We start from the raw sequence: 50,203 nt of genomic DNA, 5'->3' as shown, positions 1-50,203 counted from the left end.
AGCAGGATAAACCTCTGCTTTGTCCTTTTTTGAACCTATGAGTGTTATTTCTTTTTGCCGATACGCTTTTCAGGGCTTTTGAGACAGCCCCTTTTGTTTGGAGATATAAGTATAGATAAATAATCCAAAAAGTTCGAAATGGGGTTAAGCTCCAAGATTCCAATCAGGAAGACTCTTGGATTTGGTCTTTCCAATGTATGTCATTATAAGGTATCACAATATGATAATTGATCAATCATGCTTGAGAATAAGTCATTGCATCATACAGTCTAAAACCTTAACTTAAAATGACAGCAGAGAACGCTAACAACCTCGATGACGTTTATACCGATTGAATGGCTAAGGTATGTGTAAACGCCCATTGGACAGAGAGGGAATTTTCCAATTGATCTAAGTACATCCCCCTTAAGAGTGAGATTTATATCCCAACTCTGTTAAGTCAGCCGGGATACCTTCACGTCTTTTATGAAACTGTTTAGGCGAGGAACCGGTCATTTGTTTGAACTGCCTGCAAAAATGCTCGACATTACGGTAACCGCATCGATCGGCAATCTCTGCAACCGTATACAAATGATGTCTGAGATATTCTTTGGCCAAGCGTATTCTGCTATGAATAACATCCTCCATACACGAGAGGCCAAACGATTTCTTGTACATCAACTGCAGGTACCCCGGACTGACGTTTATGATCTTCGCCATTTCTGATATTGTCCAAGGATGGCTGGGATGGTTATGAATTGCCGTTCGAAGCTTCAACAGAGGATAGTGCTGAGGACTAATATCCTCTTGGACACAGGACTCAAGCAATTTATTGAACAAGGTTCGCAGCAGGCAATTGATGGATGATTCCCGGTAATCGTTCTGAAAAGAATGCTCTGCAACAAGTAATTGGAACAGCTTATGACAGTATTCGGGATCATCCAGCGGGAAAGGTGTGCCTGGAGGAAGGGAGGTATCGGTTACAAACGGTTCATCACTTTCAAAACGAATCCAATCATTTATATAGCGCTCTGAACAAGCCCGATAATATATTTTTTGATACGGTTTGAAAAGTACAGCACAATGAGCCGGGTATTCCTTAAGTTGTCCATCAACCCAAAACTGGGCAGGGGTCTGTGTAATAACTAATAACCAGGCATCATGCCCTTCAGGGATATCAAAAACAAAATGATTTTGATGTACCGCGTCACATTCAACGTAAAAAATAGATGTCATGGTTCTTCCCCTTTTTCTTTAAGTTGTAGAAAAGAATAACCCATTCACTACTTAAGCTATTTTCTATTATACGAGAGTTATCTTTATTTCATAGAACGAATGTACTATTACGATGATATGAGGAGTGTAGCTGTAATGAACAAGCAGGGGTTCAACCCATATCTTCCATCCTGGGAGTACGTACCTGATAGTGAGCCTTATGTATTCAATGAAAGAGTGTATGTGTATGGTTCACATGACCGTTTTAACGGACATGCCTTCTGTCTGAACGATTATGTATGCTGGTCTGCACCCGTGAATGACCTTGGGAATTGGAGAAATGAAGGGGTGATCTACCGAAAAACAGATGACCCGTTGAATCCGAATGGCCATATGTGCTTGTATGCACCAGATGTTACGCTGGGTCCCGATGGGCGGTATTATCTGTATTATGTGCTGGATAAGGTACCCGTTGTTTCGGTGGCTGTATGTGATGCACCTGCCGGTAAATATGAATTCTATGGTTATGTACAATATGACGACGGCACTCGTCTGGGCGAAAGAGAAGGGGACGAGCCCCAGTTCGATCCCGGCGTGATGACTGAAGGACAGCACACTTATCTGTATACCGGCTTCTGTGCGGCCGGAGACCAATCAAGACATGGCGCGATGGCCACGATGCTAGGTCCGGATATGCTTACGATTGTGGAAAAACCCATATTCGTAGCACCGAGCGAGCCTTACAGTGAGGGCAGCGGTTATGAGGGCCATGAATTTTTTGAAGCGCCTTCCATCCGGAAAAGAGGTGATACCTACTATCTGGTGTATTCCTCCATCGTTATGCATGAATTATGTTATGCCACCAGTCGATTTCCAAATAAAGGATTTACATATCAGGGCGTCATCGTAAGCAACTGTGATCTCCATATCGACTCCTACAAACCTGCTGACAAACCCATGTATTATGGAGGCAATAACCATGGCAGCATTGTGGAGATCAACGGAGACTGGTATGTCTTCTATCACCGTCATACCAATGGGGACGCATTCAACCGGCAGGGCTGTATTGAGAAGATATCTTTTGAAGAGGACGGCAGCATTCCTCAGGTGGAAATGACCTCCTCTGGTCCAAGTGGGAGACCGCTTGAAGGAAAAGGCGAGTACCCCGCATATATTGCATGTAATCTTTTGACCAAAGATGATCAGAAGTACACTGGAGGTTTCGGGGCAGGAGCTTGGCTGGACAGCCGCTTTCCAAAGATCACCCAGGATGGTAGAGACAGTGATGAAGAGGTCGGATATATCGCCAATATGGTTGAATCCGCAACAGCAGGTTTTAAATTCTTTGATTGCCGAGGAATTCGCCAGGTCTCGATCAAGGTACGGGGATATTGTCACGGGGTATTTGAGGTCAAAACCGCATGGAACGGTCCTGTCCTGGGTACAATCCCGGTACATTTCACCAATCATTGGAAACCCTATTCAGTCGAGATGACCATTCCGGATGGCATACAAGCTTTATATTTTACGTACAGAGGTTCTGGAAGTGCAAGCCTTGCATCATTTATTTTAGCGTAATCCTCAAACACATGATCTGAGCAATCCAGACAATACAAAGCAGCTGCTGGTCATCCAGTAGCTGTTTTGTTGACCGATCAGCCTATGCGGCTCAGACAATTGGGGTTTTTATGATTAAACTTTTAGTCATCCGCAACGTTGGCTTCTCCAGCCTGCTGCGAATGGCTGCGATATTCGCTTGGCGCGATACCTGTCCACCGCTTGAATTGGCGGCTAAAATGCGCATTGGTCTTATACCCCAGCATCATCGCAATATGGTCTATGTTCAGCTCGGTTTGCTTTAACAGCCGCTGCGCTTCGTTCAGAAGGGTTTCGGATAGAAACTTGCGTGGAGCGATGCCGTATACCTGCCGAAAAATACGATTAACCTGTGACGGGCTAATGCTCAGCGACTTGGCAATGTCCTGAATCCAGGTTCGATCGCTCTCCTGAATTTCCCCGTGAAGATGGATATATCTTACCGAATCCTCAATGTGCTCAGCAATCTGATGAGCAATGGTTTCTTTTCTCGACAACGTAACGGAAGCTTGCTGAGATAACTGGCCAACCAGGGAACCAAGCAGTTCAAACACGGCGGCATGTACCTTCATTTGTTTGGAGGAAGATAGCGAGCTAGACAAATGCTCTGTGGACAGACCATACAAAGTAGACAGGGAAGGGGAGAGCCCCAGAGCCAAATTCGAATTTGCCGGATAATAGATGTCTTTGCAACGGTTAAGTTCTCTGCAAAAGGATGTATCGTGTATGCTGAAATGCACGGAAAAATAAGTGAACCCCTCCGGTCCGGCTCCGGTGCAAGAGTGGGTCATACCAGGCCGGATGAACAGAAGGTCGCCAACCGACTGACGATAAGACTGCCCGTTGACAACCATGTTCATCTGCCCGTCCATCATCCAGTGGACTTCATACATTGAATGTTCATGAGACGGATAAGTCCAGCTGGAATCTACCTTTCTTGCATGCAGCCCCAATAATTGAAAAGACATGCGAACATCGGGTAGACGACCTAAATACACAGCATCCGAAAGCTTGGTCACAGCAAACCAACCCCCTTGTACTATTCTATATTCCAACATCCTGTCATCTCAGTGTCCTCGTAAATCATCTTTAGTTCAACGGATCTAACCTCATCTTAACAGAAAAAAAATGCGTGAAAAGGGTAAATCGTCGGAGTGATTAGAACATCGTCATGAACCATAGCGGGTGCTAAGGTAGTATTATCAACCCGATGGGGAAAAATGGAGGCAAGCTTGAATGAGAATTATTCGATTTCTGGACGGACAACAGAAGTGGCTGGCAGCCGTTACGGATGATGAACAAGCGTATCGTTTGCCACAAGCAGATTTTATGACTTTGATCTATCAAGCAAGAAAGCAGGGGATTTCTCCAGTTCAACTTGTTGAAAGCGCTTTTAAACCATTAAACAAGTTAACTGACGATTGGACTTCCCTGCATCTAATCACTCCATTGGAAGCTCCGGAAGTATGGGCGGCGGGTGTGACTTATCAGCGCAGCCGCGAAGCGCGAAATTATGAAGCAACGGAAGGCAAGCTGGATGCAAAGACCTTTTACGATAAAGTTTATGATGCCGAAAGACCGGAGATCTTTTTTAAATCTACAGCAGCCCGCACAATAGGACCGCTTGAGGCAGTCACACTTCGCAGCGATTCCAATTGGCAGATCCCGGAGCCTGAGCTGGGGTTGGTGCTTGCCGCGGATGGCAGCATTGTGGGATACATCGTTGGCAATGACATGAGCTGCCGCGATATTGAAGGGGAGAATCCGCTGTATCTGCCGCAAGCAAAAATGTGGCGCAATTCCTGCTCGATAGGTCCGGCCATTCGTCTAGCGGAAACGGTGCAGAATCCATATGCGTTCAACATCGTCTGCGAAATATATCGAGAAGGTGAAATAGTTGTGAAAAGCGAGGCAAGCACAAGTGAGTTAAACCGAAAACTCGATGAGCTGGTCTCCTTTCTGGCTAGAGATAACGATCTGTTTGACGGTACGGTGTTATTGACAGGCACAAGCATTGTGCCCCCTAATGATTTTACACTTGCACCCGGGGACCGCATTGAAATATCCATTAGCGATATCGGGACACTTATTAATCCAGTCATTTCAAACTAATGTACAAGGAGGATGAATGCGATGACCACATTTCAGATAGAGCAGACATACAGCAATTACATTAACGGAGAATGGGTGAAGGCGACGTCCGGTGAAACCGAACCGAGCATCAACCCGGCGAATCGGAAGGAGGTAGTTGGCTACGTACCCACCTCAGGCGTAGAGGATCTGAACCGGGCTGTTGCAGCCGCGAAGGAAGCAGCAAAAGATTGGCGGAGGTTATCGGGCGCGGAACGCGGCAACTATCTATTTCAGGCAGCCAATGTGCTGGAACGCCGGGCCGATGAAGTTGCAGAGGCGATGACCAGGGAAATGGGCAAAACACTCCCAGAAGCCAAAGGAGAGACACTGCGCGGTGTCGCGATCTTAAGGTATTACGCTGGAGAAGGCATGCGAAAAACCGGGGATGTCATTCCATCAACGGACAGCGAAGCACTGATGTTTACGACCCGCGTACCCCTTGGCGTTGTTGGGGTTATTGCTCCTTGGAATTTTCCGGTAGCCATTCCGATTTGGAAAACGGCTCCGGCCTTGATTTACGGCAATACGGTTGTGTTGAAGCCTGCTCAGGAAACTGCGGTCACTGCGGCTAAAGTCATGGAGTGTTTTGAAGAGGCGGGCATTCCGGCAGGCGTTCTTAATCTGGTATGCGGCAGAGGCTCAGTGATCGGATCTGCACTTGCTGAGCATCCGGATGTGGGCGGAATAACGTTCACAGGTTCCAATGAAGTGGGCAAACGGGTCGGCGGCGCAGCACTGGCACGTGGGGCCAAGTATCAACTTGAAATGGGTGGGAAAAACCCGATTATTATCGCGGCTGACGCTGACCTGGATTTGGCTGTGGAAGCCACGATCAGCGGTGGGTTGAAATCGACCGGGCAAAAATGTACGGCCACCAGCAAGGTTATTATTGAACGAAAAGTATACGATGCTTTCAAAGAAAAGCTGCTCTCGCAAATCCAGGAAATCCGGCTGGGTGACGGCATGTCTTCTGGAAGCTGGATGGGTCCATGTGCAAGCGAAGGACAGCTCAATACCGTGCTGAGTTATATTCAAAAAGGCCAGGATGAAGGTGCCGTTCTGCTCGCTGGCGGAAAAAGAGGGGACGGTCCGGGACTGGAAGAGGGATTCTATGTGCAGCCGACCGTATTTGAAGGGGTCGAATCCCATATGTCCATCGCCCGGGAAGAAATCTTTGGCCCGGTTCTGGCCTTGATTGCGGTAGATTCCCTAGAGGAAGCGATCGAAGCGGCTAATGATAGCGATTATGGCTTGAGTGCTTCCATCTATACACAGAACGTCGGAGCCATGTTGTCTTTTATCCGGGACATGGATGCAGGACTCGTCAGAATTAATGCAGAAACGGCCGGCGTAGAACTGCAGGCTCCGTTTGGCGGAATGAAGATGTCAAGTTCACACTCCAGAGAACAGGGGCAAGCGGCTATCGAGTTTTTCACGGCCATCAAAACGGTCTTTGTGAAGTCATAAACTGTGGGAGGCTATCATGTACGAACAGATTACGTCGATTATGGGAGAGACCGCGTCCAACTGCTTCGATATCATAGCACATGCTCCAGGGGCTGCCGGACGTCTGCCTTTAACGGATGATTTGCTGCGGAATGCTCCAAGCGGCGACTTGTTCGGCATGTCCCAGAATGTTGGAATGGGCTGGAAGCCCGGGGAATTGAACGGAAAACAATTTCTGATCTTGAGTACACAAGGTGGCATACGCAATGAAGACGGCAGCCCGGCAGCACTCGGTTACCATACGGGCCACTGGGAGGTCGGCCTGCTGATGAAGGCTGCCGCAGAAGAACTGTCAAGCCGGGGAGGAATCCCGTTTGCTGGATATGTCAGCGATCCGTGTGACGGCAGATCACAGGGGACGACCGGCATGTTTGACTCGCTTCCGTACCGGAACGATGCCGCTATGGTATTTCGCAGACTGATTCGCTCGCTGCCAACTCGTAAAGGCGTGCTTGGTGTCGCCACTTGTGACAAAGGTCTTCCAGCGATGATGCTCGCACTTGCTGGAATGCCTCAATTGCCTGGTGTAATCGTTCCCGGTGGCGTCACACTTCCGCCTACCGATGGAGAGGACGCCGGTAAAATTCAGACCATCGGTGCACGGTACGTCAACGGGGAAATTTCTCTGGAAATGGCGTCCGATTTAGGATGTCGAGCTTGTGCTACACCGGGAGGAGGCTGTCAGTTTCTAGGTACCGCTGCTACGGCCCAGGTTGTAGCAGAGGCACTGGGTATGACAGTGCCACATGCCGCGCTTGCACCTTCCGGGCAGCCCATCTGGTTTGAAATGGCGCGCCAATCGTCACGTGCACTCATCCATATGGAGTCACAGGGGATGAGGATGGCAGACATTGTCACCGATGCATCCATTCGCAATGCGATGACCGTTCATGCCGCGTTTGGCGGATCGACCAATCTGCTTCTTCACATACCGGCAATTGCCCATGCGGCCGGTTTAACCGTGCCTACGGTACAGGACTGGATACAAGTCAACAAGAATGTTCCAAGACTGGTGAGTGCCCTGCCAAACGGACCGATTTTTTATCCGACCATACGTGTCTTTCAGGCTGGAGGGGTACCAGAGGTCATGCTTCACCTCAGACAGCTGGGTCTGTTGGATGAGTCTGTACCAACGGTTACAGGTACTTCACTGGGTCAGGTATTGGACTGGTGGGAATCGTCGGAACGCCGTCATCTCATGCGGAAGCAGTTAAAAGAGCAGGACGGCATTGATCCAGACAGTGTCATCATGAGTGTAGAACACGCTCAGCGGCTTGGAATCTCATCGACCGTAACATTTCCAACCGGGAATATCGCTCCGGAAGGTTCTGTCATCAAATCCACCTCTATTGATCCTGCTGTGCTGGATGAGCATGGCGTATACCGTCATCGTGGCAGAGCAAAGGTGTTTACCACCGAACGTGAGGCGATCCATGCGATTAAGACCGGAGGAATTCTGGCTGGCGACGTTGTTGTGCTTCTCGGGCGAGGTCCATCGGGAACCGGAATGGAGGAGACGTACCAGCTTACATCTGCGCTTAAACATTTGCCTTTTGGCAAATACGTGTCTCTAATTACGGATGCCCGGTTCTCCGGTGTTTCCACCGGAGCGTGTATTGGTCATGTTGGCCCCGAAGCGTTGGCAGGCGGACCGATTGGCAAACTGCGGAACGGAGACCTGATTGACATCGCGGTTGATCGTAACACGCTGGAGGGTAGCATTAACTTTGTCGGAGAAGGCGATCTAGAGTTTTCGCCGGAAGAAGGTGCTCTCATCTTGGCACAAAGGCCCTTTCATCCAGATATGAGGCCTGATGAAGCTTTGCCGGATGATACAAAGCTCTGGGCTGCATTGCAATCGGTCAGCGGTGGGACTTGGAGAGGAAATGTATATGATGTAGAGCGGATCGTAACCGCCCTGGAAGCCGGCAAAAAAGCGCTGGGCTGGTACTGATACCCACCTTTTGTGTATCTGTGTTGTACAGATCATTAATTTCATACCGGAGGTTTCTTCCATGAATAAGATCAAGAAAATGATCACCAATCCCATCCTTCCCGGTTTCCATCCCGATCCGTCCATCTGCCGAGCGGGGGAGGATTATTATATCGCCACTTCCACCTTTGAATGGTTCCCTGGTGTACGGATTCACCATTCCCGGGATCTGGTTCATTGGCGGCCCATCGCTTCTCCGCTGACTCGTGTAACGCAGTTGAACATGGAGGGCAACATTAATTCCGGAGGCGTATGGGCACCTTGTCTTAGTTACGACAACGGTGTGTTTTACCTGATCTACACCGATGTCAAAAGCCGGGTAGGCGCTTTTAAAGATACCCACAATTACCTTGTGACAGCAACGGATATCGAGGGTCCTTGGTCCGATCCGGTGTATCTGAACAGCAGCGGTTTTGATCCTTCCCTGTTTCATGATGAAGACGGGCGTAAGTGGCTGGTCAATATGATATGGGATCACCGTAAGGGCAAAAATCGGTTTGCAGGCATCGTTCTTCAGGAATATTCCGTCCAGGAACATAAGATGATCGGACCGGCCGTTAACATATTTAAGGGAACAGAATTAGGCCTGACCGAAGCACCCCACCTGTATAAACACAACGACTATTATTATCTCATTACGGCTGAAGGTGGAACCGGTTATGAGCATGCGGTTACCGCAGCACGTTCCCGTACGTTACAAGGTCCTTATGAGGTCGATCCTGTCAATCCGATCCTCACTTCATACGGCAGACCAGATTTAGCTCTGCAAAAGGCAGGCCACGGTAGTCTGGTCGAAACACATACCGGCGAATGGTACATGGCTCATCTGGTCGGACGACCCGTTCAGCACAAATATTGCATTCTTGGACGTGAGACCGCACTTCAGCCCTGTACGTGGAGTGAGGACGGCTGGCTGAGACTTGCGAGCGGTGACCGATATCCGGAGGTTCAGGTGCCTGCACCGATGATCCAGTCCCATCCGTTTGAGTCGATTGCTGAAATGGATCATTTCGATCACTTTGAGCTTCGGCAGGATTGGAATACACTTCGCATTCCACCCCATTCGAATTGGCTAAGCTTGACGGAACGCCCCGGTTACTTACGATTGCACGGCATGGAGTCGATGAGTTCAACGCACAGGCAAAGCATGATCGCTCGGAGACTTCAGGCCTTGGAGTGTGAAGCCGAGACGTGTCTGGAATTTGCGCCGGACCATCCACAGCAAATGGCAGGATTGATTTTGTACTACGATACCCAGGACTATCTCTACTTACGTGTAACTTATCATGAAGAGAAAGGGCTCTGCTTGGGAATTATTCAGTCCAAATACGGGGTATACGACGAACTGCTGGAGGATATTCCGCTAGATTCGGTGAGCACGCTCCGTTTAAAGGCTGTGGTGGATCAAGATCGCGCCCGCTTTTATTATGCAATAAATAGTGATTCATCCTGGAATACTGCAGGCGGGTGGGTTGATATCACACATCTGTCCGATGAATCTCCGAAGTATATCCGGTTTACGGGAACCTATATCGGTCTTTGTGTGCAGGATCTTGGTGGAACCCGCAAATATGCCGATTTTGATTACTTTATGTATAAAGAAACAAAGCATGCAGCTGGTGTATTGGAAAACATGTGACGGTCTTCTTGGAAGGAGCAGGGGATAATCCAAAGAGGACCAAATCACATATTTATCCATGTGAAATCAAAATTCATCAGCGGGTTTTAATTTTGAAAAGGCACATTATTCCATATGATCAGTTGATACACTTCGTACATTAAAATATATGGAGAGTGCTATTGATCTGTACAATAATGTACAATGTACCGTTTTTTTGTTTTTAGAGAGATTGTTTTGAGATACAGACATATCGTTCATCGTAATTTTGAGAATTAAATGATCTCCATAAAGAATAGCACTTAACTCAGCCCAAAAAGTCGCTTATCTAGTGACTTTTTTATGTATGTACCTAATTAATCAACTTACTCGTGATCATGCATCAAACGTGTTACCGACATAATGAAAAGAGTGAATATGCGTTTTGGTGAGTTCAATCACGTTTTTGATAAATGCCTCACGTGATTCACGATATCCGCTTAATATCCAATTGTTCAACAGTCCAAAAAAACCGTAGGCGGTATAGTACTTGAAATAGTCCATGTTCACTGGGGAGTTGTTGATCGTCTCAAAGACAAATTGCTCCTGATAGATTTTGAGTATGGTTTGTGGAAAGCCTGTATGTAGACCGGGTAACGTATCATCGTATTGAATCAGTTCGAAGAAGTCACGGTGCTCGTAGATATAATCCACGATTTGAAAAGATTCGGCATCCAGCTTGTTTGTTGAAACCTTTTGACCGTGCCAATAGGGTTTACCTACTGCGCCCCTCAATCCTTCGAGTGTCATACTCAGCAACTCTTCGGCGAGAATATATTTATCCTGGTAGTGTAAATAAAACGTGCTGCGATTATAACCCGCCTGATCAACGATGTCTTTGACAGAAACACCATGGAATCCTTTTTTCTTAATGAGCTGAATCAGAGCAGTTTTTAGGTGCTCCTTTGTTCGATTACGATGTTGAGATGTCACAATAAGTTCATTATTCATTCAAAAAAACTCCTATAAATATAGACATAGTTTTATATAGTGTCTACGAGGTAGACACTTGGTCACATCTTAATGATTGGAATGTTACAATTTTAAGCATAAAATTAGTTTTGTAAACATCATATAGCACTATTTATATAGGCGCTATTCAAAATATTATACTGGGGGATTTATTCATGGGCAAACTTCAAGATAAAGTTGCAGTCATCACAGGAGGAGCATCCGGGATTGGTGCAGCGACAGCTCGCTTATTCGTTTCCGAAGGAGCTAAAGTGGTCTTGGTGGATCTGAATGAAGAAAAAGGTAAGGCGTTTGAGCAGGAACTGAAAGCGCTTAAAGCAGAGGCTCTCTTTATTAAAGCAAACATAACAAGTGAAGAAGAGGTTTCTGAGATTTTCAAACAAACCGTAGAAGCATTTGGTCAAGTGGATATCGTATTCAACAATGCGGGAATCGGACGTGTTCATCCGACGCATGAGCTTGATTATGCCGAATGGCGCAATACAGTCAATGTTGATCTGGACGGCGTATTTTTGGTCGCTCGTGAATCGATTCGCGAAATGCTCAAAATTGGTGGAGGTACAATCGTCAACACGGCTTCCATGTACGGATGGGTTGGTTCGCCTGGTTCAGCAGCATACAATGCAGCTAAAGGCGGCGTTGTAAACCTGACTCGTTCGCTGGCGCTGGAGTATGCTGAGCAGAATATTCGGGTGAACTCCCTTTGCCCAGGCTTTATCGATACACCAATTATCCCGGAAGAGAGCAAACAAGCACTTTCAGCGGCAACACCAATGAAACGTCTGGGTCAAGCAGATGAGATGGCAAAAGCCGTTCTGTTCCTAGCTAGCGACGATTCTTCATATATGACAGGAAATAGCCTGATCATAGACGGAGGATACACTGTTCAATAAGTGTAGCAATTGTCGAAGCACACAAGAAATAACATAGTCCCATTAAAAGTCGCTATTCTAGCGGCTTTTTTTATTGTATTGGTATAAGAGCAGTTCCCAATCCAAGGACTACTAGCAAACAGCGATTTTAGCTATTCATAATAGATGGCCTCATAAGGAAACTCTAACTTATTCAAGCGGTATTCTTTGGGAGACATGGACATATATTGCCGGAAAACTTTGCCGAAATAGCTGGGACTCTCAAACCCGCATTGTTGACCAATTTGAGAAATCGGAAGTTCCGTTGTGCGGAGTAGTCGGATTGCAACCTCAATGCGTCTGTCTTTGAGATAGGCTAACGGTGATGTTTTCTCGGATTTCTGAAATAACCTGCACAAGTAGTGTTTATTGATATCGCAATGACTGGCTAGAAGATCCAACGTTAATGGAGATGCATAATTCTCTCGGATGAACTTTTTGCATTTCTCAATCGTTGTTATGGATAGGGCGCCGATGTCCTTCTCCGCATCCCGACTCGTCTGTACCAGGATAAGCAACCACCGATAGATTTGCATGGACAAGCGATACTTGTCCGTAACCTTCTCTTGATGAATCAAATGGATAATTTGCCATAACTCTTGAATCAAGGGAGAGTCCGCGTTTCGTCGAATGACATGTCCCTCATTATCATGCATCATATCCCAAATTCGGTTAGCTTCATCCCCGCGAATGTTGATCCATATAAATTCCCATGGCTCGTTGTTCTCTTGTTTATAGTAATAGCAATGTTCTCCTGCAATTTTGACAAGTAGGGCATGTCCCTTTGGTAAAGGAAGCGTTTGATTGTCAATATCCAGATACCCCTGGCCATTAAGTGTGTATTGAAAAACGACGTGCCCCGGGTCCGGTCTATCATCACTTGGACAACGATATTCCTCGCTAGAGACGATCTGCCATCCAATAGAGTCCAGTGTCATGATTGATGTATCGTCATTACGAAAAGCATAAGAAACCGTATGAACCATCGTTTCATCTCCTTTCTAAAAAAGTCAATTATCTTATATAATACGTCACATTTTTTAGATTGTCTGTCTTTTTTTAGACCTGTAAGATAAATGTAAGCGGTAACATAAAAAGGAGGTGGCTGTAAATTGTGTTCATATGACAACAAGCAGGGCAGGATCGAACTGATGATTCTAAAAATGAATTTTTAGATAAGGAGGAGTTAATCGAATGATCCGAAGAACTGTTTCCATCCAGAAATCGATGTTTGTATCTTTTTTAGCACTCCTTATGGTTATTTCACTGGCTGTTCCTCCGGCGCCGATACGTGCAGAGTCATCAAGCAGCCAGCCGGGTCGCCAAGCTGAGTATCTTAACCGGGGGTTGGTTGCGGTTCTTGTAGACAACGGCGTTTTTTTAAGCTGGAGGTATTTAAACAACGACCCAGATGATATCGCTTTTAATATATATAAAAACGGAACCAAAGTGAACGCATCACCCATAAGCGATGTGACGAACTATGTGGACACCACTGGTTTCGACAGCTCGCAATATCAGATCTCCACCGTTATTGCAGGCAAAGAGCAAATGCAGCCGGAGGTTGTATCGGTCTGGCATAACGATTATCTGCCTATCCCGCTCGATAAACCGGCCGATGGCCGAACTAAGGACGGCGGAACATACTCCTATTATGCAGGAGATGCTTCCGTAGCTGACTTGGACGGGGATGGCGAATATGAAATTGTTTTCCTGTGGAGTCCGAGCAATTCCAAGGACAATTCGCAGGCAGGTTATACCGGCAATGTCTATATCGATGCTATCAAACTGGATGGCACAAAGCTGTGGAGGATTGACCTGGGAGTCAACATCCGCGCCGGAGCGCATTATACGCAGTTAATGGTGTATGACCTCGATGGCAACGGAAAGGCCGAGGTTGTAGTCAAGACCGCGGACGGCACGAAGGATGGCCAAGGCACAGTCATTGGTGATGGCACGAAGGATTATCGCAACGACGGCGGATACATACTGTCAGGTCCAGAATATCTCACACTGTTTAACGGTGAGACTGGCGCGGCTGTATCCACTGTGAATTATGATCCGCCAAGAGGCAACGTCAACGATTGGGGTGACGGCTATGGCAACCGTGTAGATCGGTTCCTTGGCGCGATTGCTTATCTGGACGGTACGAAGCCAAGTGTTGTGATGAGCCGGGGTTATTATACCCGCACAGTGCTTGTTGCTTATGATTATGTTGGCGGGGAACTCGTCAAACGCTGGACGTTCGATACAAACGAAGCAGGATCACAATATCAATCACAGGGCAACCATAATCTAAGTGTGCTGGATGTCGACAAGGACGGCAAGGACGAAATTATGTTTGGCGCCTTGGCCATTGATGATGACGGCAGCTTGCTGTACAGCACTGGACTCGGCCACGGTGACGCCATGCACGCCGGCCAGCTCGATCCGAACCGGGAGGGCTATCAGGTTGTAAGCGTGCATGAGCATTCGGATGCGGCATACGGACTGGAGATGCGCAATGCGGCAACAGGTGAAATCCTCTGGGGTGAGAAAACAGGTTTTGACACCGGTCGCGGGATGTCGGCGGACATTGATCCGAACTATCCGGGTTACGAATCATGGGCCACGACCATTACCAACGGGCAAAGTGTACCTGTAACCAATACCTATTCAGCAGCCGGAGAGGCTATCTACACTGTGGAGGAAGGGCCCAAAACCGCCAATTTCGCCATCTGGTGGGATGGAGATCTTCAGCGGGAGCTGTTGGACCATGAGTGGGATAATAGCACAGCCAAAGGAATTCCGCTCATCTATAAGTGGGATTACCAAAACAAAAAGCTGAATGAAATCTTCCGGACGACCGGTACGTTAACGAACAACCATACCAAAGGCAATCCGGCACTCCAGGCGGACATTCTGGGCGACTGGCGTGAGGAGCTTCTGCTGCGGAGCGAAGATAGTTCGGAGTATCGTCTCTACACAACGACCATTCCTTCAGACTATCGCATCCCTACGCTGATGCAGGACCCTGTGTATCGACTTGGTGTAGCCTGGCAAAATGTAGCCTACAACCAGCCGCCTCATACCGGTTTTTATCTTGGAGCGGAAGCTACAGCATTCCCTAAGGCCGACTTGGCGCTGACTCGCGAAGCTGAAATGCTGGAGCCGGTCTACCGTTTTAATTTCGGTACAGAGACTGCGTCAGGAAGTACGAACATACAGGATACGCTCTACGCACAAGATCCGGGATACGGCTTCAAGGATACAAGTGGTGTTACGGTAGGGGCAAACCAGGTTTCGGTTGCGACAGGTACGACATTTGCTGTTGACCTGTCCAATGCAAACTATAAGGTGTCGCTGCGATTGGGCGATAATGCAAATGACTCGAACGTTGGAGTCAAATCTGAATTCGTCCAGAAGCTCGCCGTAACCAATGTGACACCAGGAGCACCACTGGAGTATTCCTATGATATTGCTGTGGTGGATGGACAGCTCGATCTTCTCTTCACGGGTACAGCCATAGACATCCAAGACGTCATCATCGAGAAATATCCAGAGAAAGCGGCTGGTGCGGCAACAACGATCTATATGGCTGGTGATTCAACCATGCAATCTTATAGTGGAGCGCAGGCTCCTCAAGAAGGATGGGGCCAGCAGTTCGGACGTTATTTCTCCAATGGGGCAGTCGTCGTGAACGATGCGATCGGCGGCCGAAGCAGCAAATCGTTTATGGTAGACGGTCGTCTCGATACAATCCTGCAGCGAATTAAACCGGGGGACTTCTTCTTCATTTCCTTTGGTCATAACGACGCCAGTGCAGGGATACCGGACCGTTACGCATCCCCTGAGGACTATAAGATTTACTTGGCTCGTTATGTAAACGGTGCCAAACAGCGCGGCGCTACACCGGTATTGCTGACTCCGGTTGGACGCAGAGATTTTAATACAGTGACTCAGGAATTCAACGTCAGTTTCCCTGCCTATGTGCAGGCTGCCAAAGAAGTGGCGGAGGAGCAGGACGTGCCGCTGATTGATCTCAGCAAGTTGAGTATCGCTTACTATGACAAAATTGGTAATACAGCTACGGAAAAAGTGTTCCTATATGCTAATCCGGGTGAATATCCAAAATATCCGAATGGGATCAACGATAATACGCATTTCAGCAGCTATGGTGCACAGAAAATCGCCGGACTCGTTGCTGGTGCAGTCAAAGACATGGAGCTGAGCATCTCATCACTGGTCATCGACCCGGATATTTCCGAACCCGAGCCAGAGCCGGAAGCCCAGCTATATGAGGAGGATTTTGAAGGCGATGCTGCCAACTACCAATATGCGATGGTCAATGCCACGGGTATTGCAGGAACCATGACGGGAACCGTTGTTGACCAGTCCGGAAATAAGGTACTGTCCGTCGCGGGTTCCGGATCGGGCAATCGGGCCAAGGTATTCCGTCTGTTCGATGCCGTAAACGGCGATCAGGTGAACGTGAACTTTGACTGGCAATCCGGTAATGTGAGTGCCTATCCATCAGAAGGTCATCTCACAATACAGGATTCTAACGAAAATGCCCTGTTCACGCTGTATACCAAAACTGGAAGCACCAAAATTCATTATTTTGTCGGTGCATATAACCCAGACTACGGCACAGGGGATACAGCCATACCCGAAGGGGGAACGTCTACAGATATTTCCAAGAACCAGTGGGTCAATGTGGATGCAACCGTTAATTTTGCCGAGAAAACATTGGATCTGACATTAACGAACCTAGCCGATCCGACAGTTACCCAAACGATTGCAGATATCTCGCTGAGTTCCGGTGCATATGCGGACAACGTCAGATCCATGCGGTTCCTGGGAACGAGAAAAGGCGGTGGAGGCACGTTGAACTGGACTACCCAGATCGACAACGTGCGAATTGAAGGCACTCAGCTCTCTTCAGAGAGTGGCGATCAGACGGCCTTAATCGCTCTGTACGATGAGATCAAAGCACTGAATCTGTCGAATTATACAGATGCATCGAAGGCCGTGGTGAACCGGGCTTTGGCAGCTGCGGAAGCTATATTCAATACGGAAGCCACGCAGGCTAAAGTTGACCATACGTTTAACATGTTAACTGTTGCGAAGGATTCATTGACAAGTGAACCGAGCGAAGAGATAAGTGAATACAAATTTGACTTTGGTTCTGGCGGCGCAGCCGACGGATACATCAAGGTGGATGCCAAAAGAGCGTACATTGAAGGCAATGGGTACGGCTTTGCTGATACTGCGCTGACCAAAGATGAGAACCGGGAAACCGGAGATTTGCTCAAGGAAGATTTCACACGAGTAAACGGTACCTCTTTCCTGGCGGAAATGGAGCCGGCGAATTACCGGGTAACGATGACCATCGGGGATGCGGAGGAATTGACCAGCACAAATGTCGTTGTAGAGCAGATGACAAAGCTGCCCCTTACAAGCATTGCCAAGGGCGAATTCAAAGAAATCACGTATGACGTTGCCCTGATCGATGGGGTCTTTAACTTCAACTTTACCGGTAATGCACCGAAGATCAATGCGCTGAAGCTGGAGCGACTGCCAGATCACAGTGCAAGTGATAAACCAGTTATTTATTTGGCCAGCGATTCCACTGTAGCCAATTACGCGGAAAACTATCGTCCGCAAGCGGGCTGGGGAGAAACGTTGGGTGAATATTTTGATCCAAATGAAGTCAGTATTGATAACCGGGCAGTTGGAGGTTTGAGCAGTAAAACCTTCCTGGTCGGTGGATATCTCAACGATATTTTACTCGACATTCAAGAAGGCGATTATCTATTCATGCAGTGGTCTCATAATGATTCCACACCTTCACGTCCAGAGCGTTATCTTACACCAGAGCAATTTAAGGTATATCTCAAAGAATACATTAACGGTGCTCTGCAGAGAGGGGCAATTCCAGTGCTGGTCACGCCAGTGAATCGTCGTGATTTTACCGGAGAGGTGCTGAACAAAAGCTTCCCGGAATACGTACAGGCGATGAAAGAAACGGCGCAGGAAACGGAAACGCTTATCATTGATCTGAACCAAGCCAGTTGGGAGCATTTCCAGGAGCTTGGCACAGAAGGAACCAAATCGATATTCATGTGGGTAGGCACAACGGAAGACAATACACATTTGCAAATGAACGGTGCAATCAAGGTGTCTGAACTCGTGGCACGCCTTGTGAAGGAATTGAAAATACCTTTATCTGATTTTGTTACGCTGGAAGGAGAATCTCCGGAGCAGGGAGCCCCGCATACTACGGCAACTGTGGAAGGAGAATCGCAGAACGACTGGTATACTTCTCCAGTCCAAGTAACCTTCACAGCAAGCGATGAAGATTCCGATATCGAAGGGACCTATTATCAAATTAATGGTGGCGAAACGGTAAGTGGCACACAATTGACTCTAACTGAAGAAGGAACACATACCATCACCTACTGGAGCGTCGATGTTGACGGTAACCAAGAGAGCGAACAGTCTTTGTCCATATCCATTGATCTCGTACCTCCAACCATTGAAATTCATGGTCAAACCGAATACACCATTGATCAGCAGGTGGAAATTGGTTATACAGCTTCCGATTCGGTATCCGGTGTAGAAGAACCAGAGGGTGTGCTTCTCGACACTCCTGCGTATACACTGGAACCCGGCCTGAACCAGGTTACGGCAACGGTCTCGGATTTGGCTGGCTGGGAACAGACGGTAGAATATCGTTTTGGCGTTATTGCTACATTCGACAGCCTGATTAATCTGACCAACGCCTTTGCCGATGAATCGACCGATCCTAATGCTGGTGTTCTTGCTGATCAGCTTACAAACACGTTACAACAGGCCAAACAGGCAACAAACGATCGTGAAGGAGCAAAAGCGCGTCAATTGCTTGCATTCTACGGTAATGACGTTCAAGCAGCTAGAGGAACCGTATTTACGGATGAGCAGACAAGTGTGCTGATTAAGTGGGAGGAATGGCTCCATCAGACAACGCCACTAGCGAACGGAGCCCCTGGCACTCCGGTGTTATCTGATAATAATGGTTACGACACGGGGCTCAAAGACGGAGACTATACAATCACGATGAATCTGTGGTGGGGAAATAACGGCAATCAGTTCAAGCTATACGAGAATGGTGAACTGATTAAAGAAATTTCTCTAGTCGATCAATCCCCGTCCGCCCAATCTGTTCAAGTCGATATGACTGGAAAGAAAAACGGCACCTATATCTATACTGGAGAATTGATCAATGCACTGGGTTCAACCATGAGTGTTCCACTGACAGTCATCGTCACGGATGCTTCCCCGGGGCAAGCCGTTCTGTCGAACGACAACTGGGACGGTGACGGCAACTATAATGTCACCATGAATCTGTGGTGGGGAACAAACGCAACCGAATACGAACTTTACGAAAATGGTGTATCGATTGACACACAATCGCTGCAATCTCATTCTCCTGGTGCACAGTCTGCGGTTACCTCAATCTCTGGAAGAGTACCTGGAATCTACGAGTATGAAGCTGTACTTCGCAATTCTTCAGGGGAAACCAGATCACACAAATTAAATGTGACGGTACGAGAGTAGACTGAAATGTTTGAGCATCCCATTAACAAGAAGTAATTTACAACTGAAGTAAGGTACGCATATAAAAGTGCTACTTCTCATCATTTTGAGTAGTAGCACTTTTTATATATGCACAGTATGAAAGCGTTTGACTTATTTGAATATCAATCTATAATGATGAAAGGAAATTGGACAGGATACAGACAGCCTGTCCGCTTGAATGTATATTCAGAGCAAGCTTCCATACGCAGGAGGCTTGCTGTTTCATTTTCAGAAGGAGAATAGGTTCCCATGACACTTAAAAAAAGAATATTTTTACTGTTCTTTCTCAGTGCGTTTATCCCCTTTATCAGTATATTTGCAATTTCTTATTATACGATCGACTCCATTTTTGCAAATAAGATCGATGATGGTATCCGTAGCAATTTACAGCAGGTGACATCCTCATTGGAGAATTCCATCACCAATCTGAATCATGTGACGCAACAATTATCTTACAGGGGTACTTTAGGCAAAAGAATGGATGAATTCTTGAATCCGTCCTCCGATATCTTCGAACTGATTGGGGCCAGGGACGAATTAAAAAACGAGTTAAGTGTTGTGACCTTCACCAATCCTAATATCGGATTGACCCTATATTACTTTCAAAAAGAAGGTACTACTCAGTTCGGCAACTTTCCGATTAAGGATCGTTTCTCTCCTGAGTCTCTGCCTGTGCTCTTCCAAACCTATGGCATTAAGTACTATGGCCCCCATATGAGTATGAACCGATTTGATGATCAACTCGTTCTGTCTGCTATGCGCAAAGTGCAACTATCCGAGAGGAACGACGTGTTCATTTACGTAGAATCAGGCTTTCGCCTCACTCAAGATATCTTGGGCTACAATCAATACAACGGCGCATTATCTCATCTCATCCTGGATGGTGAAGGCAACATTGTGTACAGCGAAATACCGGAAGCCATGAAGGTAGGGGAGAATTTCACCAGCTTAACGGTCGATCCTGCCAAGGACGGAATATCCCGCGGGTATCACTGGTTCAAGGAGGATTCTTCACAGAAATGGAGTGTCGTATCGGTCATTTCGCAGTCTCAATATCAACAGGAGAAAAACCAGTGGTTGCTGCAAATTTTGCTGGTCGCTTTATTTTTCCTCGGCTTTACCGTGTTTCTTGCTTGGCTTCTGTGGAAGATGGTCTACAAACCACTCGGTCTGTTTCATTCGGAGATCAATGGAATGTCCAAAAATCCACAAACAAAAGGGAGCCGAGCTCGCACTCAGATTCCCGAATTTGATTTTCTGTTGGGTGAATTTTCGAACATGCAGCATCAGATTGGTGACCTCTTCAAGGAAGTACAGCAGAAAGAGAAGATACGTGCAGACCTGGAAGTGGAAAAGCTGCTCTATCAGATCAACCCGCACTTTCTGATGAATACGCTCGATACGGTGCACTGGCTGGCCGTCATGAACGGACAAGGAGAGATCGACAAGCTGGTGCAGTCATTGAACAAGCTGCTCTATTACAATCTAGGCAAATTAGGGCAAGTATCCACCATGGAAGAGGAGATCGACGCCCTAAGACAGTATCTAATTTTGCAGCAAATTCGCTATGACTTTGAATTTGACGTGCGCATTACTGCAGATGAACAAGTGCTTCAAATTCCTGTGCCCCGCTTTATTCTGCAACCGCTGGTTGAAAATTCGTTATATCATGGATTGAGTGACGAAGGTTTTATTCAGATTGAAGTGACATGCACTTCAACGTTGAACATTATGATACAAGATAATGGCGCAGGTATGACTGAGGAAACCATTCATAATCTGCTGAACAATCGTGAAGCTGAACAACAAAAAGTAGGGATGGGCATCGGACTCAATTACGTTCACCGCATGTTGAAAGCACAGTACGGGGACCAAGCACAACTGGTGATCGAGAGTGAATTGGGAACAGGGACAAGCATACTGCTCGTATTGCCTATTAAAGGAGAAGATATCTCGGCATGATTAAGGTATTGATTGTAGATGATGATAAGCTGGTACGCAAAGGTATTAGCTCTGCGATGCCATGGAACGAGTTCGACATGGAGGTTGTAGGAGAGGCCAGCAACGGGGTGAAAGCACTGGATTTTCTGAAAACCCAACCGGTCGATCTGATGTTAACGGATCTTGCGATGCCCGTCATGTCAGGGATCGAACTGATGCGAGCTGCGAGGCAGCTCTATCCTGAACTTCATATCGTTGTGTTAACACTGCATCAGGATTTCGATTATATCCAGGAAGCGCTAAGACTTGGAGCCATCGATTATATAGCCAAAGTGCAGCTGGAGAAAGAGCAATTCGAACATGTTCTGCAACGGATTCATACCCGAATTAACGGGTTGACAAGCACGATAAGAAAGATGCCTTCACAGAATGAAATCAATTTCCATTATCGAAATGTGTATGCTCTTGTTTCACAAGATCGGAAATCAGAGCATAAGTGGCCAATGGAGCTAACTGCGCATGAAGATGAGATAAGATGGGAGGTTGAGCGTAATAGCTGCATCTGGGCTGCACCCCCGTCCGAAGAGGATCAACTATTTCATCAATTGAGAGAATCCCTGCATCAAGTTCCCCAGTGTACGTTGTTGGTTTTGTCTGATGTACAAGAGCGCACGTGGTCACAAATCAAAAACTGGATTATGAATTATACAGAGACGTCTTTATTCTATGCATACAACCCCAATAACCAAGTCATTGCCGTTTCGATGAATGAGGAAGACACATGTTCAAAAGAACCACAGGATGAGGACCTTGACCGGATTAAACAAAGTTGGTTCCAAACCTCATGGACCCACCATGACAGTTACTACAATCAACTCATTGATCAGTTTATATCCTTACGATTACATAAAGGTCAGTTGATGGGATTGCTGTACTCCATCGTGATGGAGTGGAACCGTATTTTTGCCCAAACTACGCTTGGAAGAATCTCGATGATCCATTCTTTCGAGTCTTGGTACGAGGTTGAAGAATGGATCAAACAGACTGCTGCAAGCATTCGAAAGGCTGATGAACAGACTTCGTATTCACAGGAAATCATCGATGCCGTGAAAAAAGCGGTGATGATCGTGCAGCATGATTTGGAGCAGGCCTATACAGCTTCAGGTCTCTCCCAACAACTCAATATCAGCCGAAGTTATTTCAGTCAATGTTTCAAAGATCTGATGGGGAAAACCTTTAATGAGTACTCCCGGTTCATCCGGGTAGAGAAGTCCAAGGAGTATTTGCTCAATACAAACAACACAATTTTCTGGATTGCGGAACGAGTGGGTTATACGGATGAAAAATATTTCAGCCGGATTTTCCGCGAACTGACAGGTCTTCTGCCAAGCGAATATCGGCAGCTAGGTAGAGGAAATAAATAGCCGACAGCTTCCTGTTTTAGGAGCTGCCGGCTTTTGTTTTTGATGAAGAGCAGGGGGAGTTAGACAAATGTAGATCAATAGGTAGGGTAAATGCTCACAAGTTAACCATACTTCTTAATACGGACTGAAAACTGTACACATTTCTCTATCCAAACGGACGTGTAATCCCTATCTCCATGGGTCTTCACTTCATTTTATAATGAAAGCGCAAACAAATATTGAACATCAGAATAAAGGGGAATCGAACTAGATGAGAACAAAATGGTCTATGAAAAGCAACCGGTTGACGAAGCGTCTCGCCGTGCTGTCCATGTCTGCCTTGATGGTTGCAACCCTCGCGGCATGTGGAGACTCTTCCACTCCTCCTACTGCAGAGGAAGCAGGCAAATATGAGGTAACACCGGGAGATCCGTTCAGTGCCTATAAAGACGAAATTACCGTAACCATGGGACGGGTAACCACAGCCAATCCAAAACTGCCGGCTGGTGATACCTATGAGAACAACGCGTATACTCGGCTGGTCAAAGACACGTTTAACGCTCAGATTACAGATCAATTTGAAGCCAATGGTGAAGATTATAGCCGTCAAGTTTCGCTCGCTATCGCATCCGGGGAATTGCCTGATATGATGCGCGTTGATTCCAAAGATGAACTGAAAGAGCTGGTGGATAACGATCTGATTGAGGATCTGACGTCCATTTATGATCAATATGCCACGGATAATATCAAGCAGATGTACGATTCCTATGATGGGCGTGCATTAGACAATGCAACAATCGATGGACGTTTGATGGGCCTTCCGGCGACTTCCCTGGATTCCGCACCAACGATGGTTTGGGTTCGTCAAGATTGGCTGGATCTGCTGGGGATTCAACTGGATGCAGACGGAGACGGTGCCCTTTCACTGGATGAAGTGGAGCAAACAGCGCTGGAATTTCTGAAAAGAGATCCTGGCCAATCCGGGAGCCCGGTAGGTATTCCATTTGTGAACACGATGAATACAACAGATTATAATGGCTCTGCTTATACGATGCTGGGTGTGGCCTCAACCGAGGGAGCCTTCCCGCAATATTGGATGAATGGTGAAGACGGCAAAATCGTGTATGGTTCCACGACAGAAGAAACGAAGAAAATGCTGGGCACCATGGCGGATTGGTTCAAGAATGGCATCATTGACCCGCAATTTGGAACCCGCACGTTTGATGATATTACCGCACTCTACGCCAATGGCCAAAGCGGTATCGCCTTTGGACCGTGGCATATCCCTGACTGGGGACTGATCAGTGCAAAACAGATGGATAAAAATGCGAAATTTTCGGCTTATACACTGGAGGATACAAACGGTAAGGTCAACGTGGCGCATGCCAATCCATCCAATCAGTTTATCGTGGTGAGAAAAGGATATGAGCACCCTGAACTGGCCGTTAAAATTGTAAACCTGTTCTACGATAAATTGGCCAATGATAAAGATGCCGCATCAACCATGCCGGAAGCTGCCAAGTATCAGGAGACCGGGGTAGACGGTTCAACGAGACCGTTTAATATCGAAGTCAATTCGGCTACATCGCTGCTGGATGATTACTCTGACGTTGTTCGCGGGATTAAAGGAGAAATTTCCCTGGATGAGGTTCGAACAACTGAATCGAAGAACAATATCGGAAGCATCAAAACCTATTTGAGTGACATGGATACGGATGATGTGACTGCTTGGTCTAAATATCATTCACGGATCAACGGAGTGGGACTAATCGACAAACTGACACAAGAAAACAAATTTGTATGGATGACACCTGCTTTCTCTGGCACTACACCAAGCATGAAACAGACGTGGGCCAATCTGACAAAGTTGGAGCAGGAGTCGTTTATCAAAATCGTAACGGGTTCAGAACCGCTCGATTACTTCGATACATTCGTGAGTAACTGGAAGAAACAGGGTGGTGATCAAGTCATTCAGGAAATTGAAGACGAGATCGCATCGAAAAAATAAACATCCATGAACAGTAGCAGGGCTGCGATACGCAGCCTTTCTTAAGAAAAGGGGTTCATTCATGAAACAGGGGAATTGGAAAGCGAGAGGGCGGCTCGGCCCAGGTGCCATGTACCATATGATGATGCTTCCGGGCATTTTGTTTTTGCTTGTATTCAGCTATGTTCCAATGGTCGGCATCATTACGGCGTTTCAGGACTATATACCGGCCAAGGGCATGTTCGGCTCCGAATTTGTAGGCTTGAAGCATTTTATGTATATGTTCAAGCTGCCGGATATCGCGCAGGTCGTCAGCAATACGTTGATGATTGCGATTGGCAAGATTCTGCTCGGAACGATGATGGCCATCATTTTTTCCGTTTTGTTAAATGAAATTCGTATCAAATACGTAAAAAAATCCGTGCAGACGATTGTTTATCTGCCACACTTTCTATCCTGGGTTGTACTGGCCTCCGTCGTTGTCAACATGTTCAGTTTGGATGGCATTGTGAATCAAATGTTGGCGTTCTTTGGCCTGGAAAATATTAATTTCCTTGGCAGCAACACCTGGTTCCAGCCACTGATTATAGGAACAGACGTCTGGAAGGAGTTTGGTTATAGTTCCATCGTCTATCTGGCTGCGATCACGTCGATAGATCCCGGTCTGTATGAAGCGGCAGGAATGGATGGAGCCAGTTGGTGGAGAAAAGTGTGGCATATTACATTGCCAGGCATGCTGCCTATTATTCTGCTCATGGGTGTAATGAGCCTGACCAATATTTTGAGTGCTGGTTTCGATCAAATCTATAACTTGTATAACCCCGTTGTCTATGAGTCGGGCGACATTCTGGATACCTATGTCTATCGAATCGGTCTTGTTGGGCGACAGTATAGCTTCGGTACAGCTGTTGGTTTATTCAAGTCCGTGATCGGTATTGTTTTACTTATGTCTGCCAACCAGTTGGCCAAAAAATATACGGATCGAAAAATATTCTAAGGAGGCCAAACCTGTGTCCTATTCTGCAAACTTCAAAGAACGAATTGGCCGGTTTGTCATCTATGCCATCGTCATCATGCTGGCATTGGTATGCCTTCTTCCGTTATGGAATATCGTCGCCATATCATTCAGCAGCAGCGAGGCGGTATCTGCAAATGCAGTAGGTCTCGTTCCAGTTAATTTTACAACAGCGGCCTATACCAAAATTATCGATGATGCACAGTTCTGGCGTTCCTTTGGCATCTCCATTTTACGTGTCGCGCTTACCCTTGCGCTTAATATGATTCTGATTATTTTGATGGCTTATCCGTTATCCAAATCGAAGAGGGATTTTAAAGGCAGAAACATTTATATGAATATTATGATTTTTGCCATGTTGTTCAGTGGAGGCATGATTCCGAGTTACCTGCTGATCAAAAACCTGGATATGCTGAATACGATATGGGCACTGGTTCTGCCAGGCGCTGTCCCCATATTCAGTGTCATCCTCGTGATGAATTTCTTCTCCGCTGTACCTAAAGCGCTTGAAGAGGCAGCATTCATCGATGGAGCGAATCCCATTCAGGTCTTGTTCAAAGTGTATGTTCCCGTGTCCATTCCTGCGCTGGCGACAGTCGCTTTATTCAGTATCGTGGGTACATGGAATGACTTCTTCAGTGGTTTGATCTATATGACCAAAGTCAGCAATTATCCGCTAATGACCTATATTCAGTCCCTTAACGTGAATATTGCCGATTTGCTTCAAGCCGGCACAAATTCCAGCGAACTCAGCAACCTGACTGAAATTTCGAACAAAAACCTGAACGCAGCCAAAATCGTAGTTGCTGTTATCCCGCTATTACTGATTTATCCCTTGCTGCAAAAATACTTTGTGACTGGTATTGTCGTAGGCTCGGTCAAAGAATAGCATTAGAAAGGTTGAATGGAACATGGAAAATAAAAAATGGTGGAAAGAAACCGTTGTATATCAAATATATCCACGCAGCTTTCAAGATCGTAACGGTGATGGTATCGGAGACTTGGAGGGCATTGTGTCCCGATTGGATTATTTGCAGCAACTCGGCATCGGTGCGATCTGGTTATCACCCGTCTGCAAGTCCCCTCAAGATGATTACGGATATGATATTTCAGATTATCAGGATATCGATCCGATGTTCGGGTCTTTGGAAGATATGGAAACGTTAATTCTTGAAGCCAAGAAACGAGACATTCGGATCATCATGGATCTGGTGTTGAACCATACTTCGGATGAACACCCTTGGTTTCAAGAAGCCAAAAAAGGCAAAGACAATCCGTACCATGACTACTATGTCTGGAGAGATGGCGTTGAAGGAACACCTCCGAACGACTTGGGGTCCACCTTTGGTGGTTCAGCCTGGGAATGGGTGCCTGAGATCGGGCAATATTATTTACATCTATTTTCCGTAAAACAGCCCGATCTCAACTGGGAAAACCCAAAAGTCCGACAGGAGATATACAATATGATCAATTGGTGGATCGACAAGGGTGTTGGTGGTTTTCGACTTGACGTGATCGACTTAATTGGTAAAGAACCGGATTTAAAAATTACGGGAAACGGGCCTAATCTGCATAAATACATCAGGGAACTGAGCAAAGCAACGTTTCAAAAAGCGGAAGACCTGCTAACGGTTGGAGAAACATGGGGCGCCACTCCGGAGATCGCCAAACTGTACAGCAACCCGGACGGAAGTGAGTTTTCAATGGTCTTCCAATTTGAACACATCAGCCTGGATGAACAGGAAGGCAAAGGAAAATGGGATCTTAAACCTTTGGATGTGATGGCATTAAAAAAAGTGCTGTCCAAATGGCAGACAGAGCTCAAAGGCGATGCCTGGAACAGTCTGTTCTGGAACAACCATGACTTGCCTCGAATCGTATCACGTTGGGGAAATGACGGAGAATTCAGGATCGAATCGGCTAAAATGTTGGCCACCCTTCTTCATGGCATGCAAGGTACGCCTTACATATATCAGGGTGAAGAGCTGGGTATGACGAATGTTCAATATGCGATCGAAGATTATCGGGATATAGAATTGCTCAATTTTTATCAAGAAAGAATGGGGAAAGGTTATCCTGAACGAAGTGTGATGGAGTCGATCTACGCCAAGGGACGTGATAATGCACGCACACCTATGCAATGGGATACTTCCGATAACGCAGGTTTTACACAAGGGGAACCTTGGATTAAGGTGAATCCAAATTATAAGCAGATCCATGCCGAGGAAAGTTTGAATAATCCCGAATCCATATTCCATTATTACCGGAAGTTGATTCAACTACGAAAAGATCATGAAGTCATCGTATATGGCGATTATGAGCTAATCTTTCCAGAGAACTCAGACGTGTTTGCTTATACGCGCACGCTGAATGGTACGACAATTCTTGTTGTATGCAATTTCCAAGGATATACGACCGAACTTTCGCTTCAGGAGCAATTGACAGGGTCCCATCAGCTTTTGATATCCAATTATACAGGTGAACTGTCGGAGAGCGAATTACGTCCATATGAAGCAAGAATGTACCTTATCCATGATTAAAGCATAATACGTAATACGTTATATAATGTTCAGTTCTCAAGAAAGAAGGATTATATTCAATGAAAAGAGTATGGTGGAAAGAAGCAGTAGCCTATCAAATCTATCCGAGAAGTTTTATGGATTCCAACGGAGATGGGGTTGGTGACATCAAGGGGATCATATCTAAACTGGATTATATTCAAGAACTCGGTATTGATCTGATATGGATCTGCCCGATGTATAAGTCACCCAATGACGATAATGGTTATGACATTAGCGATTACTGTTCCATTATGGATGAATTCGGCACGATGGCGGACTTTGATCAATTACTGAATGAAGTGCATCACCGGGGCATGAAACTCATCATGGACTTGGTGATCAATCATACAAGTGACGAACACCCGTGGTTTATTGAATCCAGAGCTTCACTGGATAACCCCAAACGAGATTGGTACATCTGGAGAGATGGGAAGAATGGGGACGAACCAAACAACTGGGAGAGCATCTTTGGCGGTTCTGCTTGGGAATATGATGAAGTCTCCGGGCAGTACTATCTCCATCTGTTCTCCAAGAAACAACCAGACTTGAATTGGGCAAATAAAGAAGTTCGGAAATCCATATATGAAATGATGAATTGGTGGCTGGATAAAGGGATTGATGGTTTCCGTGTTGATGCAATCAGCCATATTCACAAAGAAGAGGGTCTCTTAGACATGCCAATAATAGAAGGCATCAAATACGTCTCTTCATTTGAAAAGCATATGAATGTGAAGGGAATCCAGAGTTATCTGCAAGAAATGAAAGAGAACACATTATCCAGATATGACGTCGTGACTGTTGGGGAAGCGAACGGAGTTAAGGTAGAGGACCAAGAAGATCTGCTGGATTGGATCTGTGAAGTCAGAGGGAAATTTAATATGGTCTTCCAATTCGAACACCTGGACCTTTGGAAAAACAGCACGGAAAGGCAACTGGATATTCCCAAATTGAAAAACGTCTTGACCAAGTGGCAAAAATCGCTGGAAGGCGTCGGTTGGAATGCTTTGTTTATTGAAAATCACGATCAGCCTCGCAAAGTTTCAACTTGGGGAAATGATATAGAATATTGGTATGAAAGTGCTACAGCACTTGGAGCCATGTACTTTTTCATGCAAGGCACACCTTTCATATATCAGGGGCAAGAGATAGGCATGACAAATGTGGCTTACCCTTCCATAGCGGATTATAACGACATAGCCGATCGGAATTTATATCAGATCAAACGTGAAGAGGGGATGTCACATGAGGAGATCATGAACATCATCTGGGCATCGAGTCGCGATAACTCCAGAACGCCGATGCAATGGTCTTCGGCCAAAGAGGCCGGGTTTACCAGCGGTACGCCATGGCTGAAGGTGAATGACAATTACATCCATATTAATGTAGAGAAACAACTCCAGGAACCACGTTCTATTCTTCAATTTTATAAACAAATGATTCAGATGCGAAAAGAGCACGATACGCTGACTTATGGTATTTATGAGCTTCATATGCCGGATCATCCGAGTGTATATGCATATACACGTACACTAGCAGATCAACAGGTGCTAGTAGTAATCAACCTTTCTGAACATATCGTGCAGCTTGGGGAAGAAGAGCTTGGCCTCAACTTCTCAGAGATCTGGCTTACCAACTATGAGAATGGCTTGCTGCCACTGGTGTTGCGACCGTTTGAAACCATTGTTGGATTAAGCGATAAAGTTTAAATAGGATACGTAAAAAGGCGTCTATATCATGGTCTGAATGATATAGACGCCTTTTATTGTTGTGTAACCACATGAAAATTAGCTGCGAATATTCGTTTTATTGATGGAGAACATCCGCGTATTCGGAGATACGTTCGAAACGTCCCTTGGCAAACGGACATAAAGGTAAAATTTTAATACCGTTTTCCCGCGCGTATTCCACCATCGCTTTGATAAGTTCATCGCCAAGCCCTTGTCCTCGGTAAGCATTTTCCACTAAAGTGTGATCAATTATGTATAGCTCTGGACTCGAGATTACATAGGTCATCACCGCAGCAATATCACCGTTATCTTGAATAAGAAATCTCTTATTGGCAGGTTCATGTTCTACGTTATGCATGTTCATCCTCTTTCTTTGTTGAATATTCACCGTCCAGAAGCTTATAGGTCAATGCTCCGCTTGGACATGTGTCAATATGCCGGGCAATGGCCTCCGAAGTGTCACCATCAGGATCAACCCAGGGACGCTTGCTCAAATCAAACACAGCAGGGAGGCCCTTTACGCAAATACCGGAATGAATGCAGACATCCGAATTAAACATGACCTCGATATCTTTACCGTAGTATAACTTTTGTTTACTCATAATTCCTCACATCTTTCACTGTTGAGTTTGTTTACGATCCATATTCCAGGCTTTCATGGCAAGTAGTACCTGGCTCTCAATGTCCCAATAATAAATGAGGAATCGTTAATAAGTCAACGTGACACAGGATAAGAACACGGTCATTCTATGTGCTGATCATAACCCTGTCTCCTCCAAAAAATTAACACTCCAAGAAAGTTATTTTTCCGGCGATTCTAAGTTGTCATCTAACAACACCCTTAGCGAGATTTGGAACTTATTTAGTGACTTCGATCTGAAATTGATCGGAATATGATTTGAGGTTGCCTGCAAGACCAGCGAGTTCCCCGGAGATGTTCGACAGTTCGCTTGCCGATCGCTGCTGCTCCACAGCACTAGCCGTGACTTCTTCGGCCATGGCTGAAGTTTCCTCGGTTGCGGAAGCAATATAACTGAGGTTCTGTTCCAACTCCTGACGAATAGAGTGCATATCCATCGTCCGGCTGTCTAAACTCTGAGCCAACTCATGCACTTCAGTCGATAAGCGGCTAACCTGTCTAAATGCCTGGAGACAATCAGCGATCTGTTTCTCCTGTTCCTTAACAGCTACCATATTCGCATCAAAATGACTGCCCATCCGATGTATCTCTTGAACAAATGAACTCAGGATCTCATCAATCTCCTGGATCGAACGTTCGGATTGTTGAGCGAGCTGTCCCATTTCACCTGCAACGACTGCAAAGCCTTTACCCGCTTCTCCAGCTCGGGCTGCTTCAATTGAAGCATTCAGGGAGAGTATTTGAGTTTGTTTTAAAATGTTGTGAATTTGACCGCTAATAGAGGAAGCGAGTTCGGATTGAGTCGTCAGAGACCTGGAAATATCCTGTTGATGCTCAACACGCTTGGCATTCTCTCGGCCCTTCTCAAGTAGAACCTCATGTTCACGTGTAACTTGTACTTGAACAGAAGATAGCTGCTCTGAAGTATAAGTAAACTGTTTCACATATGAACCTACTTCATCCATTATTTTGCCGAGATTCTCTGAATGTTGGACGGAGTGTTCTGTCTCTTCAGCCTGTTTCATTGAACCTATGGCAATTTCCTCAATCGCTCTGGAAAGTTCTTCGCTCTGACGCTGGTTCGTCTGAGCGGTTTCCGAAATATCTTTTGATGACTGCTGCAACGTATTTGATCCTTGCTGTATTCCCATCAGAATGTTCGTCAATTGGGCAACCATGATGTTAATCAAATCACTGATGTCACCGAGTTGATCATTGGACATGTGTGTGGATACGACTTTGAGATTCCCATCAGCAACCTGCTCGAGACTTGACTTAATATCGCGTACTTGTCTAAGAATACCTCGTACTACGAATAGCATCATGACCAAAGAAAGAATCAGTACAACCACAAAAATCGGGATAATGGTCTGATAAGCATTATTCACGGATGTCGCGGAGACTTGATTCACTGCTCCAGCAGAAATATCAATGCCCAGATAGCCAATAACAACGCCTTGCGAATCCTTGATTGGTGTAAAGGATGACAATAGCTGTCCCCAGGTTGGATCATCTACAATGCCTGTTGTGACGACTTCACCGCGTAACAAGCGTTCCTGAATCTGGGGATTGAATTCCATTGCAGTGCCGTAAGGACTATACTCTGTATCATTCCAATCCGCTCCATCCACGGTGTAGATCCACCCGTCCGAAGTTTTGTTATACATATAAACATACAAGGCTCCCGATTGAAGCCTAACTTTAACGAGTTCGTCCCTAAGATTTTTATATTCGTTGCTCTCCTCTGAAGCAGTAGAAGATAATGTCTTAATTAATTCCGACTCCTGACCTAGTTGAGAGGCGGTATTCACAGCCAGCTGCTGATTGTTATGCTGCATGGTCATTAGTGATGCATTTTCACTGGAGTCGATGGTGGCCCATATGATTAGACCACCCATGGCCAGTAGCGGAACCAGAATAATCAAATACAGTTTAAACCTTAAATCCATCTTTTTTTTGCGAGTCTGTCTCACGTTCGGTTCCCCCTTGGATGTAATAAAGTAAATATGGTTATTCGTAAAACCCCATACTATTTATCGTAAAATTGAAGAGGGAAATGAAGACTAATACTAAATTTGTATATACATATACGTATACGCAGGAGAATATGATCATTTGTGGTGCAAGTGCACCAAACCGAATGTAGAAGTTACGTCTTGCATCAAGAAACGTTGTCATTAACCAAAAAAAGCTCCACCAGCTTTATGCCAGTGGAACGCTTAATTTTTCTCTAAGACATTCTGTTCAATATACAAACCTACTCATGAATGTTCATTGCAGAAACGGTCGATATAATCTGAACATTGCTCAGGTTCATCTTCCATGACAAAATGACCAGCTTTGGGAATGACATGCAGATAGGCATGGGGAATATCCTGGACAAGCCTTTTTGCATAAGCGAGGGGCTGCCATTCATCTTCCTCTCCCCATAGAATTTGAACAGGGACCTTCAGCTTGGGTAAATCTGTTCCATAGGATTCAGTATATTTTGCATTATAGTGAGCTACCTGATGGGAGAAAAAAGATGCTTTCCCTAATGGGCCCACATGAGGTGCCAGATATTCATCCAGTGTATCGCCAGTCATAAGCTCTTTATTATACACTGCCATGGGTAATTGTTTCTTTAGCATGGTATCAAAATCAGCACGGGGCATTTGTTCAACCTGTTCAAGCTGTTCTTCGATAATTTTCTTCCAGGTTGGTGAGGGCCACGAATCATAGCTGGGCATGTTGAGTAACGTAAGCGATTGTACACGCTCAGGTTGTTCCTGAGCCAGTTGGAGACCAACAATTCCACCTAGATCGTGGGCTGCGACATGTAAACGATCCATTCCAAGTTCGTTTAAAAGCTGACTAAACAGCGTATATTGTGCTGCCACAGAAGTATCTGCCTCGAGTGGTCTTTCGGATGCTCCATATCCCAGAAGGTCATGAACGTAGACTTTGTACCCTTTTTGAACCAGAGCGGGTATTACTTTTCTCCATTCATAGCTATAAGACGGTGTTCCATGAAGGAGCCATATGGGAGAGCCTTCTCCGTATTGCTCATAAGCGATTCGATATCCATTAATCAAGATGGATGACGTTGCTGCTGTTTGCATAGTGATTACTCCCTTCATAAACGATTGAGATTAAAAATGAAATGGGCTCTTAATGAGCTACATTGAATATAAACGATTGCTTTCCATTAGTGAAATTGATAGTTTATATGTAAACGATCAGTTTTAATGATGTTAAAAAGAAGGGAGCCAATGATGGAAATACGTCATTTGGTCACATTTATTACAATTGTGGAACACGAGGGATTTACCAAAGCTGCTGAGCATCTTGGATACGCGCAATCTACAATTACATTGCATATTAAGGCGTTGGAAGAGGAAATTAACTACCCTTTATTTGATCGAATTGGTAAGCGGGTTATTTTAACGGAGACCGGAAAAAAATTATTGCCACATGCACAAAAAATGCTTGAGCTGTATCACATGATTAAGGAAGTGACTGCTGCACAAGGGGAATTAACAGGTAATATCGTGATCAGTATTGGGGAAACGTTGTTGATCTATCGTTTTCCTCCTATTATTGAAGAGTTCAAAAAATTGCATCCCCATGTCAATATCGAATGGCACCAATTAGATTCCGTACAATATAAAGAGAATTTGATGCAAGGTAAAAGTGATATTTCCTTCATGCTGGGGACAGAGGTGCATGATCCCAATCTGTACAGTGAGAAATTGGCTGAGGAGCCCATGATGCTGCTGTACCCCAATTCATTTGAGCTACAACGGGACATCGTACGAAGCAATTTACTTTTTACCGAAAGAGGTTGCGGTTATCGCACATTGTTTGAACAATGCATTGAGGAGTATCAGATTGGAATTACTTCCAATATTGAATTCTGGAGTATTGAAGCTGTGAAGCAGTCGATATTGAGCGGTATGGGCATATCCTTGTTACCTCGAATTACGGTAGAGAAGGAGCTGAAGGAAGAAAAACTTTCAGGTCAGCAGTACAAACAAAATCTAGCTACACAGTTGCTGTATCCCAAAAACAAGTGGATCTCTCCCCAAGTAGAAGCATTTATTGAGATCGTTAGAAAGCATGCCTCCCTATGGTAGCTCATTTCAACTGTCCTTAACGCCTAAGACTGAACCGTTGGATTGCTTCCTCGGTCACCGGCGTGAAGAGATTAACAAGATTACCGTCAGGATCGCGAAACAGCACAGCACGATTCCCCCACGGCATTGTGGTAGGTTCCTTTACCCACTCATCAACAAACGGCTTCAAGCGCTCGTATTCGGCATCGACATCGTGGACGTGGAACTCAATAATGACAGTATGATTGTTGGCCGCCACAGCGGAACCAGCGCCCAACAGTTGCACCGTCTGGGAGTGGCCGATCGCTAGAGTGCACGATGGCATAACGAGTTCGGCAAAGACAGGTGCAGGGCGTTCTGCTGAAACACCCGTGATTTTCTCATAGAACTCGGCAAGACGATCCACGTCATCAGTAATGATGCGCACAGAAGCAAAATTCACGAGATATCATCCTTCCTATAATAAGTAATACAATTGCTTACTCCAACTATACAAATACACTACTGACAACAGTATGTCAGTAGTGTTTTATGAAGTAACCACCGTCCACTAGCCATCATTCTATAGAACGTATTAGAGTTTCAAAGTGAGGGTAAGGGCTAAAAATCAATTGTACTTGGTGGTAAACAGTGTTACTCTAAAAGTCTGTGTTCGACAATATATTTAATATTAGCCACCAATTTAGTTGTAAAGAAAGGTAACACTATGATAAAAGTTGAAAACCTATCCTTCTCATTTCCACAAAAGGAACTATATAAAAACATTTCATTTACGTTTGAAGAGGCACAACATTGTGCTTTTATCGGAACAAGCGGCAGTGGGAAAAGTACATTGATCGATATCCTGATGGATCCGGAACGATATTTGTTCGAGGGCAAGTTAGAGATAGACCCCGATTGCAGAATCGGGTATGTGAGTCAGTTTTTGCAAGTAGACAAAACAAAAGATATGACCGTTTTTGAATATATCGCAGAAGAATTCATCAAGATACAAGATGAAATTACAGCGATTTATGCGGAGATGGCCACCACATCGGATATGGATTCCCTGATGGAAAAGCTTCAATTGGCTTTGGATGCCTTCGAAGCGATGGATGGGGACAATTTCGAAAAAAACATCAATAAACAGTTAAACCTTGCCAACCTCATGAAGCTCAAAGATCTTAGTATATCCGCAATAAGCGGTGGGGAATTCAAACTTATTCAAGTGATGAAGGAAATGCTGAATCGTCCAGACTTCATGATAATGGACGAACCTGATGTATTTTTAGACTTTGAAAACCTGAACGCGCTTAAAAAATTGATTAACACACACAAGGGAATGTTGCTGGTCGTTACGCACAACCGATATCTGTTGAACCATTGTTTCAACAAAATCATACACCTTGAAAACACAGAGCTCCAAGAGTTTGACGGGCGATATATCGATTATAACTTCTCACTGCTTCAGTCTAAGATCGAACTGCAAGAAATCGCAGTTGCTGAAGCTGAAGAAATTGAGAGATATGATCACATCATCGACAATCTTAGAGAGATCGCCACGTATAATTCGGAAGCCTCCAGAGGAAGAGCGTTAAAAGCCAGAGTCAAGTTTCAAGAGAGATTGGAAGCACGTCGAATAAAAGAGCCATTTGTCGATATCAAACAGCCGAATATCCGTTTTGGAATCGATAAGGAAATGGAAGACACCGTTGTGGTTAACGTCAATAACTATAACGTTTCCTTTGACGAGTTGCTTTTGGAAAATGTGAACTTTGAGATCAAATCTACAGATAAAGTAGCCCTGATCGGTCCTAACGGTACCGGGAAAACGACTTTACTCCGAGAAATCTTTAAAAATAATCAGGATTCCATTGAAATAAATGCTGATGTTAAAGTGGCCTATTTATCTCAGGTTCAAGGCGAAATGCTAAAAGATTCGAATACCATCCTAAATGAATTCATTGATTCCGGGTTCCAAACGTATGACGAGATTAGATCGTATCTTCCAAACTATGGCTTTGAAGGAGAAATCCTTGATCAAAAGATTGAATCGTTATCTGGCGGAGAAAAAAACATGCTTCAATTGGCTAAAGTTTCTGCCAGTCAGGCCAACGTATTGCTCCTGGATGAACCGACAAGCCATTTAGACATCTATACACAAATCGCATTGGAGAAAGCCATTGAGGACTACAAAGGTGCGATTATCATGATTTCTCATGATTTCTATTCGGTTGTAAATGGCATGGATTATGTTTTAATTATCGAGGACAAAACGATTAGTAAAATGAGTATAGAAGAATTCAGACAGATGATTTATACGAGTCATTTTGATGAAAACTATCTAGAAAATGAACAAAAGAAAAAGTCTGTTGAAATGAAAATTGAATTGGCTTTAAAAGATACTAATTTTGAACTTGCAAAGAGTCTGGTTGATGAGCTGGAAAAGCTGATTAAGCTGCTTTAGACAAGGTGAATATTCCATAAATCTAAATCCCCCTGTATGTGGATTAATCCACATACAGGGGGATTTACTTCTAGAAACAGCTAAACGAGCTGATTCGCTGCAGATCAATGCCGGTGTATAGCCAGAAGAAGCCATTCCAACGGAAGCCAGCCACTGAATTTCTACCTACAAATACCGGGTACATCCAGAAGCCCTGACCACGATCCGGCCAAATATATGTGTAGCGAAACAGGCAACCGGATATGGCTCTTGGATCTACCGCATATAACGAAGCGGGTTGCTGTGGAATGAATGATGGTGGCGGCCCTGTAGGTGCCTGCACGCCTTGTGGTCCGCCGCCTCCACCCCCGGGGAACGATGGCGGACCAGGAAATCCGCCGGGTCCGCCGGGTCCTCCTGGTCCTCCGGGACCCCCAGGTCCGCCAAACCCTCCACCAGGTCCAAAAGGAGGTAAAAATGTCATATCACATCACTCCTGTTCATTAGTCTAATGTATTGTATGTAGGCAATTGAGAAGGGGAATGGGTGGAAGCCTATAGAAGGCCGCTAATAATCAAGTCGAATCAAGCAAATTAAATTGCAGAAAAATGTCGAATAAAGTGATTGCTAACTAATTTATTGTGTGATATTATGATCCAGTAAACGTTTACATCGATAACGAATTGAATATTAGCAGTGTTTGGCTGTTACTGGTAAAGCAGGCATGACCAAAATGATTTTGCATTTTCCTTATGTGAGTAGGGGAAGGCATATCGTTTTGGTCTTTTTTTATATCCAAATTCAGAAATGAGGCATTGGTATGGATTATCGCAAGTTGGGACAAGAGATAACGGAATTGGTTGGGAAGAAAGATAATATCGCTCGGCTTACGCACTGCGCAACTCGACTTCGGTTCGAACTGCACGACATCTCCAAAGCGGATACAGAAAAACTCAAAGCACTTCCAGGTGTCATTACCGTTGTGAACAATGGTGGACAATACCAGGTCGTTGTAGGCAATGAGGTGCAGCAGGTCTACCGAGTTATCACTCAGCAGATGGGTTCGGCTACCCGAAGTGCGGAATCCAAATCGGATTCCGGCCAAAATAACGGACCAAAACAAAAACAGAGCTGGATCTCCAGATTCATCAGCGTGATCTCAACAACATTTACTCCGGTAATTCCGGCAATCATTGGCGCGGGTATGATCAAAGCGATATTAGCCGTACTTGTGCTGACAGGCCTTGTAACGACAGAAAGCCAAAACTACTATATCCTTAATACCATTGTGGACGCGGCTTTTTATTTCATGCCTATTCTGCTGGCTTATGGAGCTTCCATTAAATTTGAAACTAGTCCCATTCTGGCGATGACAGTTGCCGGCGTGTTGTTACACCCGGGATGGAGCGCCCTGATGGCGGAAGGAAAAGACGTGTTTTTCATCGGTGTTCCAGTTCGACTAACCGATTACGCGGGCTCCGTGCTGCCGATTATTATCGTCGTTTGGCTCATGTCCTATATTGAACGTTTCGCGGATCGGGTATCGCCCTCAATGATCAAATTTTTCACGAAACCAATGATTGTACTATTGATTACAGCACCACTTGCATTGGTGGCGATTGGGCCTTTCGGAACGTACCTGAATGATCTGGTTGCGATGGGTGCAGAAGCGATTAATTCCAGAGCCAGTTGGCTGATTCCTTTGTTAATGGGAACTTTGCAACCATTCCTGATCGTAACAGGCACTGCATGGGCGATGACGCCGATTGCAACTAGCCAACTAACCAAAAATGGATATGAAATGATCAACGGTCCGGGAATGCTCGCGTCCAATATTGCTCAAGGTGGGGCCACCCTTGCTGTAGCATTGAAAACAAAAAACAAAAAACTGAAACAGCTCGCTGCTTCATCCGGTTTCACCGCTGTGCTGGGCATCACGGAACCATCCTTGTACGGTGTAACGCTGAAACTGAAGAAACCCTTAATTGCCGCAATGATTGGTGGTGGTGTAGCAGGGATATATGCTGGTCTGACTGGATTAGTACGTTATGCCTTCGTTTCTCCGGGTCTTGCCGCGTTACCTGCATTCATTGGCAGCAATCCGATGAACATCGTTCATGCCATTGTGACTTGTCTGATCGCTTTTATCGTTACCTTTGCTCTGACATGGATCATTGGTTTTGAAGATCCAGTGGACGATGAAGAAGAAGGAAATACCAACGTTAACGATGACAAGACACTTTCCGCGCAGCCTGTTCAAGACAACAGCCCAAGCACACAGTCTTCTACAATAACAAATTCAAATGTACCGAGCCAAAATGAATTATGCCCACTTACGATCGCCAGCCCGATGCAAGGGGAATTAGTCCATCTAGACCGTGTACCAGACGATGTCTTCTCGTTGGGATTACTGGGTAAGGGTGCTGCCATTATTCCTGCCAAAGGAGAACTGTATGCACCAATCACAGGTGAAGTTACGGCTTTCATGGACTCCAAACATGCGGTCAAATTAAATGGTTATGATGGAGAAGAGGTGCTCATTCATATTGGAGTGGATACCGTCAACCTGAAGGGGCGACATTTCAACTCTTCCATTAAAGTAGGGGATCGCGTACAACGGGGTGACTTGTTGATCCGCTTTGATATCGATGCCATCAAGGCAGAAGGGTATGAAGTCATAACCCCGATCATTATCGCCAATTCGGATCGTTTCCCGGACATTAAGCTGGAGAAGCAGAGTCCTGTGGAGGTTGGGGCGACCATTATCCACCTTTCGTAACAAACGTAATACGATACGTCATATAACTTGATCAACATTAAAATGAAGGAGTGTTTGAGATGTTATATCAACACATCAAACCATTCCCCAATGAATTTCTGTGGGGAGGCTCTACCTCGGCCTATCAAGTGGAGGGAGCCTGGAACGAAGATGGCAAAGGCCTGTCCGTCATCGATATGTGTGATCATCCGGCTGGAACCGCCGATTTCACAGTTGCGAGCGATCACTATCACCGATTCAGAGAAGACGTGAAGCTTTTTGCAGAGCTAGGCCTCAAAGCATATCGTTTTTCAATTGCATGGACTCGAATCTTGCCTTCAGGCACAGGAGCTGTTAATAAGAAGGGACTCGACTTTTATCACCAATTGATTGACGAATTGCTCCTTCATGGTATTGAGCCCATTGTGACCATGTACCATTTCGACTTACCCTACGAGCTTGAGAAAAACGGAGGATGGAACAACCGGGGGACGATCGATGCCTTCGTCGAGTATGGGCGTATCTTGTTTGAGCATTACGGGCATAAAGTGAAATATTGGTTGACCATTAATGAGCAAAATACGATGATTCTTCATCCCGGTGCTATTGGTACACCAAAAGGCGGGCGTTTGCCATCCAATAAGGAACTGTATCAGCAAAATCATCACATGTTTGTAGCTCAAGGCAGAACGATGCGACTATTTCATGATATGCTCCCGCAAGGCAAGATTGGTCCTGCATTAAACATGACTTCCATGTACCAGGCAACTTCCAAACAGCCGATGCAATCGCTGCTCATAACTGGGAGACGATTCGTGGATGGGGTTTTCTCGACTTATCGGTGTGGGGACGGTATAATCCATTATTCTGGAGTTATTTACAGGAACGCGGCATAGAGCCGGTTATTGAGCAGGTTGACATGGAAGATATCCAGTCTGGCCGCCCCGATCTGGTAGCAATCAACTACTACTCGACGGCAACCATTGCCGCCAGTATCGGAGATGCGTCGGATGTTACAGCTCGTGCAGGGGATCAGCAAATTATGCTTGGTGAGCAGGGAGTTTACCGGGCAGCGGAGAATCCTTATACCGAAAAAACAAAATATGGTTGGGTCATCGACCCGGTTGGCCTAAGGCTGACATTGCGTAAGGTATGTGAACGGTATGGTCTCCCTATTCTAATTACGGAAAATGGCATTGGAGCCTCGGATGTACTTGAGGCAGATAACACCATTAACGATACGTACCGGATTGATTTTATCGAGAAACATCTGGAACAGATCAGACTGGCTCTAACAGATGGAGTAGATGTGATTGGTTATTGCCCTTGGTCCGTTATTGACGTGGTAAGCACACATCAGGGGTATGGGAAACGTTATGGAATGATCTATGTAAACCGCGGTGAACAGGATCTGAAAGACTTGAAGCGTTTGAAGAAGAAAAGCTTCTCGTGGTATCAAGAGGTCATTAAACAGAATGGCAGATGTATCGGAAATTCGGATCAGGCGGTCACGAAAGAATAAAGGATCGTGATGAATGCATGAGAGTAATCAAAATATTAAATAACAGCTTGCTTCTGACCAAAGATGAACAGGGGCAAGAGATGATTGTCATGGGAAAAGGGTTGGCATTCAAAGGCAAAGTCGGCGAGCGAATGGATGAGGAGCACATCCAGAAACGATTCATTCTGCAAAATAATCCGTCTGCCCAGGCTTACGTACGAACCATCGAAAACATGCCCGAAAAACATGTGAATGTCATAAACAAACTGATTAACAATGCAAAAGAAAAGCTGTCTCTTGACGATCAAATCTTCTTTACGCTTATGGATCACTTGTCGTTTGCCATTGAACGATGGAAAAAAGGTGTAGCATTACAGAATCGCATGTTATGGGAGATCCAGAGGTTTCATCCTGTCGAATTCGAACTGGGCCTTGAAGCCGTTCAGATGCTGAATCTAGAACTGGGTATTGAACTGCCGGAAGAAGAAGCAGGGAATATCGCTTTTCATTTCGTGAATGCCCAAACGCATGAACAGAATATGGAGCGCACGATGCAATCCGTTAAGATGTTAAAAGATATTTTTAACCTGATACAATACACCTTTGATATGCAATTGAACAAAAATTCCATCCATTATGTGAGACTTGTCACACATCTGCAATTCTTCATCCAGCGTTTACAAGAAGGGCGTCTGGGCAATTCGGCGAAAGATTTTATATTTCAACACATGGTGAAGGAGCACCCGCTTGAATATAAGTGTGCGGAGATGATCAAAACCTACGTGCAAAATATGCTGGATATCTCCATATCAAACGAGGAATTATTATATTTAATGATTCACATTGCTCGAATTGTGCAGGAGGAACAGGGTCACGAGGGACGATTATAAAAAAAGTTTATATGCCTGTTAGTGAACAGAAAAAAGATACTATCTAATTATGACCGTTTTCTCGTATTTTATCGGGAAACGGTCTTTTATTTTTGCACATATGTAGCGGCTTTTTGATATTTCATGCGAACGAACTCCAGCTTCCTAAACTCACATGAGATTACCAAATGATAACTTTTTATTATAATTATTGGAAAATTGTTATATGTAAGCGCTCTCCAAAGAACTATAATCTATTTATCTGGATGTTAATCCGTTCAGAAATACTTAGACCAAATCAAGAGGAGGAATTGTATGAAACGGTTAGGTCAATGGAATATAACGGCCTTGGTTCTTGTGCTGGTACTCGCATTGCTTCCATTTTCGAATGTCTCACATGCAGCCAAGGCAGTTACGGAAGTGGAGGGAGGTCATTTGAGCACAAACTTTGAAGACGGTACACTTCAGGGATGGACTCCACGTACAGGTAACGAAAGGCTGACAGTGACACAGCAGGAGGCACACGAAGGTCAGTCCAGTATGCTGGTCGCAAACCGTGAGCGTTCCTATCATGGACCGATGTTATCCATGAAGGATCTGCTTAAGCGTAACCAAGAGTACGAAATTGCGGCATATGTAAGACTTACCCAGGAGCCCACCACGGATCAAACACTACAGCTCACCACATATAAAAAAACAACCGCCGAAAGCTGGAACCCGATCGGCAGCGTGAAGATTGCCAAAGCAGAATGGAATACATGGCACAAGATCACCGGAAAATTTCAGTATAGCGATGATCCCGCTGAATTGAATTTGTTCATCGAAACACCCTACATCTCTGAAGATAGCGTAGATACGTTATCGTTCTATGTGGATGATGTATCATTTACTTTGGCCGAGCAACTGGAGATAGAAGAAGGGATTCTGTCTCTGGAGGACCTGTATCAAGATGATTTCCCCATTGGTGCAGCGGTGTATCGCTGGCAGTTGGAAGGCGCATATGGACAACTGCTCACAAAGCACTTTAACAGCTTGACCGCAACCTATGAGATGAAACCGAAGTACATGTCTCCTTCCGAAGGTGTTTATGAGTTCGAGGCAGCCGATCAATATGTTCAGTTCGCTGAGGAGCATGCTATGGGCGTACGCGCACATGCGTTGTTGTGGCATATTGATGCTGCAGAGTGGATGTTCAAGGATCCTCAGGGTAACCCTGCGAGTCGAGAATTACTACTTGCCCGGATTCAGGATTACGTTGAAACCGTCATGACCCGATACAAAGGTAAGATCTATGCCTGGGATGTGGTAAACGAGGCGATTGCGGATAGCAATGGTGATGCCAACGGTTTACGTAAAAGTCCCTTTTATGAACTAATCGGTCCGGATTACATTGAGAAAACCTATGAATTCGCTCGTGCAGCCGATCCGGATGCCAAATTATACTACAACGAATACTTCACGGAAATCCCTGAGAAAAGAGAGCATATGTATCAGTTGGTCAAACGACTGAAAGAGAAAGGGCTCATCGATGGTGTGGGTTTGCAATCTCACTATAACCTGGAATCCCCGCCCATCAAGGAAATTGAAAAAACGATCAACATGTTCGCCGAACTTGGATTGGATATTCAGATCACGGAACTGGATGTGGATAGCGGAATTCCATTTGGTGAAGAGATGTCCGATGAAGTTGCGGTAAAGCAGGCGTATCGATATAAGGAACTGTTGGATTTGTACAAAAAACACAAAGATCACATTTCTTCAGTTACCTTATGGGGACTCCAAGATGAGAAGTCTTACAACAACCAGGCTATGCTGTTTGATTCAGCCCTGGAGGCCAAAAAAGCATACTGGGGACTCGTGGATGAATCCAGCTTGCCTGTGTTGACGCAGAGAGCCGTCTCACTTTCGGGTAAACCGGATATCAAAAAACAGTCACAAGATCCGCTCTGGAACAAAGCGGTGTCTACTCCACTGAAGGGTGACTCTTCGGGATCAGCCAGTTTCCGCACCTTATGGGATCATAGTAACCTGTATATCCTTGTGGATGTTCAGGATGCGAAGGCAGATGTGAATGACAGAGTAGATATCTTTGCTGACCTCAATAATGGCAAGACCACCTCATATGAAGCAGATGACCGACACGTAATCATTAAGCGGTCGGGCAAAGCTGAGGGCGCGGAGCAACGTTCATATCGTGTACGTGAGACCAAAGCCGGATATCAGGTTGAATTGTCCATTCCATGGGGTGGTATACAAGTCGGATCAGAATATGAAGCCGGCTTGGATATCCGCGTGACTGATGGCGGTGCAAGTGGGACACAACCTTATAATCCACTGTACTGGAATGATAGAACACAATCTCAGGAACAAGATACAAGCAAATACGGCGTGATTCAACTCACCCCTATGCCCAAATCTGCACAAGCTGTGCAAGGGATTGTTCAGATTGATGGGAAGAAAGACACATCATGGAATAAGGCTGCACCATTTGAAGTAAAACGGTTGAACCAGAGCGAAGGTGCAGAGGCAGTGGCTCGCGCAATGTGGTCAGGTGAGTATCTATACCTGCTGATCGACGTCACTGATCCAAACATCATTACAGACAGCATCAACCCATGGGATCAGGATTCGGTTGAGATTTTCCTGGACGAGAATCATCAGCGCACACCGTATTTTCAATATGATGATGCCCAGTTCAGAATCAGTGCAGACAATGTGGCAACCTTTGCAGGCAGTGCCTCACCCGGACGTCTTGTAAGCGCTGTGAAGAAAACGAATAAAGGATATCTCGTAGAAGCCAGAATCAAGTTACAGTCACTGACGCCAAGCGCTGGAAATGTTCTCGGTTTGGATCTTCAAATTAACGACAACCAGGGCGGAGGTGAGCAGAGCGTAGCCAAGTGGAATGATACGACCAATGAGAGCTGGAGAAACACTTCCCAGTACGGAATACTCACTTTTGTCGAAAAGAACAAACTCGGGCATTAAACCATCGGCAGTAGTTACAAGAATTGAAACCATCATAACAGTGGCAAAACTCTACCATTGTTGTGATGGTTTTCATCGTTTGCATACGTCACCGAAGGTGATGAGGGGCGGTACAATCTGCCTTGACTATATTTAACAGCCCTTGATATACTAAATGAATCTTATTTTTTCTTTTATGCGGATAAGAAAGTAATCAACTACATACAACCGTTTGCGAGGGAGCCTTAACCGGCTGAGAGGGTGTTAAACCGACCTTACCTGATTTGGATAATGCCAACGTAGGGATGCAACGATGAAACACTGCACTTGGGTAGCTCATGCGAACCCCCTTGTTTTAGTGTATTTGTCTGCGAAACATCCTATGGATGTTTCGTTTTTTTGTTTTTAAATACGTACATTATGAATTGGAGGAACACATGTTGACTATTTCAGAGAGACTATATCAGGCAGCACAGCCCGTGTGGAAGGAATGTCTCGAGCATCCCTTTGTTAAAGGAATCGGAGATGGTTCCTTACCAGTTGAACATTTTCGTTATTATTTGCTGCAAGACTACTTGTACCTGTTCGATTATGCCCGCGTATTTGCACTAGGTATCGTCAAGTCGCACGACCCCAAGTTAATGCAGTTTTTTAGTAAAAACGTAGATAACATCCTGAATGGTGAAATGAAAATTCACCGTTCTTATATGGAGCGATTAGGAATTACAGAGGATCATGTTTTTCAGGTAAAACCTGCACTGAAAAATGCAGCCTATACTAACTATATGCTCTCTGTTTCCCATGCGGGTGGCATAGCAGAAGTACTTGTATCCATTCTGGCCTGCTCATGGAGCTATGCAGAGATTGGTCAAGTCCTTGCTCAAAAGCCGGGTGCAGCTGAGCATCCTTTTTACGGAGAGTGGATCACAGGATATGCTTCCTCTGAATACAACAGCAGCAATCAATCCCTTGTGACGTTAACGGATAAGCTATTAGAAGGCTGTAGCGAGGAAACGTACCAACGGATGGAAGATATTTTCGTGATGTGCAGCCGCTTTGAGCTTGATTTTTGGGAGATGTCATGGAGGCTGGAGCCTTAAGTTCACTGGTAGTTAATCCAATTAGAGAGTAGCGTCCATAAACAGGATGTTGCTCTCTTTTTCTATATCCGTTGTGCAAAACAGCCTGCCATGTTTATTTTTATTGCCGGCATATCTATCGCTTCTATAGGCAGAATGCTTGATGGGAGTAATCCGAGCTTTTCGTTTGTTATTTTTGTGTCTCATTCAGATTCATTTAAGAATTGCAATTTATGATAATTACATGCGAAAAGATACAACAACAATAATAATAATGAGGTGATGGCAATGAGTATATACAAATGGCCTAAATTTATCGGTGTAGCGGTGCTATGTACTGCGATGCTGACGGCATGCAGCTCGACTAATGAAGGGAATGGGGAGTCGGAAAGCAATTCGACTGAAAAGGAACAAACGACTACGGATAATCAGAGTAAAACGGAGAATACTGCGCAGACAGTAGGATATGCCAATCAAATCAACAAGACTGAGGTTATGTCCATTTCAATTGATGTGGATGAAGAAGCATGGAAAAAAATGCTGGACACTGCAACCGAGGAACAGTACATCTCAGCTAATATTTCAATTAACGGAACGACGATTGAAAACGTCGGGATTCGTCCAAAGGGTAACTCCAGCCTGCGGCAGGTCGCTGGTGATGATACAACGGATCGATATAGTTTCAAAATCAAGTTTGATGAATACGTCAAGGATCAAACGTGGATGGGATTGGACAAGCTCGTTGTGAACAACATGATTAGCGACAATAGCTATATGAAGGAATATTTGAGTTATGACATTATGAGTTATATCGGCGTAGATGCACCTTTATTCGCATTCTCCGATATTAGTGTAAATGGAGAGACTTGGGGCTTGTACCTGGCTGTTGAGGACATTGACAGTGGATATCTCGCTCGAGCCAAGAATGACGAGGGTGAACTTTACAAGCCGAACAATGATGACAACATGGGGCCAGGAGGTATGGGAGGGCCAGAAGGCAATCCTTTTGCACAAGGATATGGAGATATGCAGCCTCCTAATGAAGGTATGGCGCCACCGGATGGTGCAAGTCCGCCGGATATGAACAGCGGGACAGGGGAAGATGGTGCGAATACACTACCGGAAGCAGGTATGAAGGGGAACCGTGGTCCAGGTGGTATGGATGGAAGCGGCAATGGTGTTTCATTGGTGTACACGGATGACAAATCATCCAGTTACTCCGCCATCTTCGACAATGCTGAGACCAAAACAACAGAGGAAGATTATCAGCGTGTCATTGAATCGCTCAAAAACTTGAGCACAGGCACCGATCTGGAGAAATATGTGGATGTGGACGAAGTTCTGAGATATTTTGCGGCCCACACGGTGGTAGTCAATATGGACAGCTACACGTCCGGAATGGGACATAACTATTATCTGTATGAGAACGATGGACAAATCAGCATGTTGCCCTGGGACTACAACATGGCCTTCGGCGGATTTGGCGGATTTCAAGGTGGTTCTGCATCCGACATCGTGAATCTGGCGATTGATACGCCGGTATCAGGGGTCACCCTGGAGGAGCGTCCAATTTTGGGCAAGCTGCTTGAGGTGCCTGAGTATAAGGCCAAGTATCACGAATATTTGCAGGAGATCGTAGATGGATACTTTGCAGACGGAAAATTTGAAGAAAAAGTGCAGAGTCTGAACAACATGATCGCGGAATATGTGAAACAAGACCCTACAGCATTTATCACCTATGACAAGTACGAGGAAGCTGTTGCGGAATTGACCAAACTTGGCACGCTGCGTGCAGAAAGTATACAGGGGCAACTGGACGGAGATATCCCTTCCACGACCGAGAAACAAAAAGAGGACTCGGATTCACTGATTGATGCTTCTTCGGTTGATCTATCCAAACTGGGTGAAAATAAAATTCCAGGAGGCATGGGAATGGGAGGTGGCGGTCGTGGAGCTGCAGAGGGTAATCAATCTCAGGAAGGGAAATAAGAAGAATTACGCAAAGCAAACAGATAATCAAGATGAGTTCAGCGATCAGCAAAAGATCGGGAGGTTTCCGAACTTACGCCGATTCTTTCCATATGGGCAAATGGCCTGCGTGTGTTGAGACTCGTTTTTCCATAAACACGGAGATTCACCGTCAAAAGGCTTCGGCTTGCGCCGAAGTTTTTTTGTTTTTTTAGATGTCTCGGACATTTTCAAAAACACGTAGAAAAAGAAGATTAAGGGCCAGGCATTAGAAAAAGTCTTGAACATAATTATAGGTAATATCTATTCAACTATGTTGAGGAGGACATCATACAGCCTATGTTACCTATGGAAGAATATTTTGGTAAGTTAGAACTCGTTCATTCCTTTTACGGGGCTATGCCTACTGGCGTTAGCGTTTCCGAAACCGGGCGTATCTTTATTTGCTTTCCGAAATGGGGAGATGACGTAAGATTTACGGTAGCGGAAATTGTTTAGGGTCAGGTGCAGCCTTTTCCGAATTTAGAAACGAATTTGATCAAACCGTTAAATATCCAAATGTCTTTCATAAGTGTCCAGAGTGTTGTTGCAGATGGAAGGGGAACCCTGTGGGTACTGGACACGGCTGCACCAAACTTTTCAGAGCCTATTAAAGGAGGCGCAAAATTAGTCGCGGTAGATCTAGAAACAAATACAATAAGAAAAGTATATACATTTGCAGATGATGTAGTCTTGCCGACAACGTATCTGAATGATGTCCGATTTGACTTTCGTGTAGGAAAAGCAGGTTTCGCATATATAACGGATTCTTCTTCCAATGGTCCAGGCGCTATTATCGTCGTAAATTTAGAAAACGGAAATGCGTATAGACGGTTGCATGGAGCAAGCTCGACCTCACCCGATCCGTATTTTGTGCCGAAAGTGGAAGTTAAAATTTTGATGAATCGAAACGCGGATGGTTCGACATCTCCCTTTCGATTGGCCTCTGATGGTATAGCCATTTCCCCTGATGGAAAAATGTTATTCTATTGTCCATTAACCAGTCGCCAGCTATACTCGATCTCAACAAAATCGTTAAGAGACAGAAAGATACCGGATTTTAAGTTAAGTGATCTTGTGCAGTATTGGGGAGAGAAGGGTGCATCTGATGGGATGATCACGGACGCTAAAGGAAACGTTTATGCTGGAGATTATGAAAACGATGGTATTCGAAAGATATTGCCGAATGGAATCATGGAAACCATCGCCCATGATCCCCGAATTTTATGGCCGGATACGTTTTCGATTGGTCCGGATCAATACTTATATGTAATTGTCAACCAATTACATAGGCAGGCGAGATTTCATTATGGAAGAGACCTGCGACAAAAACCTTATAGTTTACTACGCATGAAAATTGATGAATTACCTGCTCCTACCTTTTGATATACATCCCACTTTATAAAGCGGATTTTTATTTACGTAGAAATGTATTTTATTTTTTATACATGATCCAGAACTTGAGGAGAGAGGAATGCAACAATTTCATTTAGGTAAGACTCATGTTCGGCATTACTACATGGGGAGGATAGAAGAGAGAGTTGATTGAGGAAAACAAAAAACTCTCCAAAGGTGGTATTATCCCCTTTAAGTAGACACTTAAAAAAACCTTCATGTTATCATGGGGGTTCAAGTGAAACTTGGAGGGGATATTTTTATGGCGAAAAA

At 45.2% G+C, this 50,203-nt stretch carries 31 protein-coding genes, 2 pseudogenes and 1 riboswitch; of the genes and pseudogenes, 23 read left to right on the top strand and 10 right to left on the bottom strand.

Annotation, left to right across the window (positions count from 1 at the left end; genetic code table 11):
* Window positions 1-405 precede the first annotated feature (405 nt).
* Window positions 406-1,215 (bottom strand): helix-turn-helix transcriptional regulator, encoded by an 810-nt coding sequence (locus J2Z28_RS29470; RefSeq protein ID WP_211085570.1) that lies wholly within the window; start codon window positions 1,213-1,215, stop codon window positions 406-408.
* A gap of 135 nt (window positions 1,216-1,350) precedes the next feature.
* Between J2Z28_RS29470 and J2Z28_RS29465 the strand changes: the two genes are divergently transcribed.
* The gene (locus tag J2Z28_RS29465; RefSeq protein WP_211085569.1) at window positions 1,351-2,772 is read left to right on the top strand and encodes a family 43 glycosylhydrolase; all 1,422 of its coding nucleotides are present in this window, start codon (window positions 1,351-1,353) and stop codon (window positions 2,770-2,772) included.
* A 122-nt stretch (window positions 2,773-2,894) separates the two neighbouring features.
* Here the strand turns inward: J2Z28_RS29465 and J2Z28_RS29460 are convergent, their stop codons facing one another.
* On the bottom strand, window positions 2,895-3,809 hold the full coding sequence (locus J2Z28_RS29460; RefSeq protein WP_211085568.1) for a helix-turn-helix domain-containing protein: 915 nt from the start codon (window positions 3,807-3,809) through the stop codon (window positions 2,895-2,897).
* A gap of 217 nt (window positions 3,810-4,026) precedes the next feature.
* On the opposite strand from J2Z28_RS29460, the gene J2Z28_RS29455 reads away from it, so the two are divergent.
* The 4 genes from J2Z28_RS29455 (at window position 4,027) to J2Z28_RS29440 (ending at window position 10,061) form a co-directional block, all read left to right on the top strand.
* Entirely contained in the window at window positions 4,027-4,902 is an 876-nt protein-coding gene (locus tag J2Z28_RS29455) for a fumarylacetoacetate hydrolase family protein (protein ID WP_211085567.1), read from the top strand.
* A 21-nt stretch (window positions 4,903-4,923) separates the two neighbouring features.
* The gene (gene gucD, locus J2Z28_RS29450) at window positions 4,924-6,390 is read left to right on the top strand and encodes an alpha-ketoglutaric semialdehyde dehydrogenase GucD (RefSeq protein WP_211085566.1); all 1,467 of its coding nucleotides are present in this window, start codon (window positions 4,924-4,926) and stop codon (window positions 6,388-6,390) included.
* A 16-nt stretch (window positions 6,391-6,406) separates the two neighbouring features.
* Complete coding sequence (locus tag J2Z28_RS29445) at window positions 6,407-8,383, top strand: YjhG/YagF family D-xylonate dehydratase (RefSeq protein ID WP_280530869.1); 1,977 nt, start codon at window positions 6,407-6,409, stop codon at window positions 8,381-8,383.
* A 61-nt stretch (window positions 8,384-8,444) separates the two neighbouring features.
* Window positions 8,445-10,061 (top strand): glycoside hydrolase family 43 protein, encoded by a 1,617-nt coding sequence (locus J2Z28_RS29440; protein ID WP_211085565.1) that lies wholly within the window; start codon window positions 8,445-8,447, stop codon window positions 10,059-10,061.
* Window positions 10,062-10,415: 354 nt separating this feature from the next.
* Here J2Z28_RS29440 and J2Z28_RS29435 read toward each other — a convergent pair whose 3' ends face one another.
* The gene (locus tag J2Z28_RS29435; RefSeq protein ID WP_211085564.1) at window positions 10,416-11,030 is read right to left on the bottom strand and encodes a TetR/AcrR family transcriptional regulator; all 615 of its coding nucleotides are present in this window, start codon (window positions 11,028-11,030) and stop codon (window positions 10,416-10,418) included.
* 176 nt (window positions 11,031-11,206) lie between these two features.
* Here J2Z28_RS29435 and J2Z28_RS29430 point away from each other — a divergent pair, with 176 nt between their 5' ends.
* Entirely contained in the window at window positions 11,207-11,944 is a 738-nt protein-coding gene (locus J2Z28_RS29430) for an SDR family NAD(P)-dependent oxidoreductase (protein ID WP_211085563.1), read from the top strand.
* A gap of 131 nt (window positions 11,945-12,075) precedes the next feature.
* Here the strand turns inward: J2Z28_RS29430 and J2Z28_RS29425 are convergent, their stop codons facing one another.
* Entirely contained in the window at window positions 12,076-12,948 is an 873-nt protein-coding gene (locus tag J2Z28_RS29425; protein WP_036671442.1) for a helix-turn-helix transcriptional regulator, read from the bottom strand.
* 208 nt (window positions 12,949-13,156) lie between these two features.
* On the opposite strand from J2Z28_RS29425, the gene J2Z28_RS29420 reads away from it, so the two are divergent.
* The 8 genes from J2Z28_RS29420 (at window position 13,157) to J2Z28_RS29385 (ending at window position 30,174) form a co-directional block, all read left to right on the top strand.
* Entirely contained in the window at window positions 13,157-19,540 is a 6,384-nt protein-coding gene (locus J2Z28_RS29420; protein ID WP_211085562.1) for a rhamnogalacturonan lyase family protein, read from the top strand.
* Between the two features lie 270 nt (window positions 19,541-19,810).
* The gene (locus tag J2Z28_RS29415; protein WP_211085561.1) at window positions 19,811-21,523 is read left to right on the top strand and encodes a sensor histidine kinase; all 1,713 of its coding nucleotides are present in this window, start codon (window positions 19,811-19,813) and stop codon (window positions 21,521-21,523) included.
* The gene (locus J2Z28_RS29410) at window positions 21,520-22,926 is read left to right on the top strand and encodes a response regulator transcription factor (RefSeq protein WP_211085560.1); all 1,407 of its coding nucleotides are present in this window, start codon (window positions 21,520-21,522) and stop codon (window positions 22,924-22,926) included. The genes J2Z28_RS29415 and J2Z28_RS29410 overlap by 4 nt, the downstream gene beginning before the upstream one ends.
* 250 nt (window positions 22,927-23,176) lie before the next feature.
* Window positions 23,177-24,913, top strand: coding sequence for a type 2 periplasmic-binding domain-containing protein (locus J2Z28_RS29405; RefSeq protein ID WP_211085559.1), 1,737 nt, complete (start codon window positions 23,177-23,179; stop codon window positions 24,911-24,913).
* Between the two features lie 61 nt (window positions 24,914-24,974).
* The gene (locus J2Z28_RS29400) at window positions 24,975-25,889 is read left to right on the top strand and encodes an ABC transporter permease (protein ID WP_211085558.1); all 915 of its coding nucleotides are present in this window, start codon (window positions 24,975-24,977) and stop codon (window positions 25,887-25,889) included.
* Between the two features lie 13 nt (window positions 25,890-25,902).
* Window positions 25,903-26,796, top strand: a complete 894-nt coding sequence (locus J2Z28_RS29395; protein WP_211085557.1) for a carbohydrate ABC transporter permease — start codon at window positions 25,903-25,905, stop codon at window positions 26,794-26,796.
* Between the two features lie 22 nt (window positions 26,797-26,818).
* Window positions 26,819-28,447, top strand: a complete 1,629-nt coding sequence (locus J2Z28_RS29390) for a glycoside hydrolase family 13 protein (RefSeq protein ID WP_211085556.1) — start codon at window positions 26,819-26,821, stop codon at window positions 28,445-28,447.
* Between the two features lie 59 nt (window positions 28,448-28,506).
* On the top strand, window positions 28,507-30,174 hold the full coding sequence (locus J2Z28_RS29385) for a glycoside hydrolase family 13 protein (protein ID WP_211085555.1): 1,668 nt from the start codon (window positions 28,507-28,509) through the stop codon (window positions 30,172-30,174).
* A gap of 97 nt (window positions 30,175-30,271) precedes the next feature.
* On the opposite strand, the gene J2Z28_RS29380 is transcribed toward J2Z28_RS29385, so the two are convergent.
* The 4 genes from J2Z28_RS29380 to J2Z28_RS29365 all read right to left on the bottom strand — a co-directional run bounded on the left by J2Z28_RS29380 (window position 30,272) and on the right by J2Z28_RS29365 (window position 33,936).
* On the bottom strand, window positions 30,272-30,553 hold the full coding sequence (locus J2Z28_RS29380; protein WP_036615433.1) for a GNAT family N-acetyltransferase: 282 nt from the start codon (window positions 30,551-30,553) through the stop codon (window positions 30,272-30,274).
* Window positions 30,546-30,797, bottom strand: coding sequence for a (4Fe-4S)-binding protein (locus J2Z28_RS29375; RefSeq protein WP_091020981.1), 252 nt, complete (start codon window positions 30,795-30,797; stop codon window positions 30,546-30,548). Before J2Z28_RS29375 ends, J2Z28_RS29380 begins: the two co-directional genes overlap by 8 nt.
* Window positions 30,798-31,053: 256 nt before the next feature.
* On the bottom strand, window positions 31,054-32,808 hold the full coding sequence (locus J2Z28_RS29370; protein WP_211085554.1) for a methyl-accepting chemotaxis protein: 1,755 nt from the start codon (window positions 32,806-32,808) through the stop codon (window positions 31,054-31,056).
* A gap of 288 nt (window positions 32,809-33,096) precedes the next feature.
* Complete coding sequence (locus tag J2Z28_RS29365) at window positions 33,097-33,936, bottom strand: alpha/beta fold hydrolase (RefSeq protein WP_211085553.1); 840 nt, start codon at window positions 33,934-33,936, stop codon at window positions 33,097-33,099.
* 150 nt (window positions 33,937-34,086) lie between these two features.
* On the opposite strand from J2Z28_RS29365, the gene J2Z28_RS29360 reads away from it, so the two are divergent.
* On the top strand, window positions 34,087-34,950 hold the full coding sequence (locus J2Z28_RS29360) for a LysR family transcriptional regulator (RefSeq protein ID WP_211085552.1): 864 nt from the start codon (window positions 34,087-34,089) through the stop codon (window positions 34,948-34,950).
* 16 nt (window positions 34,951-34,966) lie between these two features.
* Here the strand turns inward: J2Z28_RS29360 and J2Z28_RS29355 are convergent, their stop codons facing one another.
* Entirely contained in the window at window positions 34,967-35,371 is a 405-nt protein-coding gene (locus J2Z28_RS29355) for a VOC family protein (RefSeq protein ID WP_211085551.1), read from the bottom strand.
* A 264-nt stretch (window positions 35,372-35,635) separates the two neighbouring features.
* Between J2Z28_RS29355 and J2Z28_RS29350 the strand changes: the two genes are divergently transcribed.
* Window positions 35,636-37,375, top strand: a complete 1,740-nt coding sequence (locus tag J2Z28_RS29350) for an ABC-F family ATP-binding cassette domain-containing protein (protein WP_211085550.1) — start codon at window positions 35,636-35,638, stop codon at window positions 37,373-37,375.
* A 70-nt stretch (window positions 37,376-37,445) separates the two neighbouring features.
* Here J2Z28_RS29350 and J2Z28_RS29345 read toward each other — a convergent pair whose 3' ends face one another.
* Complete coding sequence (locus J2Z28_RS29345) at window positions 37,446-37,838, bottom strand: collagen-like protein (RefSeq protein WP_211085549.1); 393 nt, start codon at window positions 37,836-37,838, stop codon at window positions 37,446-37,448.
* A gap of 336 nt (window positions 37,839-38,174) precedes the next feature.
* On the opposite strand from J2Z28_RS29345, the gene J2Z28_RS29340 reads away from it, so the two are divergent.
* The 7 genes and pseudogenes from J2Z28_RS29340 to J2Z28_RS29310 all read left to right on the top strand — a co-directional run bounded on the left by J2Z28_RS29340 (window position 38,175) and on the right by J2Z28_RS29310 (window position 49,921).
* Entirely contained in the window at window positions 38,175-40,133 is a 1,959-nt protein-coding gene (locus J2Z28_RS29340) for a beta-glucoside-specific PTS transporter subunit IIABC (RefSeq protein ID WP_211085548.1), read from the top strand.
* Between the two features lie 59 nt (window positions 40,134-40,192).
* A pseudogene (locus J2Z28_RS29335) lies at window positions 40,193-41,634 on the top strand (glycoside hydrolase family 1 protein).
* Between the two features lie 17 nt (window positions 41,635-41,651).
* A complete protein-coding gene (gene licT / locus J2Z28_RS29330) occupies window positions 41,652-42,503 on the top strand; it encodes a BglG family transcription antiterminator LicT (protein WP_211085547.1) in 852 nt (283 codons plus the stop codon).
* 294 nt (window positions 42,504-42,797) lie between these two features.
* Window positions 42,798-45,470 (top strand): endo-1,4-beta-xylanase, encoded by a 2,673-nt coding sequence (locus J2Z28_RS29325; RefSeq protein ID WP_211085546.1) that lies wholly within the window; start codon window positions 42,798-42,800, stop codon window positions 45,468-45,470.
* Between the two features lie 205 nt (window positions 45,471-45,675).
* A riboswitch (TPP riboswitch) is annotated at window positions 45,676-45,773 on the top strand.
* A 113-nt stretch (window positions 45,774-45,886) separates the two neighbouring features.
* On the top strand, window positions 45,887-46,549 hold the full coding sequence (gene tenA / locus J2Z28_RS29320) for a thiaminase II (RefSeq protein WP_211085545.1): 663 nt from the start codon (window positions 45,887-45,889) through the stop codon (window positions 46,547-46,549).
* A 267-nt stretch (window positions 46,550-46,816) separates the two neighbouring features.
* Window positions 46,817-48,517, top strand: a complete 1,701-nt coding sequence (locus J2Z28_RS29315; protein ID WP_211085544.1) for a CotH kinase family protein — start codon at window positions 46,817-46,819, stop codon at window positions 48,515-48,517.
* Between the two features lie 309 nt (window positions 48,518-48,826).
* Window positions 48,827-49,921, top strand: a pseudogene (locus tag J2Z28_RS29310) (L-dopachrome tautomerase-related protein).
* The last annotated feature ends 282 nt before the right edge of the window (window positions 49,922-50,203 follow it).

It is taken from the genome of Paenibacillus xylanexedens (assembly GCF_017874615.1).
Classification (GTDB): Bacteria; Bacillota; Bacilli; order Paenibacillales; family Paenibacillaceae; genus Paenibacillus; species Paenibacillus xylanexedens.
Note: the sequence above shows the minus strand (reverse complement) of the source record. Positions and strands in the feature narration are given on the sequence as shown.

Excerpts from the sequence above, each read along its gene's own strand:
- J2Z28_RS29470 (WP_211085570.1), bottom strand. The coding sequence starts at position 1,215 with ATGACATCTATTTTTTACGTTGAATGTGACGCGGTACATCAAAATCAT.
- J2Z28_RS29465 (WP_211085569.1), top strand. The coding sequence starts at position 1,351 with ATGAACAAGCAGGGGTTCAACCCATATCTTCCATCCTGGGAGTACGTA.
- J2Z28_RS29455 (WP_211085567.1), top strand. The coding sequence starts at position 4,027 with ATGAGAATTATTCGATTTCTGGACGGACAACAGAAGTGGCTGGCAGCC.
- gucD (WP_211085566.1), top strand. The coding sequence starts at position 4,924 with ATGACCACATTTCAGATAGAGCAGACATACAGCAATTACATTAACGGA.
- J2Z28_RS29445 (WP_280530869.1), top strand. The coding sequence starts at position 6,407 with ATGTACGAACAGATTACGTCGATTATGGGAGAGACCGCGTCCAACTGC.
- J2Z28_RS29440 (WP_211085565.1), top strand. The coding sequence starts at position 8,445 with ATGAATAAGATCAAGAAAATGATCACCAATCCCATCCTTCCCGGTTTC.
- J2Z28_RS29435 (WP_211085564.1), bottom strand. The coding sequence starts at position 11,030 with ATGAATAATGAACTTATTGTGACATCTCAACATCGTAATCGAACAAAG.
- J2Z28_RS29430 (WP_211085563.1), top strand. The coding sequence starts at position 11,207 with ATGGGCAAACTTCAAGATAAAGTTGCAGTCATCACAGGAGGAGCATCC.
- J2Z28_RS29425 (WP_036671442.1), bottom strand. The coding sequence starts at position 12,948 with ATGGTTCATACGGTTTCTTATGCTTTTCGTAATGACGATACATCAATC.
- J2Z28_RS29420 (WP_211085562.1), top strand. The coding sequence starts at position 13,157 with ATGATCCGAAGAACTGTTTCCATCCAGAAATCGATGTTTGTATCTTTT.
- J2Z28_RS29415 (WP_211085561.1), top strand. The coding sequence starts at position 19,811 with ATGACACTTAAAAAAAGAATATTTTTACTGTTCTTTCTCAGTGCGTTT.
- J2Z28_RS29410 (WP_211085560.1), top strand. The coding sequence starts at position 21,520 with ATGATTAAGGTATTGATTGTAGATGATGATAAGCTGGTACGCAAAGGT.
- J2Z28_RS29405 (WP_211085559.1), top strand. The coding sequence starts at position 23,177 with ATGAGAACAAAATGGTCTATGAAAAGCAACCGGTTGACGAAGCGTCTC.
- J2Z28_RS29400 (WP_211085558.1), top strand. The coding sequence starts at position 24,975 with ATGAAACAGGGGAATTGGAAAGCGAGAGGGCGGCTCGGCCCAGGTGCC.
- J2Z28_RS29390 (WP_211085556.1), top strand. The coding sequence starts at position 26,819 with ATGGAAAATAAAAAATGGTGGAAAGAAACCGTTGTATATCAAATATAT.
- J2Z28_RS29385 (WP_211085555.1), top strand. The coding sequence starts at position 28,507 with ATGAAAAGAGTATGGTGGAAAGAAGCAGTAGCCTATCAAATCTATCCG.
- J2Z28_RS29380 (WP_036615433.1), bottom strand. The coding sequence starts at position 30,553 with ATGCATAACGTAGAACATGAACCTGCCAATAAGAGATTTCTTATTCAA.
- J2Z28_RS29375 (WP_091020981.1), bottom strand. The coding sequence starts at position 30,797 with ATGAGTAAACAAAAGTTATACTACGGTAAAGATATCGAGGTCATGTTT.
- J2Z28_RS29365 (WP_211085553.1), bottom strand. The coding sequence starts at position 33,936 with ATGCAAACAGCAGCAACGTCATCCATCTTGATTAATGGATATCGAATC.
- J2Z28_RS29360 (WP_211085552.1), top strand. The coding sequence starts at position 34,087 with ATGATGGAAATACGTCATTTGGTCACATTTATTACAATTGTGGAACAC.
- J2Z28_RS29350 (WP_211085550.1), top strand. The coding sequence starts at position 35,636 with ATGATAAAAGTTGAAAACCTATCCTTCTCATTTCCACAAAAGGAACTA.
- J2Z28_RS29345 (WP_211085549.1), bottom strand. The coding sequence starts at position 37,838 with ATGACATTTTTACCTCCTTTTGGACCTGGTGGAGGGTTTGGCGGACCT.
- J2Z28_RS29340 (WP_211085548.1), top strand. The coding sequence starts at position 38,175 with ATGGATTATCGCAAGTTGGGACAAGAGATAACGGAATTGGTTGGGAAG.
- licT (WP_211085547.1), top strand. The coding sequence starts at position 41,652 with ATGAGAGTAATCAAAATATTAAATAACAGCTTGCTTCTGACCAAAGAT.
- J2Z28_RS29325 (WP_211085546.1), top strand. The coding sequence starts at position 42,798 with ATGAAACGGTTAGGTCAATGGAATATAACGGCCTTGGTTCTTGTGCTG.
- tenA (WP_211085545.1), top strand. The coding sequence starts at position 45,887 with ATGTTGACTATTTCAGAGAGACTATATCAGGCAGCACAGCCCGTGTGG.
- J2Z28_RS29315 (WP_211085544.1), top strand. The coding sequence starts at position 46,817 with ATGAGTATATACAAATGGCCTAAATTTATCGGTGTAGCGGTGCTATGT.